At 39.7% G+C, this 42,653-nt stretch carries 49 protein-coding genes and 2 pseudogenes; 42 read left to right on the top strand and 9 right to left on the bottom strand.

Going from position 1 to position 42,653, the window contains the following annotated elements; genetic code table 11:
* Window positions 1-236 precede the first annotated feature (236 nt).
* Window positions 237-3,080, top strand: coding sequence for a 2-oxoglutarate dehydrogenase E1 component (gene sucA / locus BFI01S_RS10290; RefSeq protein ID WP_061792540.1), 2,844 nt, complete (start codon window positions 237-239; stop codon window positions 3,078-3,080).
* Window position 3,081: 1 nt separating this feature from the next.
* The gene (gene odhB, locus BFI01S_RS10285) at window positions 3,082-4,335 is read left to right on the top strand and encodes a 2-oxoglutarate dehydrogenase complex dihydrolipoyllysine-residue succinyltransferase (protein WP_061792539.1); all 1,254 of its coding nucleotides are present in this window, start codon (window positions 3,082-3,084) and stop codon (window positions 4,333-4,335) included.
* Window positions 4,336-4,645: 310 nt separating this feature from the next.
* Here odhB and sda read toward each other — a convergent pair whose 3' ends face one another.
* Window positions 4,646-4,777, bottom strand: coding sequence for a sporulation histidine kinase inhibitor Sda (gene sda / locus BFI01S_RS10280; protein ID WP_035330849.1), 132 nt, complete (start codon window positions 4,775-4,777; stop codon window positions 4,646-4,648).
* A 211-nt stretch (window positions 4,778-4,988) separates the two neighbouring features.
* Here sda and BFI01S_RS10275 point away from each other — a divergent pair, with 211 nt between their 5' ends.
* The 6 genes from BFI01S_RS10275 (at window position 4,989) to BFI01S_RS10250 (ending at window position 9,725) form a co-directional block, all read left to right on the top strand.
* On the top strand, window positions 4,989-5,783 hold the full coding sequence (locus tag BFI01S_RS10275; RefSeq protein ID WP_061792538.1) for a VOC family protein: 795 nt from the start codon (window positions 4,989-4,991) through the stop codon (window positions 5,781-5,783).
* A gap of 216 nt (window positions 5,784-5,999) precedes the next feature.
* A complete protein-coding gene (locus tag BFI01S_RS10270) occupies window positions 6,000-7,652 on the top strand; it encodes an AMP-binding protein (RefSeq protein ID WP_061792537.1) in 1,653 nt (550 codons plus the stop codon).
* Window positions 7,653-7,811: 159 nt separating this feature from the next.
* Window positions 7,812-7,964: a hypothetical protein gene (locus BFI01S_RS23020; protein ID WP_156478341.1), complete on the top strand. Its 153-nt coding sequence runs from the start codon at window positions 7,812-7,814 to the stop codon at window positions 7,962-7,964.
* Window positions 7,965-8,056: 92 nt separating this feature from the next.
* Window positions 8,057-8,926, top strand: a complete 870-nt coding sequence (locus BFI01S_RS10265; RefSeq protein WP_061792536.1) for a gamma-glutamylcyclotransferase family protein — start codon at window positions 8,057-8,059, stop codon at window positions 8,924-8,926.
* A gap of 108 nt (window positions 8,927-9,034) precedes the next feature.
* Window positions 9,035-9,211 (top strand): VOC family protein, encoded by a 177-nt coding sequence (locus BFI01S_RS10260; RefSeq protein ID WP_174521687.1) that lies wholly within the window; start codon window positions 9,035-9,037, stop codon window positions 9,209-9,211.
* 310 nt (window positions 9,212-9,521) lie between these two features.
* Window positions 9,522-9,725: a DUF6501 family protein gene (locus BFI01S_RS10250; protein ID WP_048011117.1), complete on the top strand. Its 204-nt coding sequence runs from the start codon at window positions 9,522-9,524 to the stop codon at window positions 9,723-9,725.
* A gap of 39 nt (window positions 9,726-9,764) precedes the next feature.
* Here BFI01S_RS10250 and BFI01S_RS10245 read toward each other — a convergent pair whose 3' ends face one another.
* Window positions 9,765-10,319: a YhcN/YlaJ family sporulation lipoprotein gene (locus BFI01S_RS10245; protein WP_061792534.1), complete on the bottom strand. Its 555-nt coding sequence runs from the start codon at window positions 10,317-10,319 to the stop codon at window positions 9,765-9,767.
* Between the two features lie 241 nt (window positions 10,320-10,560).
* Here BFI01S_RS10245 and BFI01S_RS10240 point away from each other — a divergent pair, with 241 nt between their 5' ends.
* Entirely contained in the window at window positions 10,561-11,490 is a 930-nt protein-coding gene (locus tag BFI01S_RS10240) for a putative bifunctional lysylphosphatidylglycerol flippase/synthetase (RefSeq protein ID WP_235831150.1), read from the top strand.
* Between the two features lie 33 nt (window positions 11,491-11,523).
* On the opposite strand, the gene BFI01S_RS10235 is transcribed toward BFI01S_RS10240, so the two are convergent.
* Complete coding sequence (locus BFI01S_RS10235; RefSeq protein ID WP_061792532.1) at window positions 11,524-12,588, bottom strand: glycoside hydrolase domain-containing protein; 1,065 nt, start codon at window positions 12,586-12,588, stop codon at window positions 11,524-11,526.
* Between the two features lie 388 nt (window positions 12,589-12,976).
* Here BFI01S_RS10235 and BFI01S_RS10230 point away from each other — a divergent pair, with 388 nt between their 5' ends.
* Complete coding sequence (locus BFI01S_RS10230) at window positions 12,977-14,434, top strand: nicotinate phosphoribosyltransferase (protein WP_061792531.1); 1,458 nt, start codon at window positions 12,977-12,979, stop codon at window positions 14,432-14,434.
* 27 nt (window positions 14,435-14,461) lie between these two features.
* Window positions 14,462-15,283 (top strand): NAD(+) synthase, encoded by an 822-nt coding sequence (gene nadE / locus BFI01S_RS10225; RefSeq protein WP_061792530.1) that lies wholly within the window; start codon window positions 14,462-14,464, stop codon window positions 15,281-15,283.
* Between the two features lie 139 nt (window positions 15,284-15,422).
* On the opposite strand, the gene BFI01S_RS23970 is transcribed toward nadE, so the two are convergent.
* The 4 genes from BFI01S_RS23970 to pflB all read right to left on the bottom strand — a co-directional run bounded on the left by BFI01S_RS23970 (window position 15,423) and on the right by pflB (window position 19,433).
* Window positions 15,423-15,935: a hypothetical protein gene (locus tag BFI01S_RS23970; protein WP_235831149.1), complete on the bottom strand. Its 513-nt coding sequence runs from the start codon at window positions 15,933-15,935 to the stop codon at window positions 15,423-15,425.
* Complete coding sequence (locus BFI01S_RS23965; protein ID WP_235831148.1) at window positions 15,910-16,131, bottom strand: hypothetical protein; 222 nt, start codon at window positions 16,129-16,131, stop codon at window positions 15,910-15,912. Before BFI01S_RS23965 ends, BFI01S_RS23970 begins: the two co-directional genes overlap by 26 nt.
* 166 nt (window positions 16,132-16,297) lie before the next feature.
* Window positions 16,298-17,107 carry a pyruvate formate-lyase-activating protein gene (gene pflA / locus BFI01S_RS10215; protein ID WP_082804502.1) on the bottom strand — a complete coding sequence of 270 codons (810 nt, stop codon included), beginning with the start codon at window positions 17,105-17,107 and terminating at the stop codon, window positions 16,298-16,300.
* A 100-nt stretch (window positions 17,108-17,207) separates the two neighbouring features.
* Window positions 17,208-19,433, bottom strand: a complete 2,226-nt coding sequence (pflB, locus tag BFI01S_RS10210) for a formate C-acetyltransferase (protein ID WP_061792529.1) — start codon at window positions 19,431-19,433, stop codon at window positions 17,208-17,210.
* Between the two features lie 293 nt (window positions 19,434-19,726).
* Here pflB and safA point away from each other — a divergent pair, with 293 nt between their 5' ends.
* Window positions 19,727-20,353, top strand: a complete 627-nt coding sequence (safA, locus tag BFI01S_RS10205; RefSeq protein ID WP_082804501.1) for a SafA/ExsA family spore coat assembly protein — start codon at window positions 19,727-19,729, stop codon at window positions 20,351-20,353.
* Window positions 20,354-20,463: 110 nt separating this feature from the next.
* Here safA and BFI01S_RS10200 read toward each other — a convergent pair whose 3' ends face one another.
* Window positions 20,464-20,916, bottom strand: a complete 453-nt coding sequence (locus tag BFI01S_RS10200; RefSeq protein ID WP_061792527.1) for a cupredoxin domain-containing protein — start codon at window positions 20,914-20,916, stop codon at window positions 20,464-20,466.
* Window positions 20,917-21,062: 146 nt separating this feature from the next.
* Between BFI01S_RS10200 and BFI01S_RS10195 the strand changes: the two genes are divergently transcribed.
* The 6 genes from BFI01S_RS10195 (at window position 21,063) to BFI01S_RS10170 (ending at window position 28,382) form a co-directional block, all read left to right on the top strand.
* Window positions 21,063-22,547 (top strand): response regulator transcription factor, encoded by a 1,485-nt coding sequence (locus tag BFI01S_RS10195; RefSeq protein ID WP_061792526.1) that lies wholly within the window; start codon window positions 21,063-21,065, stop codon window positions 22,545-22,547.
* Window positions 22,548-22,720: 173 nt separating this feature from the next.
* Window positions 22,721-24,382 carry a urocanate hydratase gene (hutU, locus tag BFI01S_RS10190; RefSeq protein ID WP_061792525.1) on the top strand — a complete coding sequence of 554 codons (1,662 nt, stop codon included), beginning with the start codon at window positions 22,721-22,723 and terminating at the stop codon, window positions 24,380-24,382.
* 192 nt (window positions 24,383-24,574) lie between these two features.
* Window positions 24,575-25,861, top strand: coding sequence for an imidazolonepropionase (gene hutI, locus BFI01S_RS10185; RefSeq protein ID WP_061792524.1), 1,287 nt, complete (start codon window positions 24,575-24,577; stop codon window positions 25,859-25,861).
* Complete coding sequence (locus BFI01S_RS10180; RefSeq protein WP_061792523.1) at window positions 25,846-26,826, top strand: agmatinase family protein; 981 nt, start codon at window positions 25,846-25,848, stop codon at window positions 26,824-26,826. The genes hutI and BFI01S_RS10180 overlap by 16 nt, the downstream gene beginning before the upstream one ends.
* Window positions 26,827-26,873: 47 nt before the next feature.
* The gene (locus tag BFI01S_RS10175; RefSeq protein WP_061792522.1) at window positions 26,874-27,131 is read left to right on the top strand and encodes a hypothetical protein; all 258 of its coding nucleotides are present in this window, start codon (window positions 26,874-26,876) and stop codon (window positions 27,129-27,131) included.
* Between the two features lie 60 nt (window positions 27,132-27,191).
* Entirely contained in the window at window positions 27,192-28,382 is a 1,191-nt protein-coding gene (locus BFI01S_RS10170) for a DHH family phosphoesterase (RefSeq protein ID WP_061792521.1), read from the top strand.
* A gap of 690 nt (window positions 28,383-29,072) precedes the next feature.
* On the opposite strand, the pseudogene BFI01S_RS10165 reads toward BFI01S_RS10170, so the two are convergent.
* Window positions 29,073-29,650 (bottom strand): annotated as a pseudogene (locus BFI01S_RS10165) (TRAP transporter large permease subunit).
* On the opposite strand from BFI01S_RS10165, the pseudogene BFI01S_RS10160 reads away from it, so the two are divergent.
* The 24 genes and pseudogenes from BFI01S_RS10160 to BFI01S_RS23960 all read left to right on the top strand — a co-directional run bounded on the left by BFI01S_RS10160 (window position 29,634) and on the right by BFI01S_RS23960 (window position 42,405).
* Window positions 29,634-29,951 (top strand): annotated as a pseudogene (locus BFI01S_RS10160) (rhodanese-like domain-containing protein). The pseudogenes BFI01S_RS10165 and BFI01S_RS10160 overlap by 17 nt on opposite strands.
* Window positions 29,952-29,977: 26 nt before the next feature.
* The gene (locus BFI01S_RS10155) at window positions 29,978-30,550 is read left to right on the top strand and encodes a sulfurtransferase TusA family protein (protein ID WP_061792519.1); all 573 of its coding nucleotides are present in this window, start codon (window positions 29,978-29,980) and stop codon (window positions 30,548-30,550) included.
* A 15-nt stretch (window positions 30,551-30,565) separates the two neighbouring features.
* Window positions 30,566-30,955: a DsrE/DsrF/DrsH-like family protein gene (locus BFI01S_RS10150; protein WP_061792518.1), complete on the top strand. Its 390-nt coding sequence runs from the start codon at window positions 30,566-30,568 to the stop codon at window positions 30,953-30,955.
* Between the two features lie 13 nt (window positions 30,956-30,968).
* Window positions 30,969-32,105, top strand: a complete 1,137-nt coding sequence (locus tag BFI01S_RS10145; protein WP_061792517.1) for an MBL fold metallo-hydrolase — start codon at window positions 30,969-30,971, stop codon at window positions 32,103-32,105.
* Between the two features lie 12 nt (window positions 32,106-32,117).
* Entirely contained in the window at window positions 32,118-32,351 is a 234-nt protein-coding gene (locus BFI01S_RS10140; RefSeq protein ID WP_061792516.1) for a sulfurtransferase TusA family protein, read from the top strand.
* 56 nt (window positions 32,352-32,407) lie between these two features.
* Window positions 32,408-33,187 carry a sulfite exporter TauE/SafE family protein gene (locus tag BFI01S_RS10135; RefSeq protein WP_061792515.1) on the top strand — a complete coding sequence of 260 codons (780 nt, stop codon included), beginning with the start codon at window positions 32,408-32,410 and terminating at the stop codon, window positions 33,185-33,187.
* Between the two features lie 287 nt (window positions 33,188-33,474).
* Window positions 33,475-33,918, top strand: a complete 444-nt coding sequence (locus tag BFI01S_RS10130) for a DUF2892 domain-containing protein (protein WP_206698067.1) — start codon at window positions 33,475-33,477, stop codon at window positions 33,916-33,918.
* A 33-nt stretch (window positions 33,919-33,951) separates the two neighbouring features.
* Complete coding sequence (locus tag BFI01S_RS10125; RefSeq protein WP_488168212.1) at window positions 33,952-34,305, top strand: DUF302 domain-containing protein; 354 nt, start codon at window positions 33,952-33,954, stop codon at window positions 34,303-34,305.
* A 151-nt stretch (window positions 34,306-34,456) separates the two neighbouring features.
* The gene (locus BFI01S_RS10120) at window positions 34,457-34,834 is read left to right on the top strand and encodes a rhodanese-like domain-containing protein (protein ID WP_061792514.1); all 378 of its coding nucleotides are present in this window, start codon (window positions 34,457-34,459) and stop codon (window positions 34,832-34,834) included.
* Between the two features lie 15 nt (window positions 34,835-34,849).
* Window positions 34,850-35,113 carry a metal-sensitive transcriptional regulator gene (locus tag BFI01S_RS10115; RefSeq protein ID WP_061792513.1) on the top strand — a complete coding sequence of 88 codons (264 nt, stop codon included), beginning with the start codon at window positions 34,850-34,852 and terminating at the stop codon, window positions 35,111-35,113.
* A gap of 83 nt (window positions 35,114-35,196) precedes the next feature.
* Complete coding sequence (locus BFI01S_RS10110) at window positions 35,197-35,424, top strand: sulfurtransferase TusA family protein (protein WP_061792512.1); 228 nt, start codon at window positions 35,197-35,199, stop codon at window positions 35,422-35,424.
* A gap of 67 nt (window positions 35,425-35,491) precedes the next feature.
* On the top strand, window positions 35,492-35,971 hold the full coding sequence (locus tag BFI01S_RS10105) for a DsrE/DsrF/DrsH-like family protein (RefSeq protein WP_061792511.1): 480 nt from the start codon (window positions 35,492-35,494) through the stop codon (window positions 35,969-35,971).
* A gap of 40 nt (window positions 35,972-36,011) precedes the next feature.
* Window positions 36,012-36,371, top strand: coding sequence for a rhodanese-like domain-containing protein (locus BFI01S_RS10100; RefSeq protein ID WP_061792510.1), 360 nt, complete (start codon window positions 36,012-36,014; stop codon window positions 36,369-36,371).
* Between the two features lie 18 nt (window positions 36,372-36,389).
* The gene (locus BFI01S_RS10095) at window positions 36,390-36,686 is read left to right on the top strand and encodes a rhodanese-like domain-containing protein (RefSeq protein ID WP_061792509.1); all 297 of its coding nucleotides are present in this window, start codon (window positions 36,390-36,392) and stop codon (window positions 36,684-36,686) included.
* A gap of 52 nt (window positions 36,687-36,738) precedes the next feature.
* Window positions 36,739-37,314 carry a sulfurtransferase TusA family protein gene (locus tag BFI01S_RS10090; RefSeq protein WP_061792508.1) on the top strand — a complete coding sequence of 192 codons (576 nt, stop codon included), beginning with the start codon at window positions 36,739-36,741 and terminating at the stop codon, window positions 37,312-37,314.
* 12 nt (window positions 37,315-37,326) lie between these two features.
* Complete coding sequence (locus BFI01S_RS10085; protein ID WP_061792507.1) at window positions 37,327-37,560, top strand: glutaredoxin family protein; 234 nt, start codon at window positions 37,327-37,329, stop codon at window positions 37,558-37,560.
* A gap of 11 nt (window positions 37,561-37,571) precedes the next feature.
* A complete protein-coding gene (locus tag BFI01S_RS10080; protein ID WP_061792506.1) occupies window positions 37,572-37,967 on the top strand; it encodes a DsrE/DsrF/DrsH-like family protein in 396 nt (131 codons plus the stop codon).
* 48 nt (window positions 37,968-38,015) lie between these two features.
* Window positions 38,016-39,143 (top strand): MBL fold metallo-hydrolase, encoded by a 1,128-nt coding sequence (locus tag BFI01S_RS10075; protein ID WP_061792505.1) that lies wholly within the window; start codon window positions 38,016-38,018, stop codon window positions 39,141-39,143.
* Window positions 39,144-39,168: 25 nt separating this feature from the next.
* Window positions 39,169-39,396, top strand: coding sequence for a sulfurtransferase TusA family protein (locus tag BFI01S_RS10070; RefSeq protein WP_061792504.1), 228 nt, complete (start codon window positions 39,169-39,171; stop codon window positions 39,394-39,396).
* A gap of 50 nt (window positions 39,397-39,446) precedes the next feature.
* Window positions 39,447-40,223, top strand: coding sequence for a sulfite exporter TauE/SafE family protein (locus BFI01S_RS10065; protein WP_061792503.1), 777 nt, complete (start codon window positions 39,447-39,449; stop codon window positions 40,221-40,223).
* A gap of 57 nt (window positions 40,224-40,280) precedes the next feature.
* Window positions 40,281-40,628 carry a DsrE/DsrF/DrsH-like family protein gene (locus BFI01S_RS10060; RefSeq protein WP_061792541.1) on the top strand — a complete coding sequence of 116 codons (348 nt, stop codon included), beginning with the start codon at window positions 40,281-40,283 and terminating at the stop codon, window positions 40,626-40,628.
* A 15-nt stretch (window positions 40,629-40,643) separates the two neighbouring features.
* Entirely contained in the window at window positions 40,644-41,024 is a 381-nt protein-coding gene (locus tag BFI01S_RS10055; RefSeq protein ID WP_061792502.1) for a peroxiredoxin family protein, read from the top strand.
* Between the two features lie 792 nt (window positions 41,025-41,816).
* A complete protein-coding gene (locus tag BFI01S_RS23685) occupies window positions 41,817-42,254 on the top strand; it encodes a bifunctional UDP-sugar hydrolase/5'-nucleotidase (RefSeq protein ID WP_218008335.1) in 438 nt (145 codons plus the stop codon).
* 7 nt (window positions 42,255-42,261) lie between these two features.
* Window positions 42,262-42,405 (top strand): hypothetical protein, encoded by a 144-nt coding sequence (locus BFI01S_RS23960; protein ID WP_235831147.1) that lies wholly within the window; start codon window positions 42,262-42,264, stop codon window positions 42,403-42,405.
* The last annotated feature ends 248 nt before the right edge of the window (window positions 42,406-42,653 follow it).

The following is a 42,653-nucleotide window of genomic DNA, read 5'->3' as shown; positions in this document are numbered from 1 at the left end:
AGAATAAGTAATTATTAAAAAAATTTTTTAATAGTTTTCCACTATATTCATGTTTTTATCTTTGTACAACTAGATTTTACGTGTTAGAATAGCTGTGGAAACGTTTTATCCTCTGAAAAATATTATTATTCGTAAAAATGATTTGTTAATCCCTTCTTATGATGGGTATTGTACTTTTAGAGAGAAAAAACGTATTGAATTATTCACTTATAAAACAGTTATGGAGGTAATTTTCCATGAAAAAGCCATCGAATGGTGAGGGACCTTTTGAACAGGGATTTCATGGCCCTAACCTTGGCTACGTTATTGAACTTTATGAAAGATATTTAGAGGATCCATCCTCGATTGATCCTGAAATGAAAGAGTACTTTGAGAAGAATGGTTCCCCACTTACGAGTGAAGGAACGGCGCAAATGGGTTCATCAGCAAATCAGCCAATGAATGCCGGACAGCTTGAGAAAACACTTGCTGCTATTCGCCTGGCTGATAATATCCGCACATATGGCCACTTGGCTGCCGATATTTATCCGCTGGGTAACAATAAATCGGAAACTGCTTTATTTGAACTGAGCAAATATGGCTTAACTGAAAATGACTTAAAAGAGATCCCTGCCGGTGTCATTACCAAAGATGCCACATATCCTTTACGCAACGGACTTGAAGCAATTGAATTCCTGAAGAGCGCTTATATGGGACCCATTGCTTTTGAATTCCAGCATATATTTGATGAAAATGAAAAAGACTGGCTTCGCCGCAAAATAGGGGCCAACAGCCACAAGCTGTCGATGCAAAAGGCGGAAAAACTGAAAGTTTTAAGAAGACTGACTGAAGTTGAGGAATTTGAAAAGTTCCTTCATAAAACCTTCGTCGGACAGAAAAGATTCTCCATTGAGGGTCTTGATACAATGGTTCCTTTACTGGATGAAATTGTTTCTGAATCCGTTTCTGATGGAGCGAAAACGATTAACATCGGCATGGCCCACCGTGGAAGGTTAAATGTGCTTGCCCATGTGCTTGGAAAACCATATGAAATGATCTTCGCGGAATTCCAGCATGCGCCGAATAAAGAACTTGTTCCATCCGAAGGATCGATTGGAATCAATTACGGCTGGACAGGCGACGTTAAATATCATCTCGGTCTTGATAAACAGATCAAAGATGAGAATACGACCATAGCCAGACTGACATTAGCTAATAATCCGAGCCACCTTGAATTTGTAGGTTCTCTTGTTGAGGGCTACACGAGAGCTTCACAGGATAATAGAACAAAGGCCGGTTATCCAGAGGTAGATCCAAAAGCTGCTTTAGCCATTATCATTCATGGAGACGCAGCATTCCCTGGACAGGGTATTGTAGCAGAAACACTTAACCTCGGACAGCTGACTGGCTATAACACAGGCGGTTCGATCCATATCATTGCCAATAATACAATTGGGTTCACAACAGAATCACATGATTCACGCTCTACCAGATATGCAAGTGATCTGGCCAAAGGGTATGAAATGCCAATTATGCATGTTAATGCAGACGAACCTGAGGCGGTAGTTGCAGCGGCAAGAATTGCCTGCGAATATCGTGCTAAGTTCCAGAAGGATATTCTGATTGATTTAATCGGATACCGCCGTTTTGGGCATAACGAGATGGACGAGCCTATGACGACGAATCCTCTAATGTATAATATTGTACGCAAGCGGCCAACCGTGAAAGCGCTGTATGCCGATAAGCTTTTAAATGAAAAGATCATTAGCAAAGAGGAAGCTGAAAGCGTCCATAATGAGGTTCTGGAAAAACTGAAGGCAGCCTATGAAAAAGTGCCAAAAGAAAAGAAGGAAGCTGAGTTAACCGATCCTCCTGAAACAGTCGAAAAGGGACTGCCGAAAATTAATACAGCAGTGTCAACTGATAAACTAAAGCAAATCAATGAAGAATTATTAAAATGGCCGGAGGATTTCAAAGTATTTGATAAACTCGGCAAAATCCTGCAGCGCAGATTGGAAGCGCTTGAAGGGGACGGCAAGATTGATTGGGGTCTCGCAGAAACACTGGCATTTGCAACCATCCTATCAGATGGCACACCTGTCAGACTGACTGGCCAGGATTCAGAGAGAGGAACATTTGCTCAAAGAAACGTTGTCCTGCATGATCATACATCTGGAAAAGCGTATTCACCTTTGCATAAGCTTTCAACTGCCAAGGCTTCATTCGCTGTCCATAATAGTCCATTATCTGAAGCCGCTGTTGTAGGCTTTGAATATGGATATAATGTATTTGCTCCGGAAACGCTTGTTTTATGGGAAGCTCAATATGGTGATTTTGCCAATGCAGCGCAAGTAATGTTTGACCAGTTTATTGCTGCCGGTCGTGCAAAATGGGGCCAAAAGTCAGGTCTTGTCATGCTCCTTCCGCATGGATATGAAGGACAGGGACCTGAACATTCAAGTGCCCGCCTGGAAAGATTCCTGACTCTTGCAGCTGAAAATAACTGGACAGTTGCCAATCTTTCTTCATCAGCACAGTACTTCCATATTTTAAGAAGACAGGCTGCCATACTCGGAAAAGAGGAAGTTCGCCCGTTAGTGATCATGTCTCCGAAAAGTTTGCTGCGTAATCCGACTGTCGCATCAAATGGAATTGAATTGAGCGAAGGAGAATTCCGATCCGTTATCGAACAGCCTGGTTTAGGTCAAAATCATGAAAAAGTGAAACGCATCATTCTTGGAACAGGAAAGATCACAATTGATTTAGCCGAAAACCTGAAAAACTATCCGGATCAGGATTGGTTCCATATATTACGTGTGGAAGAAATCTATCCGTTCCCAATGATTCAGATCAAAGACATTTTAACCCGTTATCCAAATGTGGATGAAATTGTCTGGATTCAGGAAGAACCTAAAAATATGGGTGCATGGAATTTTGTTGAACCTAGACTGAAAGAAATCGCAGGCAGTGATATCGAAGTCAGCTACATCGGAAGAAGACGCCGATCTAGCCCGGCAGAAGGTGACCCGACCGTTCATAAGAAAGAACAAGCACGCATAATAGATGAATCACTAACACGCAAGCAAGAAGGAGGAAATTAAGGTGGCAGAAATCAAAGTTCCAGAATTGGCGGAATCCATTACAGAAGGTACGGTGGCACAATGGCTGAAACAGCCTGGTGACACCGTCAGTAAAGGTGACTATGTTGTCGAACTTGAAACGGATAAGGTAAATGTTGAAATCATTTCTGAACACAGCGGAGTTTTACAGGAAATTAAAGCACAGGAAGGCGACACGGTTAATGTAGGTGAAACCATTGCTATCGTTAATGAAAGCGGACAAGCTGCACCTGCTCCGGAAAAAGCGGAAGAAAAGCCTGAAGCAGCTAAAGCTGAAGAACCAAAGGCAGAGGAGCAGCCAGCACAGCCTGCTCATGATGAAAAAACTGGCGGACAGCGTCCAATCGCCTCACCGGCAGCACGCAAATTGGCAAGAGAAAAGGGCATTGACCTAAGCCAGGTGCCGACAGCGGATCCACTGGGCCGAATTAGAACACAGGATGTTGAATCCTTCAATCCAAATCAGGCAAAACAGCAGGCTCAAGCACCAAAACCGGCGGCAGCTTCCAAACCTGCTGAACAGCCGTCAGGCGGAAAAGAAGTGGAACGGATCAAAATGTCCCGCCGACGCCAGACAATTGCAAATCGCCTGGTAGAAGTACAGCAAACGGCAGCGATGCTGACTACATTCAATGAAGTGGACATGACAAATGTGATGAATCTTCGCAAGAAGCGCAAAGATAAATTCTTCGAAGAAAATGATGTTAAGCTTGGTTTCATGTCATTTTTCACAAAAGCGGTCGTTGCAGCCCTTAAGAAAAATCCTTACTTAAATGCTGAAATTCAAGGCAACGAAATCGTTCTGAAAAAATTCTATGACATCGGAATTGCTGTTTCAGCACCGGAAGGTCTTGTCGTTCCGGTTGTCCGTGATGCAGACCGCAAGAACTTTGCAGAAATCGAAAAGGATATTATGGACCTTGCGGTTAAGGCAAGAGACAATAAGCTTGCTCTATCAGACCTGCAGGGAGGAAGCTTCACCATCACAAATGGCGGAGTATTCGGCTCCATGATGTCTACGCCAATCCTGAACGGACCTCAGGTTGGTATCCTTGGAATGCATTCCATTCAGCTGCGTCCGGTTGCAATAGATGCTGAAAGAATGGAAAACCGTCCAATGATGTATATCGCACTATCCTATGACCACCGAATTGTTGACGGAAAAGAAGCTGTTACATTCCTGAAACGCGTGAAGGAACTGATTGAAGATCCAGAAAGCCTTCTTTTTGAAGCCTGATAAATATCGAAACCAGAGTGGAGTTCCGCTCTGGTTTTTTTAAGGAAAATTATTTGCATTAAGGAAACAATGTACATGTTATGAATAGTATATTAAAAAGCAGGTGATAACCTTGAAAAGAAGGCAAATGAAAATTCTGCAGTATAGTGCGGTGTTAAAAAAATTAGGGGTTCTAAGTGAAGAGGAATATGAAAATATAAAAAAAGCAAATAAACTTGCAGCATACGTCCGAAGGTAATAAAAAAAGCGGGAATAGCTCCCGCTCTACATATTCACTAAGTATTTGGCAAACTAATATGGAATTTTAAATTTACTCTTTAAACGGCCTTAAACCCCGTTTTTGAATCTCAGTTTTTAATATCCTAATCCATTCCTTTTCAGACCCTGACTTTAATGCATCACGATACGAGACGACCAGCTGTTCATTACTCATAATTTTCATTATGCATACCTCCTGGTTAAATGGATTGAATATTCTATTTTTTATTATTGTAAAGGTTATTTAAGAATTTGTGAACCCTTTATTAAGAAAAGATTTATTACATTATGATGACATTTTTCTGCAATTTCTTTTCACTATAGCAGACAGTAGACTGTGTTTTACAGGAAAGGTAAAATTGACAATAACTACTGAATAAAGGGAGAATCTGCATATGAATGTAATGCTTGATCATATTGTCCACTTTATAAAGGCTGAACCGGCTGCTGCTGCTGCAAAATGGAGGGATCATGGATATAAGGCAATCCCCGGGGGGAGCCATGAAAACTGGGGAACATATAACAGCCTTTTGTACATTGGGCATACATATCTCGAGTTTTTATCAATTGAAAATAATCAGATTGCCTCAACGGCCGATAACCCGCTTATTGAACAGCTGACAGACGAACTCCGACTTGGAGAAGGAATCGGCCAAATTTGCTTCCGAACTAATAATATTGAACAGCTGCAGGGTGAATTAGCGGGAAAGGGCTTTGAGACCCATCCAATCTTTAAGGGAAGCAGAAGGAGGGCGGATGGAAGCATTCTTTCTTGGAAAATGCTTTTCTTAAAGGAAAATCCCGATTATAAATACCCTTTCTTTATTGACTGGGGCATGGAAGACGATATTAGATTTGAAGAACTGAGACGACTGGGCCTAATTGATGAGAAACTTGCCGCTAAAAAAATTGCAGCAGTTTATATAGCTTCAAAAGACTGTGAAAAATCTGCGGCAGCATGGCAGGAGATCATTCCAGCTTCCGGGGCTGCTGTTTACATTAGCAGTGACGGAAAAGAAAAAAGAGCATCCATTCTGATTGGTTCAGTAAATATGATATTTAGCCAGCCGTTATACGAGGATGGAAGGACGATGGAGGTCCTTCGAAAAAGGGGTGAAAAGCCCTTTGCTGTCCAATTAGCGCCAAGCCTTGAGAAAGAAATATCGCTATATGAAGGTCTTTATTTTTAATGCTGAGAGATAAGTTTCAGCATTAACCTGCTGCTCCTATATTAAGGGCAGTTTTTTTAGTTAGCTATCAGGTAATGAAAATTTATAAATTATCACTATATGAAAATATTGAATATTCAGCAATATGTGTTAACATAAAATGTAAGCGTTTTATATCAGCATCTTAGAGGAATCTTTTGCATAATGATTTGATCATATACCAAGGAGGATTTCTGGATGACGGAATTATTGAATCTTACAGTAGGGAAGCTCCTGGAGGAGAAAGCCGGCCTTCACCCTGATCATGAAGCTGTAGTGTATGCCGATCGCGGACTCCGAATGAGTTATAAGGAGTTTAATGAATATTGCAGGCTTGCTGCCAAAGGGTTTATGAAGCTGGGCCTTGAAAAAGGAGAGCATATTGCCGCATGGTCGACAAATACACCAGAATGGCTCACATGCCAGTTTTCAACAGGCAAAATGGGTGCTGTCCTTGTAACCGTTAATACAAACTATCAAGCTGCTGAACTGGAATATCTTTTAAAACAATCTGACAGTACAACGATTGTTCTGATGGAAAAGTTCAGAGAAACCTCTTACATAGAAATGCTGTACAGCATCGTCCCGGAACTGAAGGATTCCGAGCCGGGGCAGCTGAAAAGCAAAAGGCTTCCTTTCTTAAAAAACGTTATTGTCATGGGAGAAAAACGCTTCCCAGGAACCTACAGCTGGGAAGATATCATCCGGATGGGCCAATCAGTCACAGACAGAGAACTCGATGAGCGGATGGAAAGCCTTGTCCCTGACGATGCCATTAATATGCAATATACATCAGGAACGACAGGCTTTCCGAAAGGGGTTATGCTAACCCACAATAACATCGTTAACAATGGATACAATATCGCAAATTGTATGCGACTAACTACAGATGACCGCTTATGCATTCCTGTTCCATTTTTTCATTGTTTCGGCTGTGTGCTTGGAACGATGGCATGCATATCCGTCGGCGCCACCATTGTTCCAGTGCAGGAATTCAGTCCTAAAGCTGTTCTGCAGACGGTCCAGGATGAGAAATGTACAGGCCTCCATGGGGTCCCGACAATGTTTATCGCAGAACTGAACGATCCTGATTTCAGCAAATATGATCTATCGACCCTCCGTACCGGCATAATGGCTGGCTCCAATTGCCCAATTGAGGTCATGAAAGGCGTAATCGAAAAGATGGGTGCCAGCGAAATAACCATTGCCTATGGACAAACAGAGTCATCCCCAGTCATAACCCAGACCCGGACAGATGATCCTATTGAACTGAGAGTAGAGTCAGTCGGAAGGGCTTTGCCGAATGTGGAAGTGAAAATTGTAGAGCCTGGCACAAATAATGAAGTCCCTTCTGGTGTACAGGGAGAATTGTGTACGAGAGGCTACCATGTCATGAAGGGATATTATAAAAATCCGGATGCTACAAAAGAAGCCATTGATGAGGATGGCTGGCTCCATACTGGGGATCTCGCTGTAATGGATGAAAACGGGTACTGTAAAATCACAGGCAGATTAAAGGATATGATCATCCGCGGCGGAGAAAATATTTATCCGCGAGAAATAGAAGAATTCCTTTATACTCATCCGCAAATTCTGGACGTTCAGGTGGTTGGGGTTCCTGATGCTGTGTATGGAGAAGAAGTGGCCGCCTGGGTAATAGCTAAAGAAGGCTCTGACATAACCGCAGAAGAACTTCGCGATTACTGCAAAGGGAAAATCTCACGCCATAAAATCCCCCGCTATATAGAATTTATTAAAGAATATCCAATGACAGCTTCAGGAAAAATTCAGAAGTTCAGATTGCGTGAACAGGCTAAAGAAGTCATTGAAAATGCTAATACATTAAAATAATAGCCATATGAAACCTGCGGGGTATCTTCCCGCAGGTTTTTTTAATTTCCATCTTCTTTCGTTCAAAAGGCTTAAAATATCTCCTCCTCATAGCCAATGTTTTAAAACTGGGGGGAGATTAAAATGGTATTAAAGATATGCTAAAAGGAGAGAGAGAAAATGTATGATGAAATGTATGTAATGGAAGTTTTATTGAAGGCTAAACAGAGAGAAATGGATTTGATAAGGCCACACCAAAAAAGCTCAAATACTAAACTAATTTGCAGGCTTCCGGTAATTAAAAATTTGGATGCCTGCCAATATCAGGAATGACGGAGATGTCTCCGTCTTATTTTTTTGAAAAGAATCTTCTGAAAATGATACTATAATAGAAAAAAGAGAGAATGAAGGGGGAATTTTGGCTGATGACTACACAGAAATTATTTGTATATGGAACCTTAAGAATGCATGAATCAAATCACTTTGTTTTAAAAGGAAGTCCCTGCATTGCCGAGCAGGCATGGGTTTACGGAGAATTATTTGATACTGGACTTGGCTACCCCTCAATGAAACCGTCACTTGACCAAAAAGTGCATGGGGAGCTATATGAAGTGCATTTGGATCATTTTTCCGATCTGGATGAACTGGAGGATTATATCCCAGGCAGAAAAGACAATTTGTACGACAGGGTGGAACAGACTGTCCATACGGATAAGGGAGAAGTAAATGCACTTGTGTATGTTTCCTGCAAGGATGACCTGCTGGCCGAACCAATTCTTCACGGAGATTGGAAGCTTTACCGTCTTATCAAAGATAAGCCGGTAAAGACCTATTATTTTGCTTATGGATCCTGCATGGATGATGAACGGTTTTGTACAGCAAAGGTAGATCACCATTTCAAAAACATTGTCGGCGGAGGCTTGCTTGACGGGTATTCGATGCAATACCTGTTTTCCAGGGAAGATGGAGGAAGGGCAGATATTATAGAAAATGGCGGAGTCACTGAAGGAGTTCTATACGAACTTCCCTATGAAGCTGTTGAATACCTGTTCCAAAGGGAAGGTTTTTACGGACAATGGTACCGTCCTGCCTTTGTAAATGTCCAGGCAGGGGATAAATTGTACAAAAATGTCCTGACTTTCCATGTCTATAATAAAAAAGGGGAGCTGCCCCCGCCTGACCATTACGCTCTCGAAATTCTCCGCGGCGCAAGAGGAAGAGTAAGTGATGATTATTATAAAAAGCTTGAACAGCAGCTGGAAAAACTGGGAGTCAAGATTCGATTGGATGCATAATAGCATAAGACTTAAGGATGAACACAAGTTCATCCTTTTTTCTGTATTGAAGGGTTATCGCTTTTTATAGAATAAAGACAGATAAAAAATGAATTGGAGGAACTTGCAATGCATGGAGCAACACATCTCAACTCAAGCAATTTGGAAAGAAGCATCAAATTTTATGAGAACCTCGGCTTTAAAGTAGCGTACACAACAGAAGACAGAAAAGCAGCATTTTTCTTTCTGGGCGAAAATAAGGAGAACATGCTGGGTATCTGGATAATGAACATTATGATCATTTAGAATTTGTACGAATGGACCAAATCTGTGAAATTAACTATGTAACAATGAAAAACTCGTTAACTGGAGAAGTTTATATATTTGAGGCAGATAAAATCAAGCGATTTCGGAAAATAATGAAGCTAATGCCAGCTGCTAAAGAGAATCTGGTTGCAGACAACCCTTCCTATTCATTATAATAAAGTGAAACTTCAATCAGTAGGGGTGCTCTTTCCCACTGATAGTTAGTTAACCAATCGGGCCTTTACGGGCAGTAAGACTGCGATAATAACTAAACATAGAAAATAATGCAGACTTTGAAGGAGTGGCAATAGTGATTCATTTAAACTGGCATGAACGCGAAACATTGAAAAAAGTAAAATGTGTGCACACAGATGCAGCAAAATACATTGTAAACCGGGCTTTAACAGCAGGGAATATCTATGATGTAAAAAATGAAACGGAAGAATTTTATTTCATTGTAGACAATTCTGGAAAAGTAAGCGGATTTTATAAAGACTACTTCCAGGATGCTTAAACCCACAAAGAAAACGTCCTGTTATGGGCCGTTTTCTTTTTACCTTTGTGCAGGGAAAATTCTGCGCACAGTTTCTGTGAATTCATCAAAAAACCCTTCTACTGGATGACCTGCCCGAATGTCCTCTGAATATCCTGTCATTCGATCATAAAAGTCAGGGTTAACAGAAACATATACATTCTCAATATCCTGATCGACTGCTTTAACCTGATCTGAAATCTTCCCTTCGACATCCTTAGTCAATTCTCCATTTCCATCATTTAAGCGTGCGGCAACATAGGCATTATTGTCTGTCACGATGACAATCGCAGACTCAACCTCTGGTATAGAGGTAATTTTATCGGCAGCTTTATCAGCAACCTTCATTCTCGGGGAATCATTTTGATTGTCATTGTCTGTTCCGGTACGGGTAAGATCAATCCCCGGTTCAGTGGTTCGTCCATTTTCGCCATAGTTGCTGTCGTTCACTTTAGTCGGCTCTGTCAGGTCTCTGTTTCTCTGAGCTGTTTCATTCATATCTGTATCATTCATGGCACAGCCTGCAAGCAATGCAGCTGACAGGGCTCCTGCGATAAATAATTTACTTTTAATCATTCGCTTTCCTCCTTTCAATATTATCCCTTATCCTTCCATAAGAAGAAGTTTTTATTCACTATATTGCGTCTCTGCAATAGGTGTAAACCAATCGCAAAAAGATATCGTTTGTCCATTCTATTGTCCCTATGCAGGAATATAATAGGAGAAAGTTTATATTTTATCAATTTAATATGATACACTCTATCAGGGAGATTAAATTATCTCTAGTTCTCTAAATGAATGGTGGGGTATTTTGTCCTTGTTCAAACAAAAAACTATTATTACGCTTGTCAAACTCCTTGTGCCCTTATTCGTTTTGCTGTTTGTCATACTGGAAGCAAAAGGGATATTCACTGATTTTAATTGGGCTCTCCTTGAGCTTTATGTTGACCGGCTAACCGTCCGCAGGATATTTTTTATCCTTTTATTGGGACTGGCTGCCCTTTTTCCAATGTATTTTTATGATGAAATATTGCAAAGGCTGTTCAGAATTAGGGTTCCTAAAAAGAAGCTTTTATTTTATTCTTTATCTGCTAACGCATTCTCTAACTTTATCGGACTGGGAGGTGTGGCAGGTGCTACACTCAGGTCCTATTTTTATAAAGATTACCTGACAGGCAGTACCCCGTATATCAAAATAATTGCCAAGCTGTCACTTTTTTACCTTACAGGCTTGTCTATACTGTCATGGGTCGTCCTATTTACCGATTTACATTTATACGATGACGTAAAACTTATTAAAGTCGCAGTCTGGGCTGTCGCTGCTTACACACCGCTGCTGCTGGGCGTTTACTTTTTTAAGTCGTCATTTTGGAATACGAAGCACATCAAAAAGGGGTTTGCAGGGGAACTGCTGACGGTTTCATTACTGGAGTGGCTATTTATTATCATATGTATCTGGGGAATTGCCAGGGCCCTGGAAGTAACGATTCCATTTTTTGTTTTGTTTCCGATTGTAATCATCTCTGCTTGTGCTGGAATTGCGAGTATGATACCAGGGGGAATAGGATCCTTTGACTTTGTTTTTTTGATCGGACTGGAATCACAGGGTGTCCCATCAGAATTGGGGCTTTTGATTCTCATGTTCTACCGTCTCAGCTATTATATCGTGCCAGTGTTTATTGGCACGCCGTTTATCATGAATCAGTTTTGGAATAACGGGATGCCAAAGAACAGCTTTAAAATATAAAAGAGCCTTTATGGGCTCTTTATTTTTTTATATTTACCAAAGAACATCCAGAATGTCTTTGTTAAATAAGTTCGTATCAATATTGCATGCCTTCGCATCAATTCCATACTGCCAGCCTGCAATCAGTGAGTTTTCAGGAGCTTCAGGTTTATATTCAGGTGCCTGTGCCTGGGCGGTGATTCCTTTATTCGGCGCAGCAGTCCATATATACGTGTTTTCAAGAAGGGGAGAGTTTTTTGCTGCAGCCTGATCGAAAGCTTTCCTCAGAGCCTTTTCCTCATCAAAAATTCCATAAATGCCGGGTTCATAGGGTGATTCCGACATGGCTTGATACCAGCCTTCTATAAATGAAGAGTCAACAGGATAATCGGGCTCGATATCCGCAAAAACCGCGACACCCTCGGGTATTCCCAGGTCCTTTGCCAATTGAACAGCTGCTCTTGCTTCACTCTGTCCATTTCCAAGGCCTCTTGCATCATTAAATCGATTCCATATCACGAGTAATTTAATATCATTGCCCTGCAGCAGTTCAGCCTCTTCCTGTGTAATGCCTGCTGATACACCTTCTTTACCGCCTAAATACCGTCCCCATACTTTAGGAGATCCAAAGTTTTCACGTACACAAGAAAGCAAGTCGCCTGTAGTGAGACTTGCCGAGTCTACACCCCAAACGACTTCATCATCCCCAGACTGGCCGTCCTTCTCATTTCCCTTTTCCTTATCACCGCTGCTGTTTTCCTTTTCATTTCCTTTTTGACCGGTGTCCTGATTTTTATCAGCCTTATTTTTTATCGTATTGGTTACATTCACATCCACATTTACCTCTATATCATTCGAAACATTATTATCAATTTGGCTATCTTCGCCATTATTTAAATCGTTATCGATTGAGTTATTCACATTCGCTTTATTGCCTTTAATATTATTTTTTACTTCATTCGAGATATCACTGTCATGGCTTTTGCTTTGACCATCCGGAACGGTCTCTGTTTTTGGCGGCTCGGCTTCCTTTGAATCTATAAGCGAAAAAGTAAAGAGCGAAATCATTACGGCAAAAAATGCGGTCACAACGAAAGGCAAAAGGCCCCGTCTTTCCATAGCTCACAGCCCTCCTTGTCAGTTCATGACATCTTATGCGGATGGCTGAATGTTGGTGATTGCAGCAAAAGGGGAGTGAATAATGGTTTCATATTTTAAAATAACATCACAGCGAACGATGTGCGGGAAATAATTACGAAGTGTTATAATAGGATAATTCCACTTGTTCAAAATAACGAACAGCAGCCGGAGAATGTGTAAAAAAGTCTTGAATGGGTAAATATCCATATATATTCAGGCTGAAAAATTTGCTTAAGGCTTTGAACTTCACTACTATTAAAATAATAGGCATATTTTTCATCCATTTAAGTTGAGAAAGATGTGAATGGGGGATACTAGCCAATAAAAAGAAATACATAAGGAAGATTTGTCACAGGAGGTTGCGATTATGCACAGGGCATTTGCGGATGACAGTATAGCTTTGCATACAGACTTGTACCAGATCAATATGGCTCAGACTTATTGGGAAGACAATATACATAATCGAAAAGCGGTCTTTGAAGTATATTTCAGGAAGCTCCCTTTTGGGAATGGATATGGTGTTTTTGCAGGCCTCGAAAGGGTCATCGAGTATATTCAGAATTTCAGATTCACCGAGAGTGACCTGCAGTACTTAAAAAACGAATTGAATTATGCTGATGATTTCCTCGATTATCTAAAAAACATGACTTTTTCAGGAACCATTAAATCTATGGAAGAAGGAGAGCTTGTGTTTGGCAATGAGCCAATTATGCGTGTAGAAGCTCCGCTGGCAGAAGCCCAGATCGTGGAAACAGCACTATTAAATATTATAAATTACCAAACTTTAATTGCGACAAAAGCTACACGAATCAAAGAAGTCATTGGTGATGGGACAGCTATGGAATTTGGTTCCAGAAGGGCTCAGGAAATGGACGCTGCCATCTGGGGAACGAGAGCAGCGTATATTGGCGGCTTTGATGCCACTTCAAACGTAAGAGCGGGCAAGAAATTTGGCATTCCAGCTGCAGGGACCCATGCGCATTCTTTTGTACAGGCATATCAGGACGAGTATACTGCTTTTATGAAATATGCCCAGACCCATAAAGACTGTGTTTTTCTAGTCGATACGTATGACACGCTTAAATCCGGAGTCCCGAACGCCATTAAAGTCGCCCGGGAAATGGAAGGTCAAATCAACTTTAAAGGAATAAGACTGGATAGCGGGGACTTGGCGTATCTATCCAAAGAGGCAAGGAAAATGCTGGATAAAGCCGGTTTTTATGATACAAAGATTATTGCATCAAATGATCTGGATGAATACACCATCATTAACCTAAAAGCTCAAGGAGCAAAAATCGATATTTGGGGTATAGGCACAAAATTGATCACGGCTTATGAGCAGCCAGCATTAGGAGCAGTTTATAAACTCGTTTCAATAGAAAATGAAGATGGCAAGATGACTGACACAATAAAAATCAGCGGCAATCCGGAAAAAGTAACCACTCCCGGCCTAAAGAAAGTATATAGGATTATTAACAAAGACAACCATAAATCAGAGGGAGACTATATTGCACTGGATCATGAGAATCCTCAAGCAGAACCCATGCTTAAGATGTTCCATCCAGTTCACACCTTCGTAAGCAAATTCGTTACCAATTTCGAAGCGAGAGAATTGCACAAAGTGATTTTTCAGGAAGGGAAGCTCACCTATAAAGTTCCATCCTTAAAAGAGATGCAGACCTTTGCAAAGGAAAATCTCAACGTATTATGGGATGAGTACCGCCGTTCTCTTAATCCGGAGGAATATCCGGTCGACCTGAGCCAGGAGTGTTGGGATAATAAAATGAACATGATCAGCCAGGTTAAACAAAATATAAAGAGCTGAAGCTATAGGAAGAGGGAGGAACCTGCAATGAATAAGCAAAAAGAAATAATGGAAAATTTAAATGTGAATCCAGCAATCGATCCAAAAAAAGAGATAAAAAACAGAATCCAGTTTTTAAAGGATTACCTTGTTAAAACGAATGCCAAAGGGTATGTACTGGGCATAAGCGGCGGCCAGGATTCCACTCTCGCCGGAAGACTTGCGCAGCTCGCCGTTGAAGAATTGCGAAATGAAGGCAAAGAGGCAACTTTCATGGCAGTCCGCCTGCCATATGGTGTACAGCAGGATGAAGACGATGCACAGCTGGCGCTTTCTTTTATCCAAGCTGACCGTGAAGTTGTATTTAACATTAAAAATGCAGTTGATGAAGTAAAAACCGAATATGATCGTATATTGCCGGAGGAACCATTAAAGGATTTTCATAAAGGCAATGTGAAAGCCCGCATGAGAATGATCGCCCAATATGCAATTGGCGGCCAATACGGCTTACTGGTTATCGGAACGGATCATGCAGCAGAAGCAGTGACAGGATTTTACACAAAATATGGCGATGGCGGAGCAGATGTCCTGCCATTGGCCGGCCTGACTAAAAGACAGGGAAAGGCACTGCTTAAAGAGCTTGGGGCAGAAGAAAGACTTTACTTAAAAGTGCCGACTGCCGATCTTCTGGACCAGAAACCGGGACAGGCTGATGAAACGGAACTGGGTATTTCATATGATGAATTGGACGATTACCTGGAAGGAAAATCAGTAAGTCCGGAAGCAGCAGAAAAGATTGAAAACCGTTACTCCGTTTCCGAACATAAGCGCCAGATGCCTGCATCCATGCACGATAATTGGTGGAAATAAGCCCACACAAAAAAGGAACATCCCTCGGGATGTTCCTTTACTTTTGAGCTAATTTGTTTGAAACTTCCTGATAAAGTGAAACTTCAATCAATGGGGGTGTACTCTATCCCCAATGATTGTTAGTTGAACTAATCGGGCCTTACGGGCAGTTTGACCCCCGCTTATCCTCCATGGATTCCTCTGAGTCTTGAAGCGGGGTCTTACTGCCCGTTAGACTGCGATAAAATCTCTCCGGTTCATCCACATTCAGAACGATGCGGCTTGCTTTTCTTTTCATGCCGTACATCAGCTCATAAACTGCCGGCTCCTTAAGTATAATTTCGAACATCGGCTTTTCCTGGATAAGATCAGGCAATCTGGCATCAAATAAATCATTCATTTCTTGTCTGCTGAACTTTTCGGGACCATTATAATAGTTGATTTCTTTAACATCTTCCAATGGAAGGTACATGCTTTTTGAGAATCCTGACTGCAGCAGCAAATGAGAATCAGTAAGGACGAAAGGGGTTAAGCGGATGGCGTTGATCTCGGCAAGAAAGTATAAAATGCCATATATATTTGCTATTAAGATGATATATGCCACAATAGCATTCCATGAATAAAGCCAATAATGAAGTCCGATCGATTCAATGGCTATCGCATGGATCAGCATAATATAAACAGCCAAGGATAAGGAAATACGCCAATAAGGGTACAACAACCAGCAGATCAAACAGGGAGCCAATTGCCGCACCATCCGGAACCGGACCAAACAGCGTGGTTCTATAAAGAAAGTAGTTGGAAAACAGAATCATAGATAACAGCACACCAAACATCAGCCAATTAGGCCTTTTCAATGCATTTGTCATAATTATCCACCTCACTTTAATTATAGTTTATTTGAGGGGTAAATAATTTGGAAGTTTTGGTGAATTCGGTATATTTGTTTGCGATTTTGAGTCTGATCCCGGGCTACTTCAGACTCTGCGTGCACCAGTTTGCGATTTTGAGTCCGAACTCCGGGTAACTTCGGACTCACCGTGCAGCTTTTTGCCGTTTTATGTCCGAACTTCGGGCAACTTCGGACTCAGCCGGCATCCGTTCGCGGTTTAGTGTCCGAAACCCAGCCAAAAGCCGATAGGCCCATTCAGTTTTTTCCTCACTCGGCGGTTCAATATCCTTCAGGGGATATTCCAAGCCAAGCGCTTCCCATTTATATACACCAAGCTTGTGATAGGGGAGAACCTCAATTTTCTCCACATTGTTCAACTCTTTTATAAAACAGCCCAATCGTTCCAGATCCCGTTCATCATCAGACCTTGTTGGCACCAGCACGTGGCGGATCCATACAGGCACCTGATGATCAGACAGATACCGCGCAAATTGAAGGATGTGCTCATTTGTAAGTCCTGTCAGTTTTTTATGTTTCTCCCTATCAATATGCTTCAAATCCAGCAGCACCAGGTCCGTATAGTGCATAAGCTCTTTAAGCTGTGTCTGAAAAAGCGGGGAGCTGGAATAGCAGCCTCCTGATGAATCTATGGCAGTGTGAATGCCAAGTTTCTTGCATTCTTTAAAAAGCTCTATAAGAAAAGGTATCTGCAGCAAAGGTTCACCGCCGCTGACTGTGATGCCGCCTCCGGAAGCCTCGAAGAAAGGGAGATAGGACTGCAGGTCATTCATGATTTCTGAAACGGACATTTGCTTCCCTGTTCCAATTTCCCAAGTATCCGCATTATGGCAAAATTGACAGCGAAGGAGGCACCCCTGTGTAAAAATAACATACCGGATGCCAGGTCCGTCTACTGTACCGAATGTCTCAATTGAGTGAATGTTGCCGTGCATATTTATCTTCCTTTCCGAAAGCACTGAGGCAGCCGCAACTGCACCTTGCTCAAGCTTTTTTGAAGAGGGGGCCGATTAAATAGGCCCGCCATCCGTTTGGTTACATGGATTCATGGAATGTCCGATTTATAACATCAAGCTGCTGCTCTTTAGTCAGCTTAATGAAGTTCACTGCATAGCCTGAAACCCTAATGGTCAGCTGCGGATATTCCTCCGGATGTTCCATGGCATCCATAAGTGTTTCTTTATTGAATACATTGACATTTAGGTGATGCCCGGATTTTATGGCATATCCATCGAGTATGGATACCAGATTGCGTACACGGCTTTCATCATCCTTTCCGAGTGCTTTAGGGACAATGGAGAAGGTGTTGCTGATGCCATCGAGCGCCTGTTTGTACGGTAATTTTGCAACAGAGGACAGGGAAGCAAGCGTTCCTTTCGTATCTCTTCCGTGCATTGGATTTGCACCTGGGGCAAAGGGCTCTCCGGCACGCCGTCCATCAGGTGTATTGCCAGTTTTCTTGCCATATACCACATTCGATGTAATAGTTAATATAGACATGGTATGCATAGAGTTTCTGTAAGTCTGATGCTTGCGGAGTTTTTTCATAAACCGTTCAACCAGGTCTATAGCGATGCTGTCGACGCGATCATCATTATTGCCGTATTTCGGAAAATCTCCTTCTGTAATAAAATCAACCACGATCCCATTCTCATCACGGATTGCCTTAACGGTTGCGTATTTAATGGCACTAAGCGAGTCGGCCGTTACACTCAGACCCGCAATGCCAGTGGCCATTGTTCTGAGAATTTCGGAATCATGCAGAGCCATTTCGATTCGTTCGTAGCTATATTTATCATGCATGAAATGAATGATATTCAAAGTATTAATATAGAGCTCTGCCAGCCACTCCATCATTAAATCGAATTTCTCCATTACTTCTTCATATTGAAGGATGTCTGAAGTAATCGGGGCATAGGCCGGGCCGACCTGAGCGCTGATTTTTTCATCCTTGCCGCCATTTATGCTATATAAGAGGGCCTTTGCCAGGTTGGCTCTTGCTCCGAAAAATTGCATTTGTTTTCCGATTTCCATTGCAGAAACACAGCAGGCAATTCCATAATCATCGCCATACTCAGGAAGCATGATATCGTCGTTTTCGTATTGGATTGAACTTGTTTCGATTGACATCCTTGCACAATATTTTTTGAAGTTCTCGGGAAGCTTGGCAGACCATAATACCGTTAAGTTCGGTTCAGGAGCAGGACCGAGATTTCTAAGGGTATGAAGGAAGCGGAAAGAATTCTTTGTGACAAGCGGACGGCCATCAAGTGCCATCCCGCCAATGGACTCTGTCACCCATGTAGGGTCTCCGCTGAACAATTCATTATAGTCAGGCGTTCTTGCGAATTTAACAAGACGCAGCTTCATGACAAAGTGATCAACCAGCTCCTGGGCTTCCGTCTCGGTAAGTATTCCGTTCCTTATGTCTCTTTCTATGAATATATCAAGAAAAGTGGAGACACGGCCAAGACTCATTGCCGCACCATTTTGTTCCTTGATGGCAGCAAGATAGGCGAAGTACAGCCACTGGAAAGCTTCAAGAGCATTCTCTGCAGGCTTTGATATATCAAAACCGTAGCTGTTTGCCAGCTGCTTCAGTTCTTTCAGAGCCCTGATCTGTTCTGAAATTTCTTCCCTCAATCGAATATTTTCTTCGGTCATTACACTTGAGGTCGATTTCAAATCAGCTTTTTTCGCTTCAATCAAGCGGTCAGCCCCATAAAGGGCAACCCTGCGGTAATCACCGATAATCCTGCCCCGGCCATATGCATCCGGCAGGCCGGTAATTATGCCGGCTTTGCGGGCAAGCTTCATTTCATCAGTATAGGCATCAAACACGCCCTGGTTATGTGTTTTGCGATAGTCCGTAAATATCTTTTCCATGTCGTTGCTGGCTTCATAGCCGTATGCTTCACAAGCAGCCACAGCCATGCGGACTCCGCCAAATGGCTGAAGAGAGCGCTTAAACGGCCGGTCAGTCTGGACACCCACAATTTTTTCTTTATCCTGATCCAGGTAACCAGGTCCATGTGAGGTAATAGTGGAGACGATTTCTGTTTCCATATCGAGCACGCCGCCTTGTTCACGCTCCTTTTTGGTGAGAGCCATTACTTTTTCCCATAATAACGATGTAGCTTCTGTTGGACCTTCCAAAAATGATTCATCCCCGGAAAAAGGTGTAAAATTCTTTAAAATAAAATCTCTAACATCAATTTCACGTGTCCAAATGCCTTCTTTAAAGCCGTTCCATCTTACCATGCCAGATCACCTCAAAGGGATTATTTGTATAACAGTTATTACAACTTTACTATACAATCAATATAACAGATTTAATGTGAAATAAATCACAAACTTTTTGAACGTATTGTGAAATATAGTTATTAAGCAGCTTCAAACAAAAATTGTATTACAATACCATACAGAGACTGTGAACTGTTATACACAGATGAAAATCCGACCATAAAAGCTGATTGCAATTATTATGAAATTCTTACATTCGGCGCCAACAATTACCTGTTTATTGGAATAGAAGTTTTTGATTAAATATAAATATGAAAACACTATCAAAACTTTCATTCATTTTAATGTTGTCTGTCGCACTTGTCTTTGGATTCAATTTTGATGCAAAAGCGTCAACAGTACATACCGTTCAGCCAGGGGATACGATGTGGAAGATCGCCATGAAGTATCAGGTGGGAGTTCCTGAAATTATCAATTCCAATCAGCAGATCTCAAATCCCAACTTCATTTATCCAGGGCAAAAGGTGAATATTCCCACTCTTTCAAAAGCCACTACAAGCGTTGAAGAGCAAGTAGTTCAGCTTGTTAACCAGGAAAGAGCAAAGTACGGATTAAAGCCGCTGAAATCAAATTGGGAGCTTGCGAGAGTAGCAAGGTACAAATCTCAGGATATGATTAATAAGAGATATTTCGATCATAACTCTCCTACATACGGAAGCCCGTTTGATATGCTGAAGAGCTTCGGAATTACCTACAGAACTGCTGGGGAAAACATTGCTGCCGGGCAAAGAACTCCTCAGGAAGTGGTAACAGCATGGATGAACAGTGAGGGTCACCGCAAAAATATCCTATCTGCGAACTTCACAGAAATCGGAGTAGGTTACGCTCAGGGCGGAACTTACGGCCACTATTGGACACAGATGTTTATTGGGAGGTAAGAGGAAAAGCGGAAGCGCCTTGCCCACCCCCGACACCTCGAGGGGGCAGGCTGCTTGCGCTAGACAGTAAAGAAAAGCACCGGAAGATTCCGGTGCTTTTGCTTTGCCCATTAATCTACTACAATATAAGCAATCATCGGTCCGCTATTATCCTTATCCGGATGAGTAAGACAAATCAGACGGTATACGCCTTCTTTATCAAATTGAAGAGGGACCACTGTTTCTTCAGCTTTCTTTACAACACCCTTAATATCGGTTCCTTCAATAATATAAGGATGTTCCATTCCGTTGACTCCCCAAATCTTCAGATTAACCTTTTCATCTTTTTCGAGAAAAATGGTTCCCGGATCCCAGCGATATGCTTCGATTTCCTTGCCATCAGGCAGCTTGGCTTTAAATTCTCCTGTAACCATATGGATTTCCCGGACTTTTTCACCTTCGTTCTGGTTGAATACCGTCAAAGTATCAGACTTTGAAAAAAACCATACAGATGCAGAAACAATGACTGAAAATATGATGACAAAGGCAATGATGCTGCGTATCTTTAATACAAGAAAAGGCATGGTCATACTCCTTCCAAAATTAGTTGTCCATATATAGATATGCTGTAAGGGCATCATAACTTGTCTACTATTTGCGGGATTTTTCCGATTTTTCTTTACAGCTGCTGAAAAATTATTTCATAATAGATTAAAAAGGATGTGGCAGCATGTACAAAGTACTTGTGGCCAATCGGGATGAGTACGATACAAAGGGTATAGAGTGGCTGTTGAAATCTTCCATGAACGCATGGGATGTGGAGTCTGCCGAAGATGAGGCAGGACTTATTAAAAAGCTTGAGACTTTTCAGCCCGATCTGCTGATTTTTGAACTTGATCTTATAAAGGAAGATAGATACAGCTCTTTCTTAAATACCATTCAAATTATAGGGCCGGATCTTATTGCACTTACAATGGAAGCGACCTTTTCACAGGCAAAGCGAGCCATTGACATGGGTGTAGCCGATTTGATACTTAAGCCCATTTCAGCTGATATTTTATTGAAATCTGCACGAAACATTCAGAGGCGACAAAAGCTGAGAGCTCCAGTTGCTGAAAAAAGCACCAGCGTGGCTGCTGAGAAAGCCTTTAATTATCAGAATATATTTTTAGAAGCTTCAGAACCGGCAGAACCTTTTCTTTCCATGGGGATAAAAACTGAAAATGTGCTTGAGCTTCCAATGTTATATGAATTTCTGGAAAGCCATGCCTTCCAGAAACCAGCCGATTTTTTTATTTTAAGTGACATGGTCCTGATATTTGCTGAAAAGTCGGGCGTATCTTGGAAAGAGGAGAGCGTCAGATTTATGAGGAATTGGCAGGAAACCTCAGCTGAACCAATTGCCATCAGCATTTATACTGCTCAGGAGGGTCCGAATACTCTAAAAAGCCATTATGATGCGAACAGAAAACTGATGGAGTTAACGTTCTTTAGGGGGTTTAATCAGGTAATTGAGGAAAATTCATTGCCAAAATGGCTTTCCATTGATCCGTTCTTAACTCCCGAGGAACAAAGCAGCTGGATTGATTTTCTGAATCAGGCTGATTTAGAAGGGATCAAATCTTGGTTTTCCAAAGAGTTTCTTATATTGGAAGATCCCTATCCGGAACCGGGGCTTATCAGAATCCGGCTGACCAGTATTCTTGCGCAAATCCGCAGGCATATGAAGACATTCCGCCTTGCCGGCGGAGAAATGGAGAAGGAATACCTTCGTTTATTCCAAACGATCCTATATTCGCCATTAATCTACCGGATTATTAACGAAATGATCAGCTTCATTTCCTATGTGTTTGAGACCATTCGATCTGATAAGAAACTGAAGCTGGATCTTACAGACAGAGTCCAATTCTTTATAGAAACTAATTACTGGGACTCTTCAGTCACCCTTGAGAGGGCAGCTGAATACGCAGATCGAAACCCGAACTATATCAGCTCCATGCTGGCAAAAAAATGCGGCAAGTCTTTTCGGGAGCTCCTTAATGAAACCCGGATCAGGCAATCTTCCAAGCTGCTGCTGGAATCGGAAATGAGCATTAAAGAAATCTCATCCGCCTGCGGTTTTCGGAATCAGCAGTATTTCAATAAAGTGTTCAGTAAAATAAAAGGTATGCCCCCTAAACAATTTAGAAAAAGTCTGCACAACACCTCCTTTTAATTGGAGGTTTTATTTTTGTGCAAATTTTATAAAAACGCCAATATTAATATAAAAATAGACAAAATCCAATAACGAAATCTTATATTTTTATAAAAAACCAAACCTAATTAATCTACTTTTCAGATAGTTCTCATTATAAAATTCAAATATGAGATAACATTGGAGGGATGACAATGAAAGCGGAAACAAAAAGAGAAATTAAAAATTATCTAGGCAGTGAGCTGCATGCAAAGGGCTGGATTCAGGAAGCAGCACTCCGCATGCTAATGAATAACTTAGACAAAGAGGTTGCAGAGATTCCGGAAGAGCTGGTTGTTTACGGCGGCATAGGGAAGGCTGCCCGAAATTGGGATTGCTATGATGCGATTGTAAAAACCCTGCATGAATTAGAAGACGACGAAACACTTCTTGTACAATCCGGAAAGCCGGTTGCGGTATTTAAATCACATAAAGATGCACCAAAGGTATTGATCGCCAACTCGAATCTGGTGCCGGCCTGGGCAAACTGGGATACATTCCATGAGCTTGATAGGAAAGGCCTGATGATGTATGGCCAAATGACAGCCGGAAGCTGGATTTACATCGGGAGCCAGGGAATCGTACAAGGAACCTATGAAACATTTGCGGAGCTTGGCAGACAGCACTTCTCCGGCTCACTGAAACAAACGATTACTTTAACTGCAGGCCTAGGCGGAATGGGTGGCGCTCAGCCCCTTGCAGTAACCATGAATGATGGTGTCTGCATAGCCATTGATGTGGATGAACACCGCATTGACCGCAGACTTGAAACGAAATATCTGGATACAAAGGTTTATTCAATTGAAGAAGCTATTAAAATGGCATCAGAGGCAAAACAGGAAGGGCGCCCGCTTTCTATCGGTCTATTAGGCAATGCAGCTGAAATTCTGCCAAAAATGCTTGAAATGAACTTCATCCCGGATGTCCTGACTGACCAGACATCTGCACATGATCCTTTAAATGGCTATGTTCCAATCGGCTATTCATTAGAAGAAGCAGTTGTTCTGCGAAAGGAAGATGCTGCTGAATATGTTCAGAAATCAAAAGCAAGCATGGCTGTCCATGTTCAGGCTATGCTGGACATGCAGAAGAAGGGTGCAGTCACATTTGACTACGGAAACAATATCCGTCAGGTTGCAAAAGATGAAGGCATCGAGAATGCATTTAATTTCCCTGGATTCGTGCCTGCCTACATCCGGCCGTTATTCTGCGAAGGAAAGGGTCCTTTCCGCTGGGTAGCATTATCAGGAGATCCTGAGGATATCTATAAAACAGATGAAGTGATCCTGCGCGAATTTGCAGATAACGAACATCTTTGCAAATGGATCAAGATGGCGCGGGAGAAAATTCAAATCCAGGGACTTCCTTCAAGAATTTGCTGGCTTGGTTACGGGGAGCGCGCAAGATTTGGAAAAATCATTAATGATATGGTTGCCCGCGGAGAACTTAAAGCACCGATCGTTATCGGCCGTGACCATCTGGATTCCGGTTCAGTTGCATCTCCAAACCGCGAGACAGAAGCCATGAAGGACGGCAGTGATGCAGTGGCAGACTGGCCAATTCTTAATGCACTGATCAATGCGGTCGGCGGAGCAAGCTGGGTTTCCGTCCACCATGGAGGCGGAGTAGGAATGGGATACTCCTTACATGCTGGAATGGTCATCGTTGCGGATGGCACGAAGGAAGCAGAACAGCGCCTTGAACGTGTCCTCACATCTGATCCTGGAATGGGAATTGTACGCCATGTAGATGCAGGCTATGACCTTGCTATCAAAACAGCAAAAGAAAAAGGCATAAACATTCCAATGATGAAATAAAGAAATTTTATGAAATTTGCAAATAGAAGTGAAAAATCTGCAAATAAACCATGCTAATTTGCAAATAGGTCAGTCAATTCTGCAAATAAAACTCTTAAACTTGCAAATAACCATTAATATTTTCAATGAGGAAGTCCTCCAATCCGTGATTCCTGCGGATTGGAACTTCCATTTTTTAAGGAGGAGCACAAAATGCACTCAAAACCTATTTTTATCAAACATGCAAATCAAATGATTACCTTAAAGGGCAGCTCCAAGCAGCCTCTGACACAAGAAAAAATGAGCGAGCTTCACATCATTGAAGACGGGGCAGTATGGATTGAAGAAGGCAGGATCAAGTCAGCAGGGACAACAGCGGAACTCCAAGCTGAATACCAAAGCCGGCTTCAGGAAGCCGAAATCATTGATGCGACAGGAAAAATCCTTCTTCCAGGACTGGTTGATCCGCATACACACCTTGTTTATGCAGGCAGCAGGGAAGAGGAATTCAATATGCGCCTGAACGGTGCGACGTATATGGAAATCATGAACAATGGCGGCGGAATTCACGCTACCACGTCTATGACCAGAAACGCCTCTGAAGAGGAATTGGTAGATGTGAGCCTAGTCCGTCTTGATCGCTTCCTTAAACACGGTGTAACCACGATTGAGGCAAAAAGCGGATATGGACTGGATTGGGAAACAGAGAGAAAACAGCTGACGGCAGCCCGGAAAGCGGATGAACTGCATCCGGTGGATGTTGTCCGTACCTTTATGGGGGCACATGCAGTTCCTGCTGAATACAAAGAGAATCCAGATGCTTTTATAGATTTGGTTATTGAAGAAATGCTGCCGAAAGTAGCTGAAGAAAAGCTTGCCGAATTCAATGATATTTTCTGCGAAAGAGGCGTATTCACACCGGAGCAGTCCAGAAAATTGCTGGAAGCTGGGAAGAAGCTTGGCCTGACTCCGAAAATCCATGCTGACGAAATAGAACCTTATGAGGGGGCAGAGCTTGCTGCTGAAGTTGGTGCCATCTCTGCGGATCATTTGCTTAGAGCATCTGATAAAGGCATGGAAATGATGGCTGAAAAGGGAGTAATCGGCGTGCTTCTTCCAGGGACAGCATTCTTCCTGATGGCTGAAGCAGCCAGAGGCCGCCACATGATTGATAAGGGTGTTCCAGTTGCTTTATCAACCGATTGCAACCCCGGATCTTCGCCAACCTGCTCCATGCCATTTATGATGAATCTTGCATGCATGCACATGGGACTTACACCTGCAGAAGCGATTGCCGCCGCTACCGTTAATGCAGCACATGCAATCAATCGGGCAGACGAAGTGGGAAGCATAGAACCCGGCAAAAAAGCTGATCTGCTTCTGCTCAATGTACCGAACTACATGCAAATGCAGTATCACTACGGCATGAACCATACGGACACAGTGATTAAAAATGGGGAAGTAGTCGTTAAGGGAGGAAGCTTATGCTACCAACAATAAATCCTCCCGGGTTCTTTTGGCCGCAATCCGAATTAGGAACTGACGTAAAAGTGAATGAATGGATACGCCAAATCCTGAGGGAAGAGGATTTAATGAAAGAAAACTGGGATGTCGTGCTTTTCGGTGTTCCCCTTTCCCGCTCATCGATAAGTGCATCAGGAGCATCTGAATTCCCTGAATCCTTCAGGAGGTCCTGGAAAGGATTTTCCACGTACAACTTGGATTTTGAAAGTGATCTTCAAGAAATGAAGGTTGCGGATCTTGGTGACGTGAAAATGCATTTCACAGATATTCCGCAATGCCATTCCAATATAAAGCAAACGATGAAGGACGTACGGACGCAATTTCCTGATTCATTCCCAATAGCGATCGGAGGAGATCACTCCATCACAGCCATGCTGGTCAGCGGCCTGAAGGAACTGGAGCCTGAAAAAGAAATCGGCATTCTCCAGCTGGATACGCACCTTGACCTCAGAAGTCTTGAAGACCATGGACCGACAAATGGGACGCCCATCCGCAACCTGATTCAGAACAACAAAATTAAAGGGGAAAATGTCTACAATATTGGCCTTCATGGCTTTTTCAACAGCCAGTCGCTAGTCCATTATGCTAAAGAACATAAGCTCAATTATATTACCTTAAAGGAAGCCAGAAGACGGGGGATTGAGGAAACGGTTAGAGAATCAATCCGGCAGCTGGAATCAAAAGTGGACAAAATTTATGTCACGATTGACATGGATGTGCTGGACATTGGTTTTGCGCCTGGGGTCCCTGCATCCACACCAGGCGGCATGAGTACTGAAGAACTATTTACGGCCGTATATGCAGCTGGTCTTTCCTCCAAAACGGCAGCCATGGATATTGTCTGCCTTGATCCAACGAGAGATCACCAGGCACAGCCAACCGTTAAAGCAGGCACGTATACATTTCTGACCTTTTTAACAGCTTTAATGAACAGAAGGTAAGGGGCTCACTATGCTCCTTACCCGCAATATTATGAGGGGGAATGAGAATGGAAAAAGAAACGATATTAAGTCAATCCCGCCAGCCTGAACTAAATCCTAACGCAACTTTTAAAAATAAAGTTAAGTTTTTTCTTTTCAGCACTTGTCCCATGTATTTTATCAACAGAAATTCCTATTACTATTCCGCAGCTGCTTGTCATCTGGGCAGAAAGAACAATTCTGACCATACTGATTACTGCTCCACTGGCCTATTTGCTGCTTTAACTGGAAATCCCTGCTCAATTCAGCGGGGATTTTTCGCATAGAATTTTCCTCCGTAACCAAACTAACAGAGGAATGAGTCTAAGAATAGCAGGTGATGGATTTTGTACAGGCTGTATACACATAATGACCTTGATGGCGTCGGGTGCGGCATTGTAGCCAGGATCGCTTTTGGAAAAGATGTTGAGGTACGCTATAACTCTGTGATGGGACTTGATTATCAGATAGAAAAATTGCTGGAAAATGAAAAAAGTATAAAAGATGATTTTTTAATGATCACAGATTTATCAGTTAACGATGAAAACTTGATCAGGCTTGATGATCTGGCAAAAGGCGGCGGAAACGTCAGATTAATTGACCATCATAAAACAGCTCTTCATTTTAATGATTACAGCTGGGGCAGAGTGAAAGTGCAATATGAAGATGGCAGGCTCACGGCTGCAACCTCTTTGCTGTATGAGTATCTGCAGGAGCATGAAATGATCCAGCCGTCTCAGGTCCTCGATGAATTTGTCGAGCTTGTCCGACAGTATGACACCTGGGAATGGGACCAAAATGAAAATATAAAGGCAAAAAATCTTAATGATTTATTTTTCATGATGTCCATAGAAGAATTCGAAGAAAAAATGACGGAAAGAATCAAGAGCTCCGATACATTCGATTTTGATGAGTTTGAACATAAATTACTTGAAATGGAAGAGGAAAAGATTGAGCGTTACGTCAGGCGGAAGAAGCGGGAATTAGTACAAACGTTCATCGGAGAATATTGTACAGGCATAGTCCATGCAGAATCTTATCATTCCGAGCTGGGGAATGAGCTAGGTAAAGAATATCCGCATCTTGACTATATCGCTATATTAAACCTGGGAGGCAAAAAGATCAGTTTCAGGACCATCCATGACCACGTTGATGTTTCTGCCGTGGCCGGAAAGTTTGGAGGGGGAGGACATGCCAAAGCATCGGGATGTTCGATGGGAAAAGATGCTTATAAACTATTCATTCAGGACATATTTCCCCTGGACCCTTTGAGACAGGATGCATTTAAAAACAAATACAATAATAAAAGCGCGAGACAGGGATCACTGTACGAAAATAGGAAGGGAGACAAATTCTTTATTTTTGCTGAAGCCGATGACAAATGGATCCTTGAAATGAATGGAAAGCAAAAACAGGAACCTTACCCGGATTTCCAGGCAGCAGAAAATTACATTAAAAGAAAATACCAGGCATGGCTTGTTCATGATGATATTTATGTTGAATTCTTAAAGCGTTTTTATATAAAGGCAAAAAATTAGCACTGCCGCCATATTCGGCGGTTTTTTTTGAAGTAATCCTCCCTGTTAAATAATGTAAGATTCATATATAATTAAAACATAAATAGAATGGGGGAGGTTCAATGGAACTATTTTTATTAATTTTCGGTGTGATTTTCGCTGCCATAGTCATTAAAGCTCTAGTGGGTGGTTCAAAAAGTATCATACGAACAAGTTCTTTATCCGTTTTTCCCAATTGAGTTAAAGAAATAACAGAGAAAATTGGAATCAGCCGAACCACATTTTATGATTATTTCGTATTTTCGAGTTGTGCTTTTAATATTTTCCAAACACTCAATGTTTAAGAAGTGAAAAATATAGCTGTTGAGAAAGGTGAAAAAATAATAAGGTTGCAATTGCTGATTGTGAGTGAGATATAAATTCTGAAGCGAAATGACATTCATATTAGATTGTAATTTTGGAAAAGTTAATATTTATAGGAGTTATTGCCATTTTCAGCACCGGTGAGAAGGAAGTAGATATGAAAACTACACGAAGGGTTATGTGGGGATTATTAATTTTTCCGTGCAATTTGGGCAATTGCATCAACAATTATTGTATCTTTTTTTAAAAAGCATACAAGGATGACCTTTTCAAAACTCATTAATTGTTTAGCTGACGGTGCCCAATCTGCTCTTGGAATGATTGCCGCATGTGCAACTGCTGGGCTCGTCATCGGGGTTTTAAATTTAACAGGTGCTGGGCTAAAATTTGCTTCATTGTAAAAATTAGAACTAACAATGGGATAAATAAATGACCTTCTTTTATAAGAACATTTTTTATGTTCGGAAGTTCATTTTTAGGTAAACCCTTTAAGCCTAATTTGGCCGCCTGTAAATCAATCATAATCATGACTGTAAAAAAGTATAATAATGCGGGTACGATAGAAGCATAAACGATATTAAGATAGGAAGTTCCTAACAATTGAGCCATAATAAAAGCGGCTGATCCTAATATAGGCGGCATAATTTGTCCGCCAGTTGACGCTACTGATTCCACCGCACCAGCATAACGGGAGGGATAACCTATTTTCTTCATCAATGGGATAGTAAAAACACCCGTTGATACCACATTCGCCACTGAATTTCCAGAAACTGAACCAAATAAAGCACTTGAAACAACGCTGCTTTGGCTGGTCCTCCTCTTTTTCCACCAGTTGCACCAATTGCAAAGTCTATAAAAAACCTACTTCCTCCAGTAACTCCTAAAAAAGATCCAAAGAGTTTAAATAAAATGGCTGGGAAAACCATACTGGATGAAATATTACCCGAAGAAGTTTCAAAAAATATAAAAGAGCGAAGAGTCCAAAACATCATAGATGTCCGTGAATATGAAGAAGTAGCTCAGGGGAAAATTCCTGGTGCTCATCATATCCCTTTGGGTGAACTACAAGATCGAATTCATGAAATTGAAAAAGATAAGGAGCATATTATGGTATGCCGATCAGGAAGCCGAAGTGGGATGGCGGCTGAATTTTTAAAAGAATAAGGATATAAGGTGAAAAATATGGTTGGTGGTATGTTGGCATGGAAAGATGATATTGAAAGATAATAAATGAAGAAAGGAGGGAAAAGTTGATGGAGGTTACAGTAAATAAGGTGTTGGATGCTAAGGGTTTGGCATGTCCTATGCCAATTGTTAGAACAAAGAAAGAGATGACGACACTTGAACCTGGACAAGTCATGGAAATTCAAGCAACCGATAAAGGGTCGACAGCTGATTTAAAAGCTTGGGCTGATAGTACCGGTAATCAATATTTAGGAACAGTTGAAGAAGGAAATGTATTAAAACATTATCTTCGTAAGGCTAGATCTGAAGAAGAAAGACCAGAAGCTAAGCATCCCGATGTTGTCAGTTTAGATGACCTGTTAAATATGCTAGAAGGTAATGAAAAAATTACCGTACTAGATGTAAGAGAACCAGCAGAATATGCCTTTGGTCACATTCCAGGTTCCATTAATATACCGCTTGGAGAATTAGAACACCGTTTCGAAGAGTTAAATAATGAGGAAAATCTCCATATTATTTGCAGAACCGGTACACGTAGTGATTTTGCAGCGCAACAACTAACAGAAAAAGGATTTAAAAACATAAAAAATGTTGTACCTGGTATGAAGGATTGGACCGGACCAATCAATAAAAGTCATTAAATAAGGAGGAAAACAATGAAAGTAGCTATCATAGCCGCAAATGGTGGAATGTTTGATGCTTATAAAGTTTTTAATATTGCAACAGCCTCTGCTGCAACGGATGCGGAGGTTGGAATTTTCTTTACATTTGAAGGATTAAACCTCATTCATAAAGAGGGACATAAAAATTTACCTTTGCCTCCAGGTGCTGAACATTTTCAAGAGGGGTTTAAAAAAGCAAATGTGCCTCCTGTCGAGGAACTAGTTTCAATGGCAAGTGAGATGGGTGTTAAGATGATTGCTTGCCAAATGACGATGGATGTCATGAGTCTAGAAAAAGAACATTTTGTAGAGGGAATTGATGTTGGTGGTGCTGTTACTTTTTTAACCTTTGCTAAAGATGCGGACGTAACACTTACTTTTTAAAGGAGATTTAAAAATGGATACAGAAACGGCTGTCAAAACCATAACGGTAAAAGAACTTGCCAGAAAAGTATTAAATCATGAAGATTTATTCATTTTAGATGCACGAAACACAGATGATTTTGATGATTGGAAAATTGAAGGGAAAAATGTGGAAATCATTAATACTCCCTATTTTGACTTATTGGAAGGTGTTGATTCCATTGAAGATAAGTTACCTGAAAATAAGGAAATTTATGTAATATGTGCAAAAGGTGGTTCCTCAGAGTTTGTAGCGCAACAAATTTCAGAAGCTGGCTTTACAAATGTTTACTCTGTTGAGGGCGGAATGAAAGCATGGAGTGAACATTTAGAACCCATAAAGATCGGTGAATTGAAAAATGGCGGAGCTATTTATCAATTTGTCCGTATCGGGAAAGGCTGCCTATCTTATCTGGTTGAATCAAACGGAGAAGGCGCCATGATTGATACAAATCGAATGTTAGAACCATACGAAACCTATATTAAAGAGCATAACATTAAATTAACTCATGTTTTGGATACTCATTTACATGCTGACCACATTTCTGGAGGAAGAAAACTGGCGGAAAAATTAGGTGCAACCTACCACCTCCCACCAAAAGATGCAACAGAAGTCACCTTTGATTATCAACAAATAAATGATGGTGACGAATATGAGGTGGGCAAGACAACCATTAAAGCCGTCTATTCTCCAGGGCATACTATCGGTAGTACATCGTTTATCATTGATGATCAATATTTGTTAACCGGGGATATATTATTTATTGATTCTATTGGACGACCAGATTTAGCAGGAAAAGCAGAAGATTGGGTAGGAGATTTACGAAATACGTTATATAAACGCTACAAAGATCTCGCTGATAATTTATTAGTCTTGCCTGCTCATTATATGGGTATCAATGAAATGAATGAAGACGGCAGTATTTCTGAAAAACTTGGTGCTTTATATCAAAAAAATCATGGATTAAATATCACAGATGAAAATGAATTTAGAAAAACAGTAACTGAAAACTTACCGCCACAACCAAATTCCTATCAAGAAATTAGGGAAACAAATATGGGGAAAATTACTCCAGATGAAGAACAGCAACGAGAAATGGAAATTGGACCAAATCGTTGTGCTGTCAGATAAAAGGAGGAAATCATGACTGGACAAGTTGACAAAGTGTTAGATTGTAAAGGATTAGCATGTCCAATGCCGATTGTAAGAACAAAAAAAGAAATGGATACATTAACTTCGGGTCAAGTGTTGGAAATTCATGCGACAGATAAAGGGGCAAAAAATGATTTAACCGCTTGGGCAAATTCTGGTGGTCATGAGCTAATAAAAGATGAGGAAGAAAACGGTGTTCTAAAATTTTGGATAAAAAAAGGTTGAAAAAATGTGAGAGGTAACTATCACGGTTACCTTTCCTTTTTATTGGAGGGATGTAGGTGGATCTCGTTTTTATAGTGGTTATTTTTTTAATTGGTTTTATAGGCTCTTTTATTTCCGGGATGGTTGGAATTGGTGGTTCTATTATAAAATATCCCATGCTTTTATATCTACCACCATTATTTGGTTTAGCAGCCTTCAGTGCACATGAAGTTTCAGGAATTAGTGCAGTTCAAGTTTTTTTCGCAACCATCGGTGGGGTTTGGGCTTATCGTAAGGGTGGATATTTAAATAAAATTTTAATCATTTATATGGGTGTAGCAATATTAATAGGTAGCTTTGTTGGTGGGTATGGCTCTAGGCTCATGACAGAAAGTGGAATTAATTTGGTTTATGGAATTTTAGCTTTGATTGCAGTTGTGATGATGTTCTTGCCTAAAAAAGGAATTGATGAAATTCAACTGGATCAAGTGAAATTTAATAAATGGCTTGCTGCGGTTCTTGCTTTAATTGTAGGAATTGGAGCAGGTATCGTGGGGGCTGCTGGTGCATTCATTCTAGTTCCAATCATGTTGGTGGTGTTAAAAATTCCAACTAGGATGACCATAGCTACTTCATTAGCCATTACATTTATTTCTTCAATTGGCGCCACTGTTGGAAAAATCACAACCGGACAAGTAGAATTTTTTCCAGCACTTATTATGGTAATAGCAAGCCTAATTGCCTCTCCTCTTGGTGCTAATGTTGGAAAAAAAATAAATACCAAAATCCTTCAATGGATTTTGGCATTATTAATATTAGCTACGTCAATTAAAATATGGTCAGATATATTGCTTTAAGATACTTTACCACTTTCAACATACAGTTCAAGAGCAGGATGGTATTCCTTTTGATAATGAAGATTCGGACATGATTTTATAATAATTCCTTTATAAATATTGGATTTATTCGTTTCTAATGTTTTTTGGCATTGCGGACATTTTTCATTAAAAAGACGGCTCAATAAGCCCATAACATTAACTCTCCTTTATCCCGTTAATTCCTATATATATAATAGGAATTATAATGGAAAAATAAAAAAACTTCAATACGTTAGTACAATATATGGTACCGGAGGAAAAACGGAATGAACATCAAATATTTTTTTCCGCCTACAACAACAAAAGTAAATAGGAATACCCGTCAGAGAATTAATGATAAAATTCACAAGAAAACAAAAGCTACAATCAATAGCATACGTGCTAAAAATGAAAACGCCATTAATGCTCGAATAAAGGAATTAGATTATGAATGGGATACTGAACGTGTTTTGGAAATCAATTTCGCAGGTATTGTTTTAATTACATCAATATTAGCATTATTCCATAATAAAAGGTGGATCACCCTCGCAGGGATTGCCAGTATTTTTATGGTCCAACATTCTCTACAGGGGTGGTGTCCTCCATTACCAATCATAAGAAAATGTGGAGTCCGTACAGCAAATGAAATAATTAATGAAAAGATGGCTCTTCAAACAATCTTAGAAAACAAAGAGAACACAAAAAATCTTAAGGAGTATCAAAATGTTTGATTTTACGGTTACAACGGATAAAACCATCCAACCATCCATGATGCTATTCAAAGATTAGAGGAGAAATTAAAAGAAGAGAAATTCGGTGTTTTATGGATGTTTGATATTAAGGATAAGCTTCAAGAAAAGGGTATTGAGTTTGAAAAAGAGTTTAAAGTGCTTGAAGTTTGTAACCCGATTGAGGCGCAGAGAGTTTTAAGTGAAAATAATATGGCGGGTTATTTTTTGCCCTGCAAGATTGTGGTTTACGAAGATAAAGGACATACTCATATTGGAATGCCAAGACCCACAGCGCTTATAAGTATGTTAAATGATAACAAAATGGAGAATTTAGCCAAAGACATTGAAGAGCGACTCATTAACTGTATGAATAAAGCTGTGGAATAAATTAAAAATAATCGGGAACCGTTCAAATCACTCGTTTTGGCGAGTTATTTTTATTCAATAATAATTTTTTTAATTTCTTTTATTGACACCATACCCAATAGGGTATATTATAAGTCGTGTAAGTGTTAGTCCTTTTAGAGGAGGGCAGTTCTTGAAGACAATTATTATTTTAAGTATTTTATTTGTTGGTAGTATCCTTTACAGAAGATACTTCCCTGTTTTAGGAATGTGTTGTAAAAAACTGGGAGAATTAGATAGAAGTACAATAGTAATTGATGTAAGAGACTATAATGAATCTTACAAGGATCCCATACCTGGAGCAATCAATATTCCAATTGCATATATTAACAGGCACTACAATGAAATCACCAACGGTGACTTACATGTAGTTGCTTCAAATAGACTTGGAAAAAATTTTGGAATACGATTATTGCGAAAAAAAGGTTTCCGGGTTGTTGGATATTCAATTACAAATAATAACAATATAATATTAAAGGAAAATCAAATAAGTTTAAGAACTTTTTGTTAAAAAGGAGGTAAGAAAATGGATTATAATGATCAAATTAAAAATCGAGTAAAACGTATTGAAGGACAATTAAGAGGAATTTTAAGAATGATGGAAGAAAATAAAGACTGCAAAGATGTTATCACTCAGTTATCTGCTGCGAGAACAGCAATTGATCGTACAATCGGCGTTATTGTCAGTGAAAATTTAGTGGAGTGTGTACAAAAAGCGAATGAAAATGACGAAAAAAGTATGGAAGAATTAGTGAAAGAAGCTGTTAATTTACTTGTAAAAAGTCGTTAAAAAAGGTTGACACCCTCTTTCATTTTGGTTAATAATATACCCATATGGGTAATGGTAATTATGACGAACTGGAGGAATAATAAATGAATATTACAAAAGTCTTAGATGCAAAAGGTTTAGCATGTCCAATGCCAATTGTTAAAACTAAGAAAGCAATAAACGAAATAGAATCAGGTCAAATATTAGAAATTCATGCAACGGATAAAGGCGCAAAGAACGACCTTACTGCTTGGGCTAATTCTGGTGGACATGAACTTATAAAACATGAAGAGGAAAATGATGTATTTAAGTTTTGGATTAAAAAAGGATAATTTTTTTATTATTTAAAATACCTGTACCAGTATAGGTTAGTTAAAATAACATTCAGGAGGTAACACCATGACAGATAAGAAAAAGACAACGATTGTATTGTTCAGTGGAGATTACGATAAAGCGATGGCAGCATATATCATTGCGAATGGAGCAGCTGCTTACGATCATGAAGTCACTATTTTTCATACTTTTTGGGGATTAAATGCCTTGCGTAAAGATGAAAATATTCCAGTGGAAAAAGGTTTCATGGAAAAAATGTTTGCAAAAATGATGCCTAGAGGTGCTGATAAAATGGGGCTATCCAATATGAACTTTGCTGGATTCGGTCCTAAAATGATTAAAGATGTAATGAAAAAGCACAATGCAATTCCATTACCTCAATTAATCGAAATGGCACAAGAGCAAGATGTTAAATTGGTCGCTTGTACGATGACCATGGATTTATTAGGTCTTAAACAAGAAGAATTAATAGATAATATTGAATATGCAGGGGTTGCTGCCTATTTAGCAGACGCTGAAGATGGTAATGTCAATCTGTTTATCTAATGGTAAATGGGGGGGTTCCCCGAAAAAGGAGGGGCTAAACTTGGAATATGTAAATTATATCTTGATTGGACTTTTCATATTTTTTATCATTCAACGCATTTTACCGGCAAAAGGTATTAGACATATATCCACATCGGAGTTAAAAAATGAGTTAAAAGATAAGAATAAGCAATTTGTCGATGTCCGAACACCTGGTGAATTTAAAGGAAATCACATCAAATCATTCAAAAATATTCCACTTCATCAATTGGATCAAAAAGCAAATCAACTTTCAAAAGATAAAGAGGTAGTGGTCATTTGTCAAAGTGGTATGCGAAGCCAAAAGGCAAGTAAGATGTTAAAAAAATTAGGATTTACAAAAGTAACTAATGTAAAAGGCGGCATGAGTGCTTGGTCATAATGAATGGAGGAATAAGCAATGAAAGTAATGACTGCAAAAGAAGTAGAAACATTATTACTTGAAGGGAAAAAAATAGATATTATCGATGTTCGCGAAGTGGATGAAGTGGCAGAAGGGAAAATTCCGGGAGCCATAAACATTCCACTAGGACTTATTGAGTTTCGCATGCATGAACTAGATAAATCTAAAGAATATATCATAGTATGCCGATCTGGTGCTAGAAGCGGTCGAGCTTCACAGTTTCTGGAAAGCTATGGCTTTAATGTGATCAATATGACAGGTGGAATGCTTTCCTGGGAAGGTAAAGTGGAATAAAAATTTTTAACTAAATTAATACCCGTGTAGGTATAAAACAGGAGGTTTAATAATGGAAAAAATAAATGTAAATGTGACACTGGATGCTAAAGGTTTAGCGTGTCCTATGCCAATCGTTAAAACGAAAAAGGCAATGAACCAATTAGAATCTGGGCAAGTTTTGGAAGTCCAAGCAACAGATAAAGGGTCAAAAGCCGATATCAAGGCATGGGCAGAAAGTACAGGTCATCAATATTTGGGCACATTGGAGGAAGGCGAAGTATTAAAGCACTATCTTAGAAAGTCTTCTAGTGATGAAACGATAGAAAGAAAACATCCAAATGTAATCAACAATGACGAACTTGAAACAAAATTAAATGCAAATGAAAACATTGTGGTACTAGATGTTAGGGAAACAGCAGAATATGCTTTTAATCATATCCCTAATGCTATATCAATCCCTCTGGGAGAATTGGAAAATCGATTAAACGAATTAAGCAAAGAAGATAATATTTTTGTGATTTGCCGTACTGGAAGCCGATCTGACCTTGCTTCGCAAAAGCTAGCAGAAAAAGGCTTTACTAATGTCATAAATGTTGTACCAGGCATGAGCGAGTGGACTGGAAAAACAGTTAGTTTAAATAATTAAGGAGGTCTATAAATGAGTTCGGTAACTGTCTATACCACAACACGTTGTCCGTACTGTGTAATGTTAAAGAACTTTTTATCCGATCAAAACATTCCTTTCAAAGAAGTAAATGTAGAAAGGAACCCGGAAATTATGCAACAGCTTGTAAATACCACAGGACAAATGGGAGTACCTCAAACTGAGGTTAATGGAAAATGGGTTGTTGGCTTTGATCCAAATAGTATCATGATGGCACTAAAAAATTAGGAGGAAAAACAATGAATAAAAAGGTAGCAATTATCGCAAGTAATGGTGGTTTATTTGATGCATACAAAGTATTTAACATCGCAACAGCAGCGGCAGCAACCGATCAGGAAGTAGCTATTTTCTTTACGTTTGAAGGATTAAACTTGATTCATAAGGATGCAAACAAGCAACTTCCGATGCCGGAAGGAAAAGAACATTTTGCAGAAGGCTTTGCAAAAGCGAATGTTCCAGCTATCCCAGAATTAGCTGCAATGGCGCAGGAAATGGGTGTTAAATTCATTGGTTGCCAAATGACAATGGATGTAATGGGTCTTGAAAAAGAAGCATTTGTTGATGGTATCGAAGTTGGTGGGGCCGTAACATTTTTAGAATTTGCTAAAGACGCCGATATCACACTAACATTTTAATTGAGCAAATTTTTTATAATATATTATACCATAGGGGGTAAAATTCAAATGACAGTAAATGCAATGACTTCAAAAGAGGTAACAAATAAAGTATTTAATAAGGAAGCTTTATTTATTTTAGATGTTCGTAATGAAAGTGATTTTCAGGATTGGAAAATTGAAGGTGAAAACTTTGAATATTTAAATATTCCATATTTTGAATTGCTTGATGGTGTAGAAGGAATCATTGGAAAAATTCCTACTGACAAAGAGGTTTTAGTTGTTTGTGCAAAAGAAGGATCATCTGTAATGGTGGCAGAAATGCTATCCGATGCAGGACTAACAGTTTCTTACCTAAAAGGTGGGATGAAAGCTTGGAGCGAACATTTAGAACCTGTTAAAGTTGGGGATTTAAAAGATGGCGGTGAAATTTATCAGTTTGTTCGTATTGGTAAAGGCTGTTTATCTTACATGGTTGTATCAAACGGTGAAGCTGCAATTATTGACTCAACTCGAATGACAGATGTCTATCTTGAATTTGCTGAAAGTATTGGCGCTAAAATTACTCATGTATTTGATACACACCTTCATGCCGATCACATTTCTGGAGGAAGGGTAATCGCTGAAAAAACTGGTGCGACGTATTGGTTACCACCAAAGGATGCAACAGAAGTAACATTTAACTATCAACCATTAGAAGATGGTAATGATGTAGAAATTGGTAATGTGAAAATCAATATCCATGCCTTATATTCACCAGGTCACACAATTGGATCTACTTCATTTATTGTTGATGAAAAGTTCTTACTTTCAGGGGATATCTTGTTCATTGACTCTATTGGTAGACCAGATTTAGCTGGTTTAGCGCAGGATTGGGTGGGAGATTTAAGAGAAAGTTTATATAAGCGCTATAGAGAATTATCTGAGGATTTAGTGGTTCTTCCAGCTCATTTTATGATTATCGAGGAATTAAATGAAGATGGAAGTGTTGCCGAAAAATTAGGAACACTTTATTCCAAAAATCATGGTTTAAATATTGAAGATGAAGCGGAATTTAGAAGAATGGTAACAGAAAATCTACCACCGCAACCAAATTCTTATCAGGAAATCCGTGAAACAAATATGGGAAAAATCAATCCTGATGATGAAAAACAACGTGAAATGGAAATTGGACCAAATCGTTGTGCAGTGAGATAAGTTCAAAAAATAGGAGGAATAAACGATGGAAGCAAATAAAGTATTAGACGCAAAAGGCTTAGCTTGCCCTATGCCAATTGTAAAAACAAAAAAAGCAATCAATGATCTTGAAAGTGGTCAGGTTTTAGAGATTCATGCAACGGATAAAGGAGCAAAAAATGACCTTACTGCTTGGGCAAAATCCGGCGGTCACGAGTTAATTAAACATGAAGAAGAGAACGGTGTTTTAAAATTTTGGATTAAAAAAGGTTAAAAAATAAGGGAACCAGTTTGGGTTCCCTTTTCTTAAAGGGAGGAAAAAACATGGAAATTGGATTTATAATTACAATTTTTTTAATTGGTTTTATTGGTTCATATATTTCAGGGATGTTAGGAATTGGTGGTTCTATTATTAAATACCCAATGCTTTTATATATTCCTCCGTTATTTGGATTAGCAGCTTTTAGTGCCCACGAAGTTTCGGGAATAAGCGCTGTTCAAGTATTTTTTGCAACTATTGGTGGAGTATGGGCATACCGTAAAGGCGGCTATTTGAATAAAACGTTAATTGGATATATGGGAGCAAGTATTTTAATTGGTAGTTTAATTGGAGGCTTTGGCTCAAAGCTCATGACAGAAGGTGGAATAAACCTAATTTACGGTATTTTAGCATTAATTGCAGCTGTTATGATGTTTATTCCTAAAAAAGGAATTGATGATATTCCTCTGGACCAAGTTAAGTTTAATAAATGGCTTGCAGCTACCCTTGCATTCATCGTTGGTATTGGATCTGGAATTGTAGGAGCAGCCGGGGCATTTTTATTAGTGCCAATCATGCTGGTAGTATTGAAAATTCCAACTCGTATGACGATTGCTTCATCTTTAGCTATTACATTTATATCCTCAATTGGTGCAACTGTAGGGAAACTTACAACTGGTCAAGTAGAATTTTTACCATCCTTAATCATGGTCGTTGCAAGCTTAATTGCCTCTCCATTAGGAGCCATTGCCGGGAAGAAGGTAAATACAAAAATTCTTCAGGTTGTATTAGCCTTATTGATTTTAGCTACAGCAATAAAGATTTGGATGGACATTCTTTAAGTTTGGATAATATAAAATAGCGGGGCAATTAAAACTACAATGAAAGAAGGGATTACGGTGGCGAACAAAAACTTTGTATACTTTGTTTCGTTAAGCTCTAATGTCCCCTTTGTTCTTAAAGAAGCCCTAAAAATGGCAATGCAAAAAAATGAAGTGGCAATATTTTTTGATCTTGACGGAGCACGAGTTTTAGACCAACGATATTTAAATAAAATGGATAAAATTCATGGTAGAGAACTTTCATCATTGATGAAATCCGCTTTAGACGCCGGAATCAAATTATTTGGATGTCAAATGAATGTATTAATTGCAGAAGGATTAGTGCTGATTGATGGGGCTGAATTAGCCGGAGTTGTTACTTTTTTGGAAATTACTTACCAAGCTGATGCCGTTCTAAGCTATTGAAAGGGGAAATCTATCATGGAATCAAAAAAAGTTGTCGTCCTTGCCCTTCATGATGAATTAGAATCCGCATATCCTCCATTAAATGTTGCTGTAGGAGCTGCAGCATCAGGGGCAGATGTCATTTTAGCCTTTTCCCGCAAAGGAGTAAACATATTAGATCGAAAGTATTTTCCAGTTCCATCTAAAGGTATAGAATACCTTTCAAATGCTTTAAACGATTTTGGTGCACCATCTATTCACGAACTTTTAGATATAGCTGTGGAAATGGGAGTACGATTATATGTTGTTGATATGGATATTCATGATAAAGTTAATCTTCTTTACCCAGCTGAGCAAGTACCAATTAAATGGGTCTTAAATGAAGATGTATCAGCAGATCTTTTTGTCCATTTTTAAATAAATATTAGGAGGTTCCAAATGGTTAAAATAACCCAGGCTGCTATTACAAAAATTACTAAAGAAGTTCAAGATTTGATTAATGAAGGTAAAAAACCTTTAATTCGTTTATCGATGGGAATTGGCTGAGGAGGACCTCAGCTTCGTCTGACTCTGGAGGAGTCAGCTTTAGAAAATGATGAAATTACAGAACAAAGTGGTATTCAGTTTTTAGTTAATGAAAGAGATAAAGTTTATTTTGAAAATGTGAAAATTGATTATATAAAGACCTTATTTGGAGGCGGTCAATTCAAAGTTCTCCGAGTTTAATTAATTTAAAAATTAGAAGAACTCCATAAGGGGGATAAATAAATGGAGAATAAAAACCCTAAGAATTGTGGTAACAGTACCTGAGGAATCAATAATAAAAAACCCCGTTCGAAATTTTCTCCGCCTATATGACCTGGGGTTTTCATTTGGCTCCTGGTAGGAGTCATCATCTTAATTCAAAAATTTTTCTAAAAAGGGGCTAAATAAAGTCCCTCTTTTGTACAACAAATGTTTTACTTTGCACGGTGTAATGAAGATAAAAATATAGGGGATAAGAAGATGGAGGAACTTTGGCATTCAATAAATATTTTAGTTGCAAATTTTAATAGTTGGAGGTTTTTCTAGAGATCATCAATATGTAAAAGAAATGAGAAAATTAAATAAAAATGTCTTATTTTTAGATGGCGGTGACATTTTTCATGGCACGGCGCCACTTGTTCTTACGAAAGGAGAAGGAATATACCACTTTTAAGAGAAATGGAATTGGATGCCTTTGTTCTAGGGAATTGGGATTTTTCGTTCGGGAAAGACCAATTATTGAACTTAGTTAGAGAGTTACCATTTCCGGCTGTTGCATGTAATGTTGTAGATTTAAACAACGAATATTTATTAAGACCATTTATAATTAAAAAAATCAACGAAGTAAATGTGGGGATTATTGGGACAACATATCCATTCGTTGATGAAACAATGCCGGATAGTTTTTCGAAGGGACTAAAATTTTCTTTAGGAGTCGCTGAGGTTCAAAGGTGTGTAGATTTACTTAAAGAAGAAAATGTGGATCTTATTATTCTTATAAGTCATATGGGGTTGCCAATCGATTACAAACTAGCTTCCATGATTGATGGGATAAACATTATCTTAAGTGCTCACAGCCTTTTCACATGGATGGCGTTATGGAGCTCCGGTTGTACCGGGTAATATATCGATGAATCAACTGTATGACATTATTCCGACCAATCCAAAAGTTTTTCAAGTAGAAATCGAAGGACGAATTTTATATCAATTACTTAAAAAAACTTGGAGCAAGTCCTTTCTCCTGATCCTTTCCAACAAAAGGGAGGGTATATAATACGTTCAAGCGGTCTAATGATGGCATTTAAACCTTACAACCCAAATGTAAACAGAATTCAACATTTATAAATGGAAAAACAAAACTTTCAATCCATCTAAAATTTATCGGGTAATAGGAGCCGGAGATCAGTTATTCAAAAACTTACAAAGCAAAATGAAGTTTAAAAAGATCCACTCCATTGATGTTATAAAGAATTATTTATCAGATATAAATACATATAAAAATAAGGATGCCGGTAAAATCCT

The sequence above is a fragment of the Cytobacillus firmus NBRC 15306 genome, from assembly GCF_001591465.1.
GTDB classification, from domain to species: Bacteria; Bacillota; Bacilli; order Bacillales; family Cytobacillaceae; genus Cytobacillus; species Cytobacillus firmus.
This window is presented reverse-complemented; position numbering and strand designations above follow the sequence as displayed.

Bases quoted from the DNA above. Each gene is read 5' to 3' on its own strand.
- sucA (WP_061792540.1), top strand. From the start codon at position 237: ATGAAAAAGCCATCGAATGGTGAGGGACCTTTTGAACAGGGATTTCAT.
- sda (WP_035330849.1), bottom strand. From the start codon at position 4,777: ATGAAAATTATGAGTAATGAACAGCTGGTCGTCTCGTATCGTGATGCA.
- BFI01S_RS10275 (WP_061792538.1), top strand. From the start codon at position 4,989: ATGAATGTAATGCTTGATCATATTGTCCACTTTATAAAGGCTGAACCG.
- BFI01S_RS10270 (WP_061792537.1), top strand. From the start codon at position 6,000: ATGACGGAATTATTGAATCTTACAGTAGGGAAGCTCCTGGAGGAGAAA.
- BFI01S_RS23020 (WP_156478341.1), top strand. From the start codon at position 7,812: ATGTATGATGAAATGTATGTAATGGAAGTTTTATTGAAGGCTAAACAG.
- BFI01S_RS10265 (WP_061792536.1), top strand. From the start codon at position 8,057: ATGACTACACAGAAATTATTTGTATATGGAACCTTAAGAATGCATGAA.
- BFI01S_RS10260 (WP_174521687.1), top strand. From the start codon at position 9,035: ATGCATGGAGCAACACATCTCAACTCAAGCAATTTGGAAAGAAGCATC.
- BFI01S_RS10245 (WP_061792534.1), bottom strand. From the start codon at position 10,319: ATGATTAAAAGTAAATTATTTATCGCAGGAGCCCTGTCAGCTGCATTG.
- BFI01S_RS10235 (WP_061792532.1), bottom strand. From the start codon at position 12,588: ATGGAAAGACGGGGCCTTTTGCCTTTCGTTGTGACCGCATTTTTTGCC.
- BFI01S_RS10230 (WP_061792531.1), top strand. From the start codon at position 12,977: ATGCACAGGGCATTTGCGGATGACAGTATAGCTTTGCATACAGACTTG.
- nadE (WP_061792530.1), top strand. From the start codon at position 14,462: ATGAATAAGCAAAAAGAAATAATGGAAAATTTAAATGTGAATCCAGCA.
- BFI01S_RS23970 (WP_235831149.1), bottom strand. From the start codon at position 15,935: ATGCTGATCCATGCGATAGCCATTGAATCGATCGGACTTCATTATTGG.
- BFI01S_RS23965 (WP_235831148.1), bottom strand. From the start codon at position 16,131: ATGACAAATGCATTGAAAAGGCCTAATTGGCTGATGTTTGGTGTGCTG.
- pflA (WP_082804502.1), bottom strand. From the start codon at position 17,107: ATGCACGGCAACATTCACTCAATTGAGACATTCGGTACAGTAGACGGA.
- pflB (WP_061792529.1), bottom strand. From the start codon at position 19,433: ATGGTAAGATGGAACGGCTTTAAAGAAGGCATTTGGACACGTGAAATT.
- safA (WP_082804501.1), top strand. From the start codon at position 19,727: ATGAAAACACTATCAAAACTTTCATTCATTTTAATGTTGTCTGTCGCA.
- BFI01S_RS10200 (WP_061792527.1), bottom strand. From the start codon at position 20,916: ATGCCTTTTCTTGTATTAAAGATACGCAGCATCATTGCCTTTGTCATC.
- BFI01S_RS10195 (WP_061792526.1), top strand. From the start codon at position 21,063: ATGTACAAAGTACTTGTGGCCAATCGGGATGAGTACGATACAAAGGGT.
- hutU (WP_061792525.1), top strand. From the start codon at position 22,721: ATGAAAGCGGAAACAAAAAGAGAAATTAAAAATTATCTAGGCAGTGAG.
- hutI (WP_061792524.1), top strand. From the start codon at position 24,575: ATGCACTCAAAACCTATTTTTATCAAACATGCAAATCAAATGATTACC.
- BFI01S_RS10180 (WP_061792523.1), top strand. From the start codon at position 25,846: ATGCTACCAACAATAAATCCTCCCGGGTTCTTTTGGCCGCAATCCGAA.
- BFI01S_RS10175 (WP_061792522.1), top strand. From the start codon at position 26,874: ATGGAAAAAGAAACGATATTAAGTCAATCCCGCCAGCCTGAACTAAAT.
- BFI01S_RS10155 (WP_061792519.1), top strand. From the start codon at position 29,978: ATGGAGGTTACAGTAAATAAGGTGTTGGATGCTAAGGGTTTGGCATGT.
- BFI01S_RS10150 (WP_061792518.1), top strand. From the start codon at position 30,566: ATGAAAGTAGCTATCATAGCCGCAAATGGTGGAATGTTTGATGCTTAT.
- BFI01S_RS10145 (WP_061792517.1), top strand. From the start codon at position 30,969: ATGGATACAGAAACGGCTGTCAAAACCATAACGGTAAAAGAACTTGCC.
- BFI01S_RS10140 (WP_061792516.1), top strand. From the start codon at position 32,118: ATGACTGGACAAGTTGACAAAGTGTTAGATTGTAAAGGATTAGCATGT.
- BFI01S_RS10130 (WP_206698067.1), top strand. From the start codon at position 33,475: ATGAACATCAAATATTTTTTTCCGCCTACAACAACAAAAGTAAATAGG.
- BFI01S_RS10115 (WP_061792513.1), top strand. From the start codon at position 34,850: ATGGATTATAATGATCAAATTAAAAATCGAGTAAAACGTATTGAAGGA.
- BFI01S_RS10110 (WP_061792512.1), top strand. From the start codon at position 35,197: ATGAATATTACAAAAGTCTTAGATGCAAAAGGTTTAGCATGTCCAATG.
- BFI01S_RS10105 (WP_061792511.1), top strand. From the start codon at position 35,492: ATGACAGATAAGAAAAAGACAACGATTGTATTGTTCAGTGGAGATTAC.
- BFI01S_RS10095 (WP_061792509.1), top strand. From the start codon at position 36,390: ATGAAAGTAATGACTGCAAAAGAAGTAGAAACATTATTACTTGAAGGG.
- BFI01S_RS10090 (WP_061792508.1), top strand. From the start codon at position 36,739: ATGGAAAAAATAAATGTAAATGTGACACTGGATGCTAAAGGTTTAGCG.
- BFI01S_RS10085 (WP_061792507.1), top strand. From the start codon at position 37,327: ATGAGTTCGGTAACTGTCTATACCACAACACGTTGTCCGTACTGTGTA.
- BFI01S_RS10080 (WP_061792506.1), top strand. From the start codon at position 37,572: ATGAATAAAAAGGTAGCAATTATCGCAAGTAATGGTGGTTTATTTGAT.
- BFI01S_RS10075 (WP_061792505.1), top strand. From the start codon at position 38,016: ATGACAGTAAATGCAATGACTTCAAAAGAGGTAACAAATAAAGTATTT.
- BFI01S_RS10070 (WP_061792504.1), top strand. From the start codon at position 39,169: ATGGAAGCAAATAAAGTATTAGACGCAAAAGGCTTAGCTTGCCCTATG.
- BFI01S_RS10065 (WP_061792503.1), top strand. From the start codon at position 39,447: ATGGAAATTGGATTTATAATTACAATTTTTTTAATTGGTTTTATTGGT.
- BFI01S_RS10055 (WP_061792502.1), top strand. From the start codon at position 40,644: ATGGAATCAAAAAAAGTTGTCGTCCTTGCCCTTCATGATGAATTAGAA.
- BFI01S_RS23960 (WP_235831147.1), top strand. From the start codon at position 42,262: ATGAATCAACTGTATGACATTATTCCGACCAATCCAAAAGTTTTTCAA.